The sequence below is a fragment of the Nocardioides palaemonis genome (assembly GCF_018275325.1).
Taxonomy (GTDB): domain Bacteria; phylum Actinomycetota; class Actinomycetes; order Propionibacteriales; family Nocardioidaceae; genus Nocardioides; species Nocardioides palaemonis.
In genome coordinates this window covers 1,248,222-1,299,939 of record NZ_JAGVQR010000004.1, presented here as the reverse complement: position 1 = coordinate 1,299,939, position 51,718 = coordinate 1,248,222, and the positions used below count along the sequence as shown (strand labels likewise).

The following is a 51,718-nucleotide window of genomic DNA, read 5'->3' as shown; positions in this document are numbered from 1 at the left end:
GCCGGTCCTCGACCAGGACGAGGCACTCGACTTCTACACCCGTCACCTCGGCTTCGAGGTCCGCGACGACATCGACCTCGGCTTCATGCGCTGGCTCACCGTCGGCGTCCCCGGGCAGGACACGTCGCTGCTCCTCGAGCTCGTCGGCGGGCCGCAGCACGACGACGCCACCGCCGCGCAGGTCCGCGAGCTCGTCACCAAGGGCGCGCTCGGCGGCATCTTCCTGACCAGCGACGACGTCCACGCGACCTTCGCCTCGCTCCGCGACGCCGGCGTCGAGGTCACCCAGGAGCCGGTCGAGCAGCCCTACGGCACCGACTTCGGCATCCGCGACCCGTTCGGCAACCACGTCCGGATCAGCCAGCCCAACGCCGCCAGCCCGGCCGAGGTGCAGGACGCCTACGACGCGGCCAGCGCCCAGTGAGCTATCCGCCGCCGATCTACCACGGCGAGTCGGGCGAGGCCTCCGCGCACGTGGTGCGCGGCGACGTCGCGCCGGCCGTGGTCTACCCCAACGGCAACCAGGTGTTCTACCTCGCCCAGGGCAGCGAGACGACCGGGACGTTCGGGCTCTACCGCTGGCGGTTCGCCGGACCGGAGAGCGGGCCGGGCCCGCACTTCCACCGCACCATCACCGAGTCGTTCTACGTGCTCGACGGCACGGTCACGATCTACGACGGCACGGAGTGGGTGAAGGTGCACGCCGGCGACTTCGCCCACGTCCCGGCCGGCGGCGTCCACGGGTTCCGCAACGAGGACGGCGCCGCCGAGATGCTGCTCCACTTCGCGCCGGGCGCCCCGCGCGAGGCGTACTTCGAGCAGCTCGCCGCGGGCATCGGGGACTTCGACCAGGACGACTACGACCGCTTCATGCGCGAGCACGACAACACCTGGGTCTGAGGCTCCCTACCGCTCCGGCTCGCCCTCACGGGCAGGCCCCGGGGTGCGGGCGGCCCGCAGGGTCGCCCGCACCGGAAGACCCGCGACCCACTCGAGCGGGCCGCGCAGCCGCAGCAGGCGCAGGCCCGCGCCGATCGCGAGGAGCACGGCGAGGTGCAGGCCGAAGCTCGACGGCTCCTCCGATGGCCACACCTGCGGCGTACGCATCACGACGTGCAGCGAGTAGAGGGTCAGGGTGGCGGCTCCGGCGCCCAGGACGACGGCGAGCACCGCGGTCACGGGCCGCGGTAGCAGGCGCTCGAGGAGCAGGCAGCCCGCGATGACGAGGACCGCGCTGCCGATCGTCTGGGCCAGGTCGAACGGGGTCGCGGAGTGGGGCGCGACGAGCAGCAGCCAGCTCCAGTCACCGCCGGTGGGCGTCGTGCCGTACATCCCGGTGGCGTTCTCCGACGCCACCGCCGGGTCGACGAACGCGTGCGAGACGCGGGTCGCGAGCACGGCCGTCCCGAGGCCGCCGAGCGCGAGGCCGCCGACCAGCGTGGTGTCCCGCAGGTCGAGGCGGCCGAGGACCAGGCCGACGAGGACGTAGGCCAGCCAGGGGAACGCGGGGTAGTAGCCGGTGAGCAGCAGCTCGCCCGCCAGCTGCCCCGGGTCGCCGAGCTGCGCGAAGGTCGGGCTGTCGAAGCCGCGCTCCGGCAGGTGCGGACGGACCACGTGCGACACCACCGGCGCCACCACGACCCACGCCACCGCGAGCGGCGCGAGGATCCGGAGGCGCAGCAGGGTGAACGGCAGCGCGAGGACGAACAGCACGCCGTAGTAGGTGAGGATCACCGCGATCCCGGTGTCGAGACCGCCGAGCGCCAGTCCGAGGAGGGCGATCAGCGCGGCCCGCGCGACGATCCCGGCGGACCGCAGGGCGAGCAGCCGCCCTCGCAGCGGCTGGTGGGTCATCAGGGCCAGGCTGATCCCGGCGAGGACCGCGAAGAGCGCCGACGCGCGTCCGCCGGCCAGCCACTGGAGGGTGGTGAGGTCGCCGTCGTCCCCGCGCGGGGCGAGCACGTGGGTGGCGACCATGCCCAGCAGGGCCAGGCACCGGGCGACGTCCAGACCGACGAGGCGGCTGCCGGACGCGCTCGTCATGACCCCATCCTGCCCGGGCGTCCCAGCGGGACTCAGGTGCCGGGACGCGGGACCTGCTCGGCGAGGCGTGCGGGCGCCTGGAGGCAGTAGGAGTCGGTGAGCAGCTCGCCCAGCTCGTCCCAGTCGATCCCGGCCTCCTCGTCGAGGACCAGCCCGATCACGTTGCCGCCCCAACCGGAGCGGAAGTAGGGGTGGCCGAGGTGCTCGAAGGCCACCACCTCGTCGGGCTCGCCGCGGAAGGTGATCCGGAACACCTGGTCCTCGCCGCCGAAGACGTGGGCGACCGTCGCGCCGCCGACGCGCCACCGGGTGCCGGTCCAGGCCTGCTCCTGGGCGCAGCGAGGCAGAGCACCGAGCACCTCGTCGATGCGCAGCACCCACTCCTCCGGGACGAGCGGTCGGTCAGCGAGGGCCACGGCCCGATCCTGCCAGCGCGGACCGACAGCCGACCCTCAGCGCAGCGGTCGGAGGACGTACCTGACCAGCGCGGTCCCGCTCCACCGCGGGGCGACGCCGACGAAGCCGAGGTCGACCTTCACGCGGAGGCCGCGGCCGGTGGCGCGGACCACGAACTCCTCGCGCACCTCGGGCTCGGTGCCTCCGGGTCCGGTCGGCACCTCGGCCATCCGGCTGCGCGAGGTCACGCCGTGGAAACCCTTCGCCCGCATCCGGCGCACCAGGTCGGCCTGCACGGGACCGAGGTCGTCGGTCTCCATCGCCAGGTCGAGGAGGTGACGGCAGTCGACCCCCAGGTAGCCGCGGACCGTGTAGTCGTCGCGGGGCAGCGGCACCGACCGCGGGAAGTCCGCCGGGTCGGTGCTGGTCGGAGGACACGCCGCCTGCCGACCCGCGGCCTGTCCCGACGGCACCGGGCCGGCGGTCGCACCGGCCGGCGAGCTGCTCCCCAGGAGGACGGGGACGACGAGGGCGGTGGCCACCACGTGGCTCACGCGCATCGGCACGGTCGGTCGCGTCATGGAGGCAGTGAAGCGCACCTCTGTCGTCGCCACCACGGAACCGGGGAACTGCCTCGCCGGCCGTCCCGGAATCTGAGGACGGCCTGCAGGCCCCGGGAGCGGCCCGAGCTGCAGGACGTCCTCAGATGACGGTCAGCGGAGCGGGAGGCGCACGACCTGTCCGCCGTCGGGGCAGACGCTGCACGTGCTGACGTACGCGCTGTGGCCGGCGAAGGCCAGGCCGTAGGGCGCGACCAGGTCGTCGGCGACGACCTCGTGGGCACCGCCGGGGTCGACCCGCAGCAGCGAGCCCGACGGCGGCTGACCCTCCGGGACCGCCAGCAGGCCGTCGTCGGCGAGCTGGACGGCGTAGAGCCGGCCACCGCGCCAGCCCAGGTCGGTCACGTTGGTGAGGCCGGTGGCGTAGACGGTCGGGGCCTCGCCGCGGACCAGGCGCCAGATGGTCGAGCCGCCCGCGGGGAACGGGAAACCGGTCAGCTGGCTGACGTAGAGCGCACCGTCGGGGCCGCGGACCGCGGACGTCGGGACTGCGTCCATCGGGATGTCGCCCGGCGGGAGGAACGGCGGCGGCGGCACCAGCCGGGTCGGGAAGACCCCGAGCGTGGCGATCCGGCCGCTGTCGTTGACCCGCACGACGTCGTTGCCACCGGCGTCCGCGACGATCCAGCCGCCGCGGGCGCGGACCAGCCCGACCGGGTTGGAGTCGACCTGCGCGCCGTCGGGGTTGGCCGCGGCCTCGTGCGCGGAGACGTCGGCGATCACGCGCGGACCCGCGTCGTGCCGCGCGTGGCCGCCGTGCCTGCCGCTGTGGTCGTCGAGCCGGCCACCGAGCAGGGTGCCGAGCATCGGTGCGTACGCCGGGGCGCCGGGTGCGCTGCGGGCCGACGGGTCGGCGCCGAGGCCGACCAGGACGGCGTACCAGCCGCCGTGGACCGACACGTCGCTCGGGCCGATCGCGGCGCTGCCGTCGGGGGCGGCGATCGACGGCAGGCCCTCGAGGACCCGCTCCTGGCCCCCACGACCGATCCGCGTCACCGCGCCGGTCTGGCCGAAGCAGACGTCGCCGCCCTCCGGGCCGGGTTGGCACGCCTCCGTGCCGCCGGTGCCGGCCTCGGCGACGTAGAGGACGCCGTCGTCGAACGAGAGCTGGCGCGGGTTGTCGAGCCCGGTCGCGACGACCATCGGCCCGTCCGGCGGCGACGGGTGGTGCCCGTGGTGGCCGTGGCCGTCGGCCGAGGCCGCGCCGGGTGCGAGGGTGAGGGCGCCCGTCAGGGCGAGGGTGAGCAGTGATCCGCCGGCGGCGTGGCGTCGTCCGCGGACCCGGGTGGTGGAGAGTTCCATGGCGAGTCCGAGTGGTCGGGAATGGGTCCCGACCACCCTTCGCCGCGACCGCGGGCGGGTCCACCCCCCAATATGGGGGGTCAGTAGGACTTGGGCAGCCCCAGGCTGTGCATCGCCACGAAGTTGAGGATCATCTCCCGGCTCACCGGCGCGATCCGGCCGGCCCGTGCGGCGACCAGCAGCCCGGCCATGCCGTACTCCTGGGTGATGCCGTTGCCGCCGTGGGTCTGCACCGCGGCGTCGACGGCGTGGACGGCGGCCTCGGCGGCGGCGTACTTGGCCATGTTGGCGGCCTCCCCCGCCGCGAGGTCGTCGCCGGCGTCGACCAGCGCGGACGCCTTCTGGGTCATCAGCCGGGCCAGCTCGGTCTCGATGTGGGCCGTCGCGAGCGGGTGGGCGACCGCCTGGTGGGCGCCGATCGGCGCCTGGAAGACGGTGCGCTCCTTCGCGTAGGCCGCCGCCTTGCCGAGCGCGTGACGCGCGAGCCCGGTCGAGAACGACGCGGCCATGATCCGCTCGGGGTTGAGCCCGGCGAAGAGCTGCACCAGCCCGCCGTCCTCGTCGCCGACCAGCGCGTCGGCCGGCAGCCGGACGTCGTCGATGAACACCTGGAACTGCTTCTCCGGGCTGACGATCTCCATCGCGATCGCGGTGAACTCGAAGCCGGGCGCGTCGGTGGGGACCACGAAGAGGCAGGGCTTGAGCTTGCCGGTGCGGGCGTCCTCGGCGCGGGCGACGACGAGCACGTTCGCTGCCTCGTCGACGCCGGAGATGTAGACCTTGCGGCCGTTGAGCACCCACGAGTCGCCGTCGCGACGGGCCGTGGTGGTGATGTTGTGCGAGTTGGTGCCGGCGTCGGGCTCGGTGATCGCGAACGCCATCGTCGCGGTGCCGTCGCAGATGCCGGGGAGCCAGCGCTGCTTCTGGTCCTCCGTGCCGTAGCGCGCGATCACGGTCCCGCAGATCGCCGGGCTGACGACCATCATCAGCAGCGGGCAGCCCTGGGCGGCGAGCTCCTCGCAGACGGCGGCCACGTCGCCGATGCCGCCGCCACCGCCGCCGTACTCCTCGGGGACGTTGATGCCGAGGTAGCCGGCCTTGGCGATCTCCATCCACAGCTCGGTGGTCTTCTCGCCGGAGCGGGCGCGCTCGACGAACCAGTCGCGGCCGTAGCCGGAGGCCAGCCGGGCGACCTGGCGCCGGAGCTCCTGGCGCTCCTCGGACTCGGTGAAGTTCGACATCCTTGCTCCTCGATAGGGGTTTCGAGACGGTCGCTGCGCGACCTCCTCAACCAGCGGTGGGCGCTTCCTCGACGACGGCGAGGACCTCCCCGGACGCGACCTGCGCCCCGGGCTCGACGTCGATCCGCGAGACCACGCCGTCGTGCGGCGCGGCCACGGTGTGCTGCATCTTCATGGCCTCCAGGACCAGGACCGGGTCGCCGGCCGACACGGTGTCCCCCGCCTCGACCGCGACCTTGACCACCGTGCCCGGCATCGGCGCGAGCAGCGAGCCGCTCGCGACTGCGTCGGCGGGGTCGGTGAAGCGCGGCACCTCGCGTAGGCGCGCGGACAGAAGTGGTCCGTCGACCCACACCTCACGCGGGGCACCGGGGCGCTCGGCGCAGATGTGTCCGCGCGTCTGCGTCGTGACGCCGTCGACCTCCAGCCGCGCGTGGGTCGGCGAGACCTCCAGCACGGTGACCCCGTCGATGACGAAGCCGTCGCGGGTGCCCCACCACTCGACCGGGTCGTGGCCCTCGAAGGTGGTGCGCTGCGGCTGGCTGGTGACGTTGCGCCAGGCGGCGGGCACACCCTGCTGGACCGTACGCCGCGCCGCGTCGTCGGCGGCCAGCATCAGTGCTGCCGCGACGACGCTCGTCCGCTCCGTCGCAGGTGAGTCTCCGGGAGACTCAGCGGAAATCGGACGCGACTCCAGCCAGGTCGTCGTCATCTCCCCGGCGACGAAGACCAGGTCGGTGAGGATCTCCACCAGCTGGTCGCGGTTGGTCGTCACGCCGTGGACCCGGGCGCGGCGCAGGGCCGCGACGAGCTGGCGGACCGCCTGCTCGCGGGTCGGCGCCCACGAGACGACCTTGGCGAGCATCGCGTCGTAGAAGGTCGAGACCTCGTCACCGGAGCCGAAGCCGCTGTCGACCCGGACCCCGCGATCGCGGCCGACGAGCCCGAACGCGACGTCGTGGTCGATCTCGAAGGTCACGAGCCGCCCGCTCTGCGGGACGTACGCGGCGTCCTCGGCGTAGAGCCGGACCTCGACCGCGTGGCCGGCCCGGTCCTCGGTGGTCGAGGTGCGAGGAGCGCCAGCGACGAGCCCTGAGACCTCCCGCCCCTCGGCGACCGCGACCTGCAGCTCGACCAGGTCGAGGCCGGTCACCAGCTCGGTGACGGGGTGCTCGACCTGGAGGCGGGTGTTCATCTCGAGGAAGAAGAACCGGTCGGTGGCCGGGTCGTGGAGGAACTCGACCGTGCCGGCGCCGCGGTAGCCGATGTCGGCGGCGAGCCGCTCGGCTGCCTCGCACATCGCCCGCTCGGTCTGTGCGGGCAGTCCCGGTGCGGGCGCCTCCTCGACGACCTTCTGGTGACGTCGCTGCACGGAGCAGTCGCGGGTGCCGAGCGCGACGGCATGGTGCGCGTCGGCGAAGACCTGAACCTCGACGTGGCGCCCGGCCTCGACGTAGGGCTCGACGAAGACGGTGCCGTCGCCGAAGGCGGAGAGCGCCTCGGCGCGTGCGGCCTCGATCTCCGCGTCGAGCCGGTCGAGGGAGCGTACGACCCGCATCCCGCGGCCGCCGCCGCCGGCGCTGGCCTTGACCAGCAGCGGCAGGTCGGCCTCGGTCGGTGCCGCTGGCGCCGACAGGACCGGTACGCCGGCCTTCTCGGCGATCTCCTTGGCCCGGACCTTGTCGCCCATCGCCTCGATCGCCCCGGGCGGCGGTCCGACCCAGGTGAGGCCCGCGTCGATCACAGCGCGGGCGAAGTCGGCGTTCTCGGACAGGAAGCCGTAGCCCGGGTGGACCGCGTCGGCGCCCGCGCGTTGCGCCGCGGAGACCACCTCCGACGCCTTCAGGTAGGTGTCCGCGGGCGCGTTCCCGGGCAGCCGGATGGCGGCGTCGGCCTCGGTGACGAAGGGCAGACCCGCGTCGGCGTCGGAGTGGACCGCGACGGTCTCGATGCCGAGCCTGCGACAGGTGGCGAAGACGCGGCGGGCGATCTCGCCGCGGTTGGCGACCAGGAGCCTGGAGATCATGGACGGAACACCCCGAACCCGTCGGCGCCCTGGAACGGCGCGTTCTCGATGACGCTGAGGCAGATTGCAAGCACCGTGCGGGTGTCGCGAGGATCGATCACGCCGTCGTCGTAGAGCATCCCGGACAGCGCGTAGGGCAGGGACTGCTCCTCCACCATCGCCTCGACCATGGCGCGCATCCCGGCGTCACCCTCCTCGTCGTAGGCCTGTCCCTTCCCCTCCGCGGCGGCGCGCGCGACGATCGACAGCACCCCTGCGAGCTGGGCCGGGCCCATCACCGCGGACTTGGCGGAAGGCCACGTGAAGAGGAACCGCGGGTCGTAGGCGCGGCCGTTCATGCCGTAGTTGCCGGCGCCGTAGGACGCGCCCATGATCACGCTCAGGTGCGGGACGGTGGAGTTGGAGACCGCGTTGATCATCATCGCGCCGTGCTTGATGATGCCGCCCTGCTCGTAGTCCTTGCCGACCATGTAGCCGGTGGTGTTGTGCAGGAACAGCAGCGGGGTGTCGGACTGGTTCGCGAGCTGGATGAACTGCGTCGCCTTCTGTGCCTCCTCGCTGAACAGCACGCCCTGCGCGTTGGCGAGGATGCCGATCGGGCGGCCGTGCAGCTGCGCCCAGCCGGTGACGAGCGAGGTGCCGTAGAGCGGCTTGAACTCGTCGAACGGCCGGCCGTTGCGCTCGCTCGTCCCGTCGACGACGCGCACGATCACCTCGCGCGGGTCGAATGGCTCCTTGAGGTCGGTGGGGACGAGGTCGAGCAGGCCCTCGGGGTCCTCGTCGGGCTCCGCGAAGGGCAACTGGGACACCCTCGTCGACGCTAGGCGCACGCCATGGCGTGCGTCAGGCGGAGATGTGTCCGCTCGAGCACGCCCGTTGGCGGGCTTCCCCCGGTTCAGCCGGGCCACGATCCGCCGCCCGATCCGGATCGCGTCGTGCTCGTCCTCGGCGAGGTAGTCGGCGAGGCCGGAGACGCGCGCATGCATCTCGGCGCCGCCCAGCGACTCGTCGTCCGACTCCTCGCCGGTCGCCATCTTCACCAGCGGCGGACCGCCGAGGAACACCTTCGCGCCGCCGCGGACGAAGACCGTGTAGTCGCTCATCCCGGGGACGTACGCCCCGCCGGCGGTGCTGTTGCCGAAGACCAGCGCGATGGTGGGCTGGCGGCGCGCTGAGGCTCGGGTCAGGTCGCGGAACAGCTTGCCGCCGGGGATGAAGATCTCCTTCTGCGTCGGCAGGTCGGCGCCGCCGGACTCGACCAGGGAGATCGTCGGGAGGTGGTTCTCCTCGGCGATCTGGGAGGCGCGGAAGATCTTCTTCACCGTCCACGGGTTGCTCGCGCCGCCCTTGACGGTCGGGTCGTTGGCGCTGATCAGGCACTCCACACCCTCGACGACACCGATGCCGGTCACCACCGACGCGCCGACCGTGAAGTCCGACCCCCAGCCGGCGAGCGGCGACAGCTCGAGGAACGCCGACCCGGGGTCGACGAGCAGCTCGATCCGCTCACGCGCGGTCAGCTTGCCGCGGGCGTGGTGGCGGTCGACGTACTTCTCCCCGCCGCCGGCCACGGCGACCGCGTGCTGGGCGTCGAGGTCGGCGAGCTTCTCGAGCATCGCCGTCCTGTTCGCCGAGGGTGCGCTCACTGCTCGACCACCGCCTTCATCCGCTCCAGCGTGGTCCGCATCCCGTTGCGGTTGGTGCGCCCGCGCAGCGCACCGAGCAGCGTCCAGTAGACGCGGGTGAACAGCGACGGCTCCATCCGGAAGTACTCCGTCACGAGCGTCCCGCCGTCCTTCGGCTCGAGCCGGTAGCCCCAGTTGTTGACGGTGATCGCGTCGGTCCCGACGGCGAACTCGAAGACCTTCTCGACCTCGCAGGCGGTCACCCGGCACGGCGACCAGTACGTCGGGCCGACGCCGTTGCGCTTCACGTGCCCGGCGAAGTACGCCCCGACCTCCGGCCCGGTCGACCCGCGGGTCCACTTCGCCTCGAAGGTCTCGGGGCTGAACTCCCCGATCCGGGTCACGTCGCTCACCAGGTCCCAGACCTCCGCGGGCGTCGCGTCCATCCAGACCGACACCTCGTCACCCAGCGACGGCAGCTTGATCATCAGTTCTCCATATCGGTGGTTGAGGAAGGACGACGTCCTGTCACGAAACCCATCAGCAGTACCCCATCAGCCGGGCGGCCAGGTCGCGGAGCACCTCGTCCGCGCCACCGCCGATCGGCAGGAGCCGGGCGTCGCGGTAGTGCCGCTCGACCTCGGTCCCGTGCATGTATCCGGAGCCGCCGAACAGCTGGACGGCCCGGTCGCAGACGAAGGCCGCGCAGTCGACGGCAGTCTGCTTGGCCAGGCACGCCTCGGCGATGACGAGCTCTCCCGCGACGTGGCGTGCCGCGACGTGGCGGGTGTAGGTCCGGGCGACCTCGACCTGGCGGCGCATCTCGACCAGCACGTGCTGGACCGACTGGTTCGCCGCGAGCGGGCGCCCGAACGTCGTACGGTCCCGGGCGTGGGCGGCGGCCAGGTCCAGCGCGCGTGCCGCGATGCCGTAGCCGTGGACGGCCAGCGCGATCCGCTCGACGACGAACTGCTCGGCGATCTGGGCGAAGCCGCTGCCCTCGGCGCCGACCAGGTTGGCGGCCGGCACCCGCACGTCGACGTAGGCCAGCTCGGCGGTGTCGGAGCAGTGCCAGCCCATCTTGTGCAGCGACCGGGAGACGGTGAAGCCGGGCGTGCCCTTCTCCACGACGAGAAGCGAGATGCCGCCGTGCCCCGGGCCGCCGGTGCGGACCGCGGTGGTGACGAAGTCGGCGCGGACGCCTGAGGTGATGAAGGTCTTGGCGCCGTTGACGACGTAGTGGTCGCCGTCGCGCTCGGCTCGCGTGGTGATCCGTGCGACGTCGGACCCGCCGCCCGGCTCGGTGATGGCGAGCGACCCGATGGTCTCCCCCGCCAGCGTCGGGCGGACGAACCGGTCGACGAGGTCGGGGTCCCGTGTCGCGGAGAGGTGCGGCAGCGCGATGCCGGCGGTGAACAGCGCGGCCATCAGCCCGCTGGACGCGCCCGCGGCGAACATCGCCTCCTGCATCGCGACCGAGTCGAGCAGGTCGCCCCCGCTGCCGCCGACCTCCTCCGGGAAGGCCACGCCGATCAGCCCGAGCTCGCCCGCCGAGCGGTGCAGCGACCGCGGCACCTCGCCGGCGTCCTCCCACTCCTGCAGGTGCGGGACGACCTCGCGCTCGGTGAAGCGGGTCGCGGTCGCGGCGAGCGCCTCCCGCTCGGCGGATTTCGACGCGCCCGTCGCGGCCTCGTCCCTCGGCCGCGGGGCTTGCTCGATCTCCCCTCGCGACGCGTCACGCTCGTTCCTCGCGTGCCCCTGCTCGGTGATCACAGCAGGCTCTTCTCGATCGAGACCGTCCGCGAGCGCAGCCACTCGCCGAGGCCCTTGGCCTGCGGGTCGAAGCGGGTCGAGGCGGCGACGCCCTGGCCGAGCAGGCCGTGCACGACGAGGTTGACCGCGCCGAGGTGCGGCAGCAGCCAGACCTCGACGTCGAGGTCGGCCGCCTCCGGCAGCAGCGTGCCGATGCCGCGCGGCGACACCATCTTGAACAGCCACTGCACGCGGGCGTCGTAGGTCGCGCGGTCGACGCCGTCGTGGGCGACCCAGAGGCCGATGTTGGCGTCACCGCCCTTGTCGCCGGAGCGGGCGTGCACGAAGGTGCCGAGCGGCATCCGGCGGGTGAGCACGTCGGGGCGCCCCGGGTACGGCGAGGGGCGGGCGCCCGGCGCCTCGGTGGGGGGCGTGAACGCCACCGGGTCGGGGACGACCTCGCGCCGACCGTCGGCGTGGACGACCGTGTGCGTCACGTCGGCGCGGTCGACCAGCTCGGCGCGGTAGACGCCGTAGGGCGTGGCCGGTCCGGGCGGGGCGGTCATCGTGAAGCCGGGGTAGGACGCCAGCGCGAGCTCGACGACGGCGGAGGTGAAGACGCGGCCGACCGGGTCGGGCGAGGGGTCCTTGACGGTGCAGCGCAGGAGGGTCGAGGCCGCCTCCTCGGTCGCGGCGTCGGCGGGCGGGGGCGTCACCTCCGACCACACCACCTCCTCGGCGGCCAGGCGCGGGGTCAGCTGCTCGCGCACCCAGGCGGCCTTGGCCTCGACGTCGAGGCCGGTCAGCACCAGCTCGACGCCGTTGCGCCAGCCGCCGAGCTCGTTGACGCACACCTTGAGCCGCTCCGGCGGCGCCTCGCCGACGACGCCCGAGATCGCCACCCGGTCCTCGTCCTGCTGCTCGAGGCGCACCGAGTCGAGGTGGACCGTGACGTCGGGACCCAGGTAGCGCGTGGACTGGATCTCGTAGACCAGCTGGGCGGTGACGGTGTCGACGGTGACTGCCCCGCCGGTGCCGGAGTGCTTGGTGATCACGCTCGAGCCGTCGGCGGCGACCTCGGCGACCGGGAAGCCGAGCGGCAGGTCGCGCCGCGGCAGGTCGAGGAAGCCGCTGAAGTTGCCGCCGGTCGCCTGGGCGCCGCACTCGATGACGTGCCCGGCGACGACCGCGCCGGCGAGCGCGTCGTACGCCGTGGCGTCCCAGCCGTGGTGGGCGACGGCCGGCCCGACGACGAGCGAGGCGTCGGTGACCCGGCCCGTGACGACGACGTCGGCCCCGGCACGCAGGGCGGCGGCGATGCCCAACCCGCCGAGGTAGGCGTTGGCGGTGAGCGCACCGTCGAACGACAGCGCGCGGACGTCGTCGCCCTCGACGTGGGCGACCTGCGGGTCGAGCCCGAGGCCTCGGGCGACCTCGCGGACCTTGTCGGCGAGCCCGGTGGGGTTGAGGCCGCCGGCGTTGGCGACGAGCCGCACGCCCTTCTCCAGCGCCAGGCCGAGGCAGTCCTCGACCTGGCGGACGAAGGTACGGGCGTAGCCGAGGCTCGCGTCCTTCATCTGGTCGCGACCGAGGATCAGCATGGTGAGCTCGGCGAGGTAGTCGCCGGTGAGGACGTCCAGCTCGCCTCCCTCCAGCATCTCCCGCATCGCGGAGAGCCGGTCGCCGTAGAAGCCGGAGCAGTTGCCGATCCTGACCACTCCGCTCACCGGGGCGCCCGTCCTTCGCCCGGCTGGCCGGCGAACGCCTGGGCGATCCCGAGCCACCGGTCGACGTCGGCGCCGGTCGCGACCAGGTCGGTGTCGGCGCGGTGTACCCGCTGGGTCACCAGCCGGCAGAAGTCGCCGGCGCTGCCGGTGAGCGTCTGCGCGGCGTCGTCGGGGCCCCACGTCCACTGCTCCCCCGACGGCGAGACGAGGTCGATGCGGAACTCCTCGGCGGGCGCCTCGAGCCCGTGGACGGCGTACGCGAAGTCGCGGGTCCGGACACCGAGGTGGGCGACGTGCCGGATCCGGTCGGTGTCCTCCACCTCCGCGCCGAGGCCCGCGTGGACGTCGAGGCTGTGCGCCCACGTCTCCATCAGCCGGGCCGTCGCCATCGACGTCGCCGACATCGGCGGGCCGAACCACGGCATCTTCTGCCCGCTCGGGTACGTCGTGAGCGCGGCGTGCAGCGCCTGCCGGCTGCCTCGCCAGCGACCGAGGAGGTCGGCGCCGCGGGCCACGTCGAGCGCCTGCTGGTCGACGAAGCCCTCGGGATCGGCGATCGCGCCGAGGACGACGGCGTCCCACGCCTCCTTGTCGGTGGCGGCCTTCAGCGCGACCTCGTCGGTCCACGCGAGGTGGGCGACCTGGGTCGCGACGTCCCACCCGGGCGCGGGCGTCGGGGTGCGCCAGCCGGCCTCGTCGAGCCCGGAGACGAGCGCGTCGAGGCGCTCGCCCTCCGCGGCGAGGTCGGCGAGCACCTGGGTCAGCACGTCGGTCATGTCAGCTCCTTGCCAGCTCACGGTCCAGCACGTCGGCCCAGCCGTCGAGGATCCGGCGCCGGCGGGCGGTGTCGTCGGTGATCGTCTGCGCCAGCCCGAGGCCGCGGACCAGGTCGAGGGTCGCCTGCACGAGCTCGCGCACGCCCGGCTGCGACTCGTCGGCGCCGAGCGCGGCGACGGTGAGGCGGTGGGTCTCGCGGCCGACGCGCTGCTCCAGCGGCGCGACCGCGGCGAGCAGCGCCTCGTCGGTGCGGGCGGCGACCCACAGCTCGAGGGCGGCGGCGAAGACCGGCGAGGCGAAGTGGTCGCCCAGCATCCGCAGCACGGTACGGGTGTCGCGCCGCGAGAGACCCTCGACCGCGTCGGCGAGCTCGGCGCCGCGGAGCTCGGTGAGGTGCTCGACGGCGGCCACGACGAGGTCGTTCTTGGTCGGGAAGTGGTGCAGCTGCGCGCCCCGGCTGACGCCCGCGCGCTCGGAGACCAGCGTCGTCGACGTCCCGGCGAAGCCCCGCTCGACCAGCAGCTCGACCGTCGCCTCGAGCAGCCGCGCCCGCATCGCGCGGGTGCGGTCGGCCTGCGGCACGCGAGTGGAGGTCACGACGCCAGCCTGCCGTCGTACAAACAAACAGTCAAGCCTGACTTTTTGTTGAAGACTGGGTACCTGGGGACGTCCTGGTGGGCGAAACCCCCGCTTCACCCACCAGAACGTCCCCAGATACCCAGCCTCGGGGCCGGTCGGTCCTCAGTCGAGGCGCGCGACCAGCGGCAGCCGGGAGCGGGCGGTGAGGCCGACGACCGCGGCGGTCAGCAGCGGCAGCACCAGCACGATGACCCCGATCAGGAGCCAGGGGACGTCGAGGAACGGCCCCTGCTCCGGTGCGCCGCTGATGGTCACGGAGGTGAGCGGGCGCGAGATCGCGACACCCGGGATGAACCCGATCGCCGCGCCGAGGAGCGCGCCGACCGCCCCCACCACGAGGGCGTACGCCGCCGCGACCCGCCGGCGCGTGCGCGGCGCCGCGCCGACCGCGGCGAGCGTCGCGAGGTCGGGGCGGGCGTCGGAGAGCGAGGAAGGTGGCGGTCAGCGTGCCGCCGAGCATCAGGACTCCCCCGAGGACACCGAGGACGAGCAGGACCACGACCGCCTCCGCCGGACGCTGGTAGCCGCGCTCGACGTAGAGGTAGCTGCCGGCGACCGCGCCCTCGACCGTCTCCTGCAGGCGGGTCTCGGTCGCCTCGTCGAGGTCGCCGGTCAGCCGCAGCGAGGTGGTGGCGACCGGGATGCCGAGGTCGTCGGCAACCCGCGTCGGCAGCACGAGCTCGGCGGGGGCGCTGCCGTCGCGGGGCCCCCACGGGACGACCTGCGCCGACAGCCGGTCCTCGTCGCTGGCTTCGGGCTCGGAGGCGTTGCCCCGCCAGGTGTCGCGGCGCAGGGTGACGTCGGCGACGGCGGGCTCGGCGTCGGCGAAGACGACCGCGGTGCCCTGCCCGAGCGCCGTGTCCACCAGCGGCGCCGCGGCGCCGGTCACGCCGGCGTCGGCCGCGGAGTCGGCCACGGCGACCGTGGTGCAGCAGTAGGACAACCCGCTCCCCGAGTCGTCGACCCCCGTCTCGACGTAGGTCGAGGTGTAGCCCTCCTCGGAGTAGATCTCCTGCATGCCGCGCAGCGGCTGCATCTCGACGCCGGGCGCGGTGGTGCGGACGAGGTCCTCGATGCGGTCCCAGACGACGTCGGGGTCCGGCGGCTCCTCCCCCGGCAGGGCGTCCGGCGACCAGCTGAGCCGGCCGGTGCCGATCTCCGCCTGCGGCTGGTAGGTCCGCTCGTTCTCGAGGTGGTCGCTGGCGTTGGCGATGCCGAGCGCGACCACGCCGGCGACGGTCGCCGCCACTGCGGCGACGGCCGGGACCGTACGGGTGCGGTGGCGCGCCGCGTCGCGCGCGGCGTAGCGGGCCGTGAGCGGGAGGCGACCGGCCAGGCGGGCGACGGCCGCGACCACGACCGGCACGACCAGGATCATCCCGAGCACCGACACCACGGCCGCAGCAGCGATCCACACACCGCCTCGTCCGTCGTCGGACGTCGCCGCGCCGTAGGCCGACGCGGCCGTGCCGATCCCGACGAGCACCAGTCCCAGCACCGGCGTCGAGGCGCGCGGACGGCGGTCGCCCCGACGGCCGCCGAGGACCGCGACGACGTCCTGCCGGCTGGCCAGCCAGGCCGGGACCGCGGAGGCCAGCACCGCGGAGACGATGCCGAAGGCGACGATGGCCGCGAGGTAGGCCGCGGGCAGCTCGAACGGTCCGAACCACTCGCCGTTGAAGCGCTGCACGAGCGGGAGCAGGGCCCAGCCGACGACCACGCCGAGCACCAGCCCGAGCCCGGAGGCCACGAGGCCGAGCACGACCCCGCTGGCGAGGATCACCCGCCGCGCCTGCGCTGGCGTGCCGCCGGATGCGGCGATGAGCGCGAGCGTACGGGCGTGGCGGCGGGCGCCCACCGCGAAGGCCGGCCCGGCGAGGAGCACCACCTCGATCAGCGCCATCACGACGATGAGCGCGACCACGGCGTAGACCTCGTCCTGCCCGGTGTCGTAGCCCATCTGCTCGGCCATCGACGCGAGGTCGGGCGGGTCGGCCAGCACGGCGCGCGACGTCGCGAGGACGCCGACCCGGTTGAGCTCGCGCACCTGCGACCAGGTGACCGGACCGCCGTCGACCAGCCACTGGCGGACGTTGTCGCCGCCGGTGGGCAGGTCGGCGACGGCGCCGAGGACGACCGGCTGGTCGTACGAGGTCGCGTCGCGGCCCACGCCGACGACCGTCAGGTCCGTGCCGTCGAGCTCGAAGGAGTCGCCGAGGGCGAGGCCCTTGGCGAGCATCGCGGGGTTGGCCACCACCTCGCCCGGCGACCGCGGCAGGCGGCCCCGCTCGAGGTCGAAGAGCCCGGCCGCGACGGGATCGGAGAGGTCGACGCCGGTGGTCGTGAAGCCGACGACGCGCTCGCCGAGGCGGGCGCGCGTCCAGCCGGTCGAGAACGGCACCAGACGGACGTCGTCGCCGAGGACCGCGCGTACGTCGGCGGCGCCCGGCGGGTCGTCGTAGTCCATCTCGCCGAGCTGCACCCACTCGCTGCCGCCACTCGGGTCGAGGCCCTGCAGGACGGGCCCGCGACCCTCGGTGCGCAGGCGGGCGTCGGCGGCGCCCATCACCCGCTCGGTGCCCTCGGCCCCCGACACCTCGGCCGTCTTGAGCACCACCGCCGCGGCGGTGACGGCCAGCACCGGCAGGCTGATCATCACCAGCACCAGCGCGCTACGGCCGCGGTGGCGCAGCGCGTCGCGCCAGGCGATGAGGAGGGCGGGGCGCCAGCCGCTCACCTCGCGTCCTCGGCGAGCAGCGCCTCCGGCTCGTCGGCCCCGGTCTCGTCGACCACGACGCCGTCGCGCAGGAAGACCACCCGGTCGGCCCAGGCGGCGTGGCGCGCCTCGTGGGTGACCATCACGCCGGCGGCCCCCGCGTCGCAGCGGGCGCGGAGCAGCCGCAGGATCTCCTCGCCGGTGTCGGTGTCGAGGGCGCCGGTGGGCTCGTCGGCGAGGATCAGCCGGCGGTCGCCGACGATGGCGCGCGCGATCGCGACGCGCTGCTGCTGCCCGCCCGACATCTCGTCGGGGAACCGGTCGGCGAGGTCGGCGATGCCGACCTCCTCGAGCGCGGCGAGCGCCAGCCGGCGCGCGACGCGGCCCTTCTCGCCGTCGAGCTCGCGCGGCAGCGCGACGTTCTCCGCGGCGGTCAGCGCGGGGATCAGGTTGAAGTCCTGGAAGACGTAGCCCACCGACGTACGCCGCATGCGCGCACGACCGGCCTGGTCGAGCGAGGCGAGGTCGGTGCCCTCGATCCAGACCGAGCCGGACGTCGGGGCGTCGAGCCCGCCGGCGAGGGTCAGCAGCGTCGACTTCCCCGAGCCGGACGGACCCATGACGGCGACGAGCTCGCCGGGGTGGGCGCGGAAGGTGACCCCGCGCAGGGCGTGGACCTCGGTGGCGCCCTCGCCGTGGACGCGGGTGGCGGCGGCGAGGTGGAGGACGGCGTTCACCGGCGGACCTCCTCGGCGCTCGTGGCAGGCGCGGCCTGGGCCGCGCTGCGGGCGTCGAGCGCCGCGCGGCGCAGCCGGGCCTCGCAGTGGTCGAGCCAGCGCACCTCGGCCTCGGCGTCGAAGACCAGCGAGTCGAGGACCAGGCTCCAGGCCAGGTCCTCGGGAGCGGCGGGGCTCGCCGCGCGGCCGGAGCGCTTGAGCCGGGTGTAGTCCTGCAGCGCGGCCATCGTGGCCGAGCGCTGGCGCTGGATGATCGCGGCCACGTCGACCCCGGGCAGGGTCACCGCGATCGCGAGCTTGATCGCGAGCTCGTCGCGCGGGGGCTGGGAGCGAGGCACCGGGGTGGCGAACCACTGCGACACCTCGCTCCGCCCCGCGTCGGTGGCGCGGTAGCTGACCTGGCGGTCCGACCCCTCCGGGGCGGTCGGGTCGTCGGCACCCCCGTGTCCGACGACCTCGACCATCCCGTCGCGCTCGAGCCGGGTCAGGGTCGTGTAGACCTGCCCGATGTTGAGCGGCCAGGTCTCGCCCGTCCGCTGCTCGAACTCGGCCCGCAGCTGGTAGCCGTACATCGGCCCCTGCTCGAGGATCGCCAGCATCGCCTGCCGGATCGACATCCGCGCCTCCGTGCATCTCGTCCACCGCCCCCGTCGGCGGGTGGATACCGGGTATGTATACCACGTATGCAACGCCCTTCATCGATCCCCGGCTGACCGGCGATCGCTGAACTTGTCGGCCCGTGCAACGCCTGACATGTTCAGGGATCCCCGGCTGACCGGGGATCCCTGAAAGGCCCCGAACGACCGATCAGACGGCAGCGACGGTCAGCACGACCTGCGCGCGTACGTCGTCGGCGAGCCAGCGGCGGCGCGCGCGGACCAGGCGGTGGGTCGACCACGCGAGGAACGGCAGCGCGAGGGCGGGCGGCAGCCAGGCCCACGGCAGCGTGCCGGCAGCGGTGAACAGCATCGCGGTGATGGTCGTGACGAGCGACAGCCGCCCGGCGTAGCCGGCCATCGCCGCGTGCGGCGCGGGGGTCGCGCGGGGCGAGGAGAGGTCGGCGGCGTAGGGCGAGCGCACCGACCAGCTCATCGAGATCGCCAGGACCTGCACGAGCACGACCGCCCAGCAGGCGGCGACGGAGAGCCCGGTGACGAGCGGCGGTACGCCGTTGCGCAGCAGCGCGAGCAGGAGGGTCACCCCCGACACGCCCGCGAGGCACTCCGCGACCACACGGGCACGGGTGCCGAAGACCAGCGCGGCCGGGACCGGCAGCGTCTCGCGCCAGACCATCCCCTTCCCGTCGAGGCACCACGCGTTGACGCCGAAGAGCAGCGCGGCGCCGCTGGCGGTCAGCCCCGGCAGCAGCATGACCGAGCTCCACTGGAGCCCGGCGACGAGCGCCACCAGGCCGGGACCGATGCCGAGCACCAGCAGGCCGCGGCGCATGCCGACCGAGCGCCACACCGAGCCGCGGTCGAGCCGGCGCAGCAGCGCGCCCTCGGGCGTGCCCCGGCGCGGCTGCGGAGCGGGGCGCGCCTCGTGGACGCCCGACTGCACCCGCAGCTCCTCGCGCGGCGGCAGCCCCAGCGCCCAGGCGGCCGGCACCGCGCCGCCGGCCACGGCGACCGCGGCGAGGAGCAGCAGGACGACGACGGCGAGCGGCCACGCGGAGGTCTGCATCACCTCGGCCAGCCGGGTCGTCGGCAGCGCGCTGACGACCGGGAGCAGCCACCCCGCGAGCTGGAGCGCGCCGACGGCCAGGACGAGCACCAGCCCGCCGACACGGACGGTGAGCACGCCGCGCGGCGTACGACGTACGCCCTCGACCGCCCAGCCGACCGCCTGGCCCACCGCGGTCGCCGCGACGACCCACGCCAGCACGACGACCTGCGCACCGAGCAGGTGCTCCTCGGGGGTGACCAGCGCGGTGACGGCGAGCAGGCCCCACATCTGGACCAGCCACGCGAGGTTGACCGGGGCGAGCACCAGCGCGCCGAGGTGCTCGGTGGTCGGGCCGATCGGGTGGATGGCCGCCTCGCTGCGCGACAGCAGCTCGCGTCCCCCTCCGCTGCCGACGGCCGCGGTGACCGCCAGGGCCATGAAGCCGACGAAGGCCAGGCCGAGGTTGCCGGTGAGCGTCGTCAGCAGCTGGTCGAAGGCGTCGGCGAGGTCACCGTCGCCACCCCGACCCTCCGCGGCGCGGGAGGCGTCGGCGATCGAGGCGGGCACGGTCGCGAAGACGACGGTGAGGCCGAGGACGACGAACGCGCCGAGCACCGCGGCCGTCCGGCGGCGCACGGTCCGCGCGCGGAACGCGACCAGGTGTCGCGCGTCGGCCGCGGCCGCGAGCCAGCCGTCAGTCGAGGAGCGCACGGTAGGCCTCGCCGGTGAGGTCGGTGGCCTGCATCGCCGCGACCCGGTTGCCGCCGCGCAGGACGACGGCCTCGCCGCAGGCCTCGAGGGCGAGCTCGCGCAGGTGGGTGGACAGCAGCACGCAGGCGCCCCGCGCGCAGGCGTCGGCGACGACCTCGAGGGTCGCGTCGACGCCGATCGGGTCGACGCCGTCGAAGGGCTCGTCGAGCAGCAGTACGGAGGGCTCGTGCAGCGCGGCGAGCACCACGCCGAGGCGCCGGCTCATGCCGTGGCTGAAGCCGCCCACCACGCGGTGGGCCACGTCGCCGAGCTCGAAGCGCTCGAGCAGGTCGCGCCCGCGCTCCTCCCACGCGTCCATCCGGCGCAGCCGCGCCGACAGCTGGAGGTGCTCCCACGGGGTCGCACGCGGCACCAGGCCGCCCACGTCCGGGCAGTAGCCGACGACCCGCTTGACGCCGAGCGCGTCGGTGGCGGCGTCGTGGCCGCCCACCGTCACCGACCCAGCGGTCGGCGGGACCACACCCGCGAGCACCTTCATGGTCGTCGACTTGCCGGCGCCGTTGCGGCCGAGCAGCGCGGTCGCCCGCCCGGCGGCCGCGACCAGGTCGACCCCGGAGACGGCCTCGACGTCACCGAAGCGGACGTGCAGGTCGCGGACGACGACGGCAGGGCTCTGGCTCACCCGAGGATTCTCCCCGAGCCGGCGCGGATGCGCTCCGAAATCACATCGACTCGGCGCGAATGTCCCTTCCGGACCCACCGAGTCGGCGCGAATGTCATGGCGCTCGCACACATTCACGCCGACTCGGCGCACATTCCGCGCGCATTCACGCCGACTCGGCGCACATTCCGCACGCATTCACGCCGACTCGGCACACATTCCGCACACATTCACGCCGACTCGGCGCACGTCAGGCGGGGAAGGTCTCCCCGCGCTCGGCCATCTCGCGCAGGCGTGCCGTCGGGCGGAACCGCTCGCCGTAGGCGTCCGCGAGCTCGTCGGCGCGGGCCACGAACGCGGCGAGCCCGACCGGGCCGGTGCCGCGACCGTTCTCGTCCAGCGCCTGCCAGCCGGTCATGAACTGCGCCGCACCCCCGGTGAGGGCCGGGAAGCCGATGCCCATGATCGAGCCGATGTTGGCCGCGGCCGCGGAGGTGATCACGCCCTCCTCGAAGCACTTCGCGGTCTCGAGCGCCTCGATGAACAGCATCCGGTCGCGCATGTCGCGAATCGGGATCTGCTGCTCGGCCACCGGGAAGTGCTCGGCGAGGCCCGACCACAGGGTCGTACGCCGGCCGTCGGCGTAGTCGTAGAACCCGGCGCCCTTCAGCCGCGAGGGCCGGCCCAGGCCGATCATCGTCGCGATCACGTCGCCGGCCGGGTCCGGCCCGAGGTCGACACCCTCGCGCGCCGCGGCGTCGGCGGTGGCCTTGCGGATCTTGGCCATCAGCTCCATGTTGAGCTCGTCGCTGATCTGCAGCGGCCCCACCGGGAACCCGGCGGACGTCGCCGCGCGCTCGAGCGAGACCGGGTGCACGCCCTCGGCGAGCATCGCGAGGCCCTCGTTGATCTGGGTGCCGATGACGCGCGAGGTGTAGAAGCCGCGCGAGTCGTTGACCACGATCGGCGTCTTGCGGATCTGCTGGACCACGTCGTACGCCTTGGCGAGCGCCGCGTCCGAGGTCTCGGCGCCGCGGATGATCTCGACCAGCGGCATCTTGTCGACGGGCGAGAAGAAGTGCAGGCCGATGAAGTCCGCCGGCCGGTCGACCCCCGTCGCGAGCTCGGTGATCGGCAGCGTCGAGGTGTTGGAGCACAGCAGCGCGTCGGGGTCCACGTGCGGAGCGACCTCGGCGAAGACCTCCGCCTTGAGCGACGGGTCCTCGAAGACCGCCTCGATCACCAGGTCGCAGCCGGCGAGGTCGGCGGCGTCGGCGGTCGGCGTGATCCGCGCGAGCAGCTCGTCGGCCTTCTCCTGCGTGATCTTGCCGCGCTCGACGCCCCTGGCGTTGAGCTTCTCGGTGTAGGCCTTGCCCCGCTCGGCCGCTTCCAGGGAGACGTCCTTGAGCAGGACCTGCATGCCGGCCCGGGCGCACGAGTAGGCGATGCCGGCGCCCATCATCCCGGCGCCGAGCACCGCGACCTTCGTGGCCTGCCACCGCTCGATGCCCGCGGGGCGCAGCGAGCCGGAGTTGATCGCCTGGAGGTCGAAGAAGAAGGCCTGGATCATGTTCTTGGCCTGCTGGTTGACCACGAGGTCGGTGAAGTAGCGCGTCTCGATCCGCGAGGCGGTGTCGAAGTCGACCTGCGCGCCCTCGACGGCCGCGCTCATGATCGCCCGCGGGGCGGGGTAGACCGCGCCCTTGGTCTGCTTGCGCAGCAGCGCCGGGAAGGCCGGCAGGAACTGCGCGAGCGCCGGGGTCTTGGGCGTGCCTCCGGGCATCTTGTAGCCGGCGCGGTCCCACGGGTTGCGCGCCGCGTCCTCGTCGTCGCGCACGGACAGGATCCACGCCTTCGCGGCCGGCACGAGCTCCTCGCGGGTGGCGACGAGCTCGTCGACGAGGCCCTTGGCCTGCGCGCCCCGCGGGTCGAACTGGGTGCCGGGCATCAGCACGTCCATCAGCGCCGACTGCAGGCCGAGCATGCGTACGACGCGGGTGACGCCGCCACCGCCCGGCAGCAGGCCGAGCGTCGACTCGGGCAGGCCGATCTTGACCGACCGGTCGTCGACGGCGATCCGGCGGTTCGCGGCGAGCGCGATCTCGAGGCCGCCGCCGAGCGCGGCGCCGTTGATCGCGGCGACGACCGGACGGGGGTACGTCTCCAGCGCGCGCAGGCTGGCCTTGACCGCCTCGCTCATCGCGAAGATCGCGGGCGCGTCGTCGGGGGTCGCGGTGACCATCGACTTGAGGTTGCCGCCGGCGAAGAAGGTCTTCTTCGCGCTGGCCAGGACGACGCCGGTGACGTCGTCGACCTCGTCCTGCAGGCGCTGCACGGCGGCCTGCATCGAGGCCTGGTAGAGCTCGTTCATGGTGTTGGCGCTGGCGGTGGGGTCGTCCAGCGTGAGGGTGACGATGCCGTCGGCGTCGCGGTCGTAGCGGACGGCGGTGTCAGCGGTGGTGGTGCTCATTGCTCTCCTTCGCTGGTCGAGGAGGGACGAAGTCCCGTCACGAGACCAGGCTCGGCAGGTGGGAGGTGGTCTCGTGACGGTCGCTGCGCGACCTCCTTGACCAGCGGTGGGTGGGGGCGGGGAGGGACCGTCGGCTCAGACGAGCTCGACGACGGTGGCGATGCCCATGCCGCCGCCGACGCAGAGCGTGGCGAGGCCGCGCTTCTGGTCGCGGCGGGCGAGCTCGTCGACGAGGGTGCCGAGGATCATCGCGCCGGTGGCGCCGAGCGGGTGGCCCATCGCGATGGCACCGCCGTTGACGTTGGTGACGTCGTGGCTGATGCCCATGTCGCGCATGAACCGCATCGCGACGGCGGCGAACGCCTCGTTGATCTCCCACAGGTCGATGTCGTCGACCTCGAGGCCGGCGCGGGCGAGCGCCTTGCGGGCGGCGGGGGCGGGACCGGTGAGCATGATCGTCGGGTCGGCGCCGGAGACGGCGGTCGCGACGATCCGGGCGCGCGGCGTGAGGCCGAGCGCGGCGCCCACCTCCTCGGTGCCGATCGCCATCACCGCGGCACCGTCGACGATGCCCGACGAGTTGCCGGCGTGGTGGACGTGGTCGATCGCCGGGACCCAGTGGTACTTCTCCAGCGCGACGTCGTCGAAGCCCGCGTCGCGCCCGATCTGGGCGAACGACGGCTTGAGCCCGGCGAGGCCCTCGACGGAGGTGTCGGGTCGGACGGTCTCGTCGCGGTCGAGGACGGTCACGCCGTTGAGGTCGCGCACGGGGACGACCGCGTCGTCGAAGTAGCCGTTGGCCCACGCCTTCGCGGCGCGGTGGTGCGACTCGGCGGCATACGCGTCGACGTCGGCGCGGCCCCAGCCCTCGATCGTGGCGATCAGGTCGGCGCCGATGCCCTGCGGCACGAAGCCGGTCTGGAGCGCGGTGGCCGGGTCCATCGCCCAGGCGCCGCCGTCGCTGCCCATCGGCACGCGGCTCATCGACTCGACGCCGCCGGCGACGATGAGGTCCTCGAAGCCGGAGCGGACGCGCTGCGCGGCCTGGTTGACGGCCTCGAGCCCGCTGGCGCAGAAGCGGTTGAGCTGGACGCCCGCGACGGTCTCGGGGTAGCCGGCCTTGAGCGCCGCGGTCTTGGCGATGTCGCCGCCCTGGTCACCGATGGGGGTCACGACGCCGAGCACGACGTCGTCGACGCGGGCCGGGTCGAGCGTGGGGTTGCGGGTCTTGAGCTCGTCGAGGAGTCCGACGACCAGGTCGACCGGCTTCACCTCGTGCAGCGAGCCGGTGGCCTTGCCCCGGCCGCGAGGCGTGCGGATGTGGTCGTAGACGAATGCTTCTGCCATGCCAGCGATTGTGACACCATCGCTGTCACAGTCCAACAGGTGTGGCCCGCGCCACCCGCACGGGTGCGCCCGTGTGCGCCCGCGGGCACGGGGCGAGAGGATGGGCGCGTGGCGATCGAAGGTGGGCTCGACCAGCAGTCCGGCGCGGCCGGCGACCTGCTGAGCCTCGACGAGCTGACCGCGCGCACCGGCGTCAGCGCCCGCAACGTGCGGTTCTACGCCTCGCGCGGCCTCGTGCCCCCTCCCGTGCGCCGCGGCCGCTCCGGCTACTACGGGCCGGACCACGTCGCCCGCCTCGAGCTCGTCCGCGAGCTGCAGGGCCACGGCTTCACGCTGTCGGCGATCGAGAAGTACGTCGAGCAGATCCCCGCCGCGGCGACCCCGTCCGACATCGCCCGCCACCTCTCGCTGCTCACGCCGGTCACCGGCGACCGCGAGGTCGACGTCTCGGGCAACCTGTCCGGGATGGGCATCTCGCCCGAGGCGGCCGAGGCCGTGGCCGAGGTCTACGCCGAGCACGGCCGCCAGGTCGCCGAGGAGCTGTCGGAGATCGTCCGCACCAAGGTGTGGCCGCAGTTCCGCGAGGCCGGCTACACCGCCGAGCAGCTGCGCGAGTTCATCCACCGGCTCAAGCCGCTCACCATCGCGGGGCTGGTCACGGCCTACGAGCAGGCCATCGACGAGAGCCAGGCCGCGTACGACAGGCGCACCCCCACCCGATGACGACCCGCGAGGGCCCCGCGTGACCACGGGCATCGTCTACCTCCTGCTCGGCCTGGCCCTGCTGCTCGCGATCGTCCTGCCGCAGGTCACCAGCCGGGTCGCGATCTCACCGCCGATGGTGCTGGTCGCCGTCGGCATGCTGATCGGGCTGCTGCCGCTGGCCGACATGGTGAGCCTCGCGCCGCGCGACCACCCGGTCGTGGTCACGCACGTCACCGAGTTCACCGTGCTGGTGTCGTTGATGGGCGTCGGGCTGGCCATCGACCGGCACTTCCACGTCCGCTCGTGGGCGTCGTGGCGGACCTGGTCGCCCGTGTGGCGGCTGCTCGCGGTCACCATGCCGCTGACGATCGGCGCGATCGCGCTGCTCGGCTGGTGGGTCGCCGGGCTCGCGCCGGCCGTCGCGCTGCTGCTCGGCGCGGTGCTCGCGCCGACCGACCCGGTGCTCGCCTCCGACGTCCAGGTCGGCGAGCCGCTCACCGACGACCTCGAGCCCAGCGACGACGGCGGACCCGAGGAGGACGACGACATCCGGTTCTCCCTCACCGCCGAGGCCGGGATGAACGACGGGCTCGCGTTCCCCTTCGTCCACCTCGCCCTGCTGCTGCTCGCCGGCGGCTTCACGCTCGCGGACGCCGGCGCGTGGGTCGGCTGGTACGTCGTCGGCAAGATCGCGCTCGGCGTGCTGGTCGGCGCCGGGGTCGGCTGGCTGCTGGGTCGCCAGGCGTTCCGCGCGCGGCGCGAGGTGCTGCGCCTCGCCGACCGCGGCGAGCCGCTGCTCGCGCTCGCCGCGCTGATGGCGGCCTACGGCGGTGCCGAGCTCGTCGGCGGCTACGGCTTCCTCGCGGTCTTCGTCTGCGCCACCACCCTGCGTGCCTCCGAGCGCGGCCACTCCTACCAGCGGGCGATGCACGCGGTCGTCGACCGGCTCGAGCGGCTGATGACGCTGCTGGTCCTGCTCGTGCTGGGCATGGCGATGACCCACGGGCTGCTCGAGCACCTCGACTGGCGCGGCGTGGTGCTGACCCTCGCGCTGGTCCTGGTCGTACGCCCCGTCGTCGGGTGGCTCTCGCTGAGCGTCGCGGCCCGCGACGAGCACCTCGACGGCGGCCTCGACCGCGGCGAGCGGCTCGCCGTCGCGTTCTTCGGGGTGCGGGGCGTGGGCTCGCTGTTCTACCTCGCCTACGCCACCTCCCACGAGGACGTGCCCGGCGAGGACTGGCTGTGGTCGACCGTCGCGTTCGCCGTGGTCGTCTCCGTGCTGCTGCACGGCGTCACCGCGACGCCCGCCATGGCCCGCCTGGACGCGCGCCGCGGACTCGGTCCTTCCCCGTCAGGAGGATGAGGCGGGCCCGACCGCCCGACTGGGAGAGTGGAGCCATGACCCGCACCCCACGACGTTCTTCTCCGCCGCTCCGCTCCCCCGAACAACGTCGCGGGGGCCCCGCGTGAGCACCGTCCTCGTCACCGGCGCCACCGGCTTCATCGGCCGCCGCCTCGTCCCCGCCCTGCTCGACGCCGGCCACGAGGTGCGCGCGATGACGCGCCACCCGGAGTCCTACGACGGCCCCGGCAAGGCCGTGGGTGCCGACGTGATGGACCCGGACTCCCTCGGCCCGGCGCTCGAGGGCGTCGACGTGGCGATCTACCTCGTCCACTCCCTCGACGACCCCGACTTCGAGCGCAAGGACGCCCAGGCCGCGCGCCACTTCAGCCGGGCGGCCGCCGCCGCGGGGCTGCAGCAGATCGTCTACATGGGCGGGCTCGGCGACGAGGACCAGGACCTGTCGGCCCACCTGCGCTCGCGGCGCGAGGTCGAGGGGCTGCTCGGCTCCGACGGCGTCCCGGTGACCGTGCTGCGCGCGGCGATCGTCGTCGGGCACGGCGGCATCTCCTGGGAGCTGACCCGCCAGCTGGTGAAGAACCTCCCGGCGATGGTCGTCCCCAAGTGGGTCGGCACCCGCACCCAGCCGATCGCGATCGACGACGTCGTGCGCTACCTCGCCGGCGTCGTCGGCCAGGAGCAGGCGCTGGGACGGGTCTTCGAGATCGGTGGTCCCGAGACGCTCACCTACCGCGAGATGCTGCAGGGCGTGGCCCAGGAGATGAACGGCCGCAACGTCCCCATCGTCGTGCTGCCGCTGCTCACCCCCGGCCTGTCGTCGCGCTGGCTGGCCCTCGTCACCGACGTCGACGTCACCACCGGGCGCAACCTCATCGACTCGATGAGCAACGAGGTCGTCGTCCGCGACACCTCGATCCGTGACGTGGTGCCGGGCGAGCCGCTGACCTACCGCGAGTCCGTACGCCGGGCGCTGGCCGAGCGGGCCGCGTCAGAACAGCAGGGGTAGCAGGAACAGCATCGACAGCGACCACGTCACGTGGGTCAGGATCGGGGCGAGGATGCCGCCGCTGGCCCGCCGCTCGAGGCCGCAGACCGCACCGAGCAGGATGGCCGCGAAGCCCAGCATCACGTTGCCGGTCGCGAGCGTCGCGACGACGTAGGCCAGCGTGGTCCAGAGCACCGGGTGCCGCGGGATCGCGGCATACATCGCGCCGCGGAAGAACAGCTCCTCGGCGATGCCGTTGACGAAGGTGATGACCGCCAGCACGGTGAGCGATCCCTCGTCGGCGTAGGCCAGGACCGAGCTGACGTAGCGCGCGAGCGGGTCGATCTCGCGCACCACGAGGGCGCCGAGCACGAAGATGCCGACCATCAGCAGGCCGAGCAGCACCGGCGCGAGGATCGGCCGCACGAACGCCTCGCCCTCCGCGATCCGGCCCAGGTGGAGCCGACCGGAGAGGAACGCTCCCGCGGCCCAGACCCCGGCCAGCACGACGGCGGCGACGTAGAACGTCGTGCCGCCCGGCTCGAGCCGCAGCGACCAGCCGAGCACGGCAGCCCCGACCAGCACCACGACCGCCGCGACCATCTGCCGGCGACGGAACGCCGCGTCGGAGTCGCGCTGGTCGCGCGGGACCACGTCCCACAGGGACCGGCGGATCCAGGTGCGCATGAGCACCACCCTAGGCAGCGTCGGCGGGCGGCCGTTCACGCGTCCGCCGTCTCACGGCTCAGGCGCACGACGGCGCGCGCCAGGGCCGCGTCCTCGCCGTCGGCCTCGTCGAGCAGCGCGCGCTGGCGGCGGGCACCGGTGCCGTCGGCGAGCAGACGGTCGAGTCCGTCGGCGACGAGGTCGTGGTCGCCGCTGTCGCGCAGCACGTCGCCGACGTGGTCGAGCAGGCTCGCCACGACCTCCGCGGCGGGCCGGCTGGTGCCGGTGGGCGGGTGCACGAGCTCGCCGGTCAGGCCGTGCCGACCCGCCTTCCACCCGGCGAGCCGGACGATCTCCGACGCCACGTCGTGGGCGGGCACGCCGTCGGCCCACTCCCGCGCGGCCGTCTCGACCAGGCCGCGGGCCAGGGCCGCGACCACGACGGTGTCGCGGACGTCGAGGCACACGTCGGCGGTGCGGATCTCCACGGTCGGGTGGAGCGCGGAGAGCCGCGCGTCGGCGTAGACCATCGCCTCGTCGAGCGGCACGCCGGTCGCGAGCATCGCCTCGACGTGGCGGCGGTAGGCGTCCGGCGAGCCGAGCACCGGCAGCGGACCGGCGCTCGGCCAGCGCATCTGCATCTGCCAGCGATAGCTCTCGTAGGCCGTGTCGAGCGACTGCGACCACGGCGAGTTCGCGCTGACCGCCAGCAGCAGCGGCACCCACGTGCGGATCCGGTCGAGCACCCCGACGCCCTCGTCGGGGCCGGACACCTCGACGTGGACGTGGCACCCGCACACCAGCTGCTCGGCCATCATCAGGCCGTAGCGGTGGGCCATCGCGTCGTAGCGCTCGCTGCGCTCGACCCGGCTGTCACCGTCGAGCGGCGAGGTGCCGGAGGCCAGCACCCGGGCGCCGACCTCGAGAGCGGCGGCGCGGGCCCGCTCGCGCCAGGCACGCAGCGCGTCCTCGAGGTCGGACAGGCGCTCCAGCGGCGGGGTGTCGGTCTCGACCTGGGTGCGGTGCAGCTCGTGGCCGAGGGAGCCGCCGTGCTCGTCGCTCGGGGCGGGGTCCTGCGCGTCGCGCGCGGCCGCCGCCCGGATCACCTCCCGCGCGACGTTGCGCGGACGGCCGGTCCGCGCGTCGACGAGGAGCAGCTCCTCCTCCACCCCGATGCTCCGCATGCCCCGATCCAAGCAGCACGGGCCCGACCCGCACCCCATCCCTGGGGGCACGGACCGGGCCCGATGCCTGGTCGTACGTGTGGTCGTACGGGTGGTCGTACGGGAGGGGTCAGCGACCCCGGCTGAACGACGAGGCGCTGTGGCCGCCGCTGCGACCGGACTGGCCACCCTGGCCACCCTGGCCGCCGCCGCTGCGGCGCCGGCGCTGGCCGCCGCCCTGCGAGGCCTTCGCCGCGGACTGGCCGCCCTGGCCCTGGCCCGGTCGGCCGCCCTGGCCGCCCTGGCCGCCCTGGCCGCCGGAGCGAGCTCCCTGGCGCGAGGCCTGACCCGTGGACTGGCCGCCGCCCTTGCCGCGTCGGCGCGAGCGGTTGCGGCCGCCGCCGCCGGCGCGCGCGCCCTGGGCACCGGCACCGGTGGGCGTCTCGACGACCAGGCCGCCGGGGACGAGGGTCCGCTCACCGGGGGCGAGCTGGACCAGCACGGGGTGCTTGGGTCCGTCGACCTTGGTGGTGACCGGCTTGATGCCGGCCTGGCGGGTCAGGTCGCGCACGTCGCGGACCTGCTCGTCGGTCATCAGGGTGATGACGGTGCCTTCGTTGCCGGCGCGCGCGGTGCGGCCGGAGCGGTGCAGGTAGGCCTTGTGCTCGACCGGCGGGTCGGCGTGCACGACCAGCGACACGTCGTCGACGTGGATGCCGCGGGCGGCGATGTCGGTCGCCACCAGCGTGGTCGCGGTCCCGGAGTGGAACGCCTCCATGTTGCGGGTGCGGGCGTTCTGCGACAGGTTGCCGTGCAGCTCGACGCTCGGCACGCCCGACTTGTTGAGCTGGCGGGCGAGCGCCTTGGCGCCGTACTTGGTGCGGGTGAAGACCACGGTGCGACCGGGCGCGCTGGTCAGGTCGACCAGCACCGGCACGCGCTGCTCGCGCGAGAGGTGGAGCACGTGGTGGTGCATCGTCGCGACCGGCGACTGCGCCGAGTCGGCCTCGTGGGTGACCGGGTTGCTCAGGAACCGCTTGACCAGGACGTCGATCGCCTTGTCGAGCGTCGCCGAGAACAGCAGGCGCTGGCCGGACTGCGGGGTCTTGTCCATGATCCGGCGCACGCCGGGCAGGAAGCCGAGGTCGGCCATGTGGTCGGCCTCGTCGAGGACCGTGATCTCGACGGCGGACAGGTCGGCGAAGCCCTGCTGCATGAGGTCCTCGAGCCGGCCCGGGCAGGCGATGACGATGTCGACGCCCTTCTTGAGCGCGGTGACCTGGGGGTTCTGGCCGACGCCGCCGAAGACGGTGCGGGTGGAGAGGCCGGTGGCCTGCGCCAGCGGCGCGAGGGAGGCCTCGATCTGGCCGACCAGCTCGCGGGTCGGGGCCAGGATGAGCGCGCGCGGCTTGCGCGGCATGGCCGGCAGCTTCGCGGCGTCGAGGCGCGCGACCAGCGGCAGCAGGAACCCGTAGGTCTTGCCGGAGCCGGTGCGGCCGCGGCCGAGGACGTCGCGGCCGGCGAGGCTGTCGGGCAGCGTCGCGGCCTGGATCGGGGTGGGGGTGGTGATGCCCTGCTGCTCCAGGACGGAGACGAGCGAGGAGGGAACGCCGAGGTCGGCGAAGGTCATGTGACTGCTTTCGGTTGGCGTCTCGCCACCGTGAGCCGCCGTCCTGATCGGACCGAGCGGCGTACGTGCCCCAGTGCTGGGGGAGGTCCGCGTCGGCGGACCTGCGCCCGGGGCAAGACCGGCCGGGCGTCTGTGGCTCCCACGCTATCGGTCCGACCGGCCTTCTGGTGAATCGCGCCGGGTGTGATCCGCGTCGGCTCAGGCGCAGCACCCCGCGGCGCGCGCGGCGTCGTCGGGCGCGTCCCCGTCGGCGTTGGTGGCGGGCGCGTCGTCGGTGATCGTGTAGACCTCCCACCGCTCGCCGTTCGGCGCGCCGTCGACCCAGAACTTGTCCTGCTTGGCGTAGCAGCAGGTCGTGTCGCGCTCCTCGGTCGTCGCGAGGCCGGCGGCGGCCAGCCGGGTGAGCTCGGCGTCGACCACGTCCACGTCGCCGACCTCGACCCCGAGGTGGTTGACGCTGCCACCCTGGCCCGGGCTCTCGATGAGGACCAGCTTGAGGGGCGGCTCGGCGACCGCGAAGTTGGCGTAGCCCGGGCGCACCTTGTGCGGCGCCGTGTCGAAGAGCGTGGAGTAGAAGGCGATCGACGTCTCGAGGTCGTCGACGTTGAGGGCCAGCTGGAGGCGGGACATGGTGGTGCTCCGTTCACATAGATGGATGTCGATGTGTTGAGGTTGCACCATGGATCGATACCTGTCAATATTGATCTGTGTCGAAGTCTGTTGGACGTCCGCCGCTGACCCTCACCCCCGTCGAGACCGCCGCCTGCTGCTCGCCCCTCCTGCGCGAGCCGCTCTCCGCGGAGCGGGCGGAGGGCGTCGCCCCGCTGCTCAAGGCGCTCGCCGACCCCGTACGCCTGCGGCTGGTGTCGATCGTCGCCGCGAGCGAGGGCGGTGAGGCGTGCGTGTGCGACCTCAACGACGCCTTCGACCTCTCCCAGCCGACGATCAGCCACCACCTCAAGGTGCTGCACGACGCGGGCCTGCTCGACCGCGCCAAGCGCGGCGTGTGGGTCTACTACGCCGTGCGCCGCGAGGTCCTCGCCGACCTCGCCTCCCTGATCGGCGGCGAGGGATGAGCGCGCCCGACGGCCAGGTGGCGGCCCGCCTCTCCACCCTCGACCGGCTTCTCCCGCTCTGGATCGGCCTGGCGATGGTCGGCGGGCTGCTGCTCGGTCGCCTCGTCCCCGGCCTCGGCGACGCCCTCTCGGCGGTCGAGGTCGACGGCGTCTCGCTGCCGATCGCGCTCGGCCTGCTGGTGATGATGTACCCGGTCCTCGCCAAGGTCCGCTACGACCGCCTCGACTCCGTCACCTCCGACCGGAGGATGCTGCTGGCGTCGCTGGTGCTCAACTGGGTGGTCGGACCGGCCCTCATGTTCGCCCTCGCCTGGCTGCTGCTGCCGGACCTCCCGGACTACCGGACCGGCCTGATCATCGTGGGGCTCGCCCGCTGCATCGCGATGGTGATCATCTGGAACGACCTCGCCTGCGGCGACCGCGAGGCGGCGGCCGTGCTGGTCGCACTCAACTCCGTCTTCCAGGTCGTCGCCTTCGCGGGCCTGGGCTGGTTCTACCTCGAGGTGCTGCCCGGCTGGCTCGGCCTCGACACCGCCGACCTCGACGTCTCGGCATGGCAGATCGCGAAGTCCGTGCTCGTCTTCCTCGGCGTCCCGCTGCTGCTCGGCTGGCTCTCCCGCACCGGGGGCGAGCGGCTGCGCGGGCGCGAGTGGTACGAGTCGGCGTTCCTGCCCAAGGTCGGGCCGTGGGCACTGATCGGCCTGCTGTTCACGATCGTGGTGCTGTTCGCGCTCCAGGGCGACCAGGTGACCAGCCGGCCCCTCGACGTCGCCCGCATCGCGCTCCCGCTGCTGGCCTACTTCGCGCTGATGTGGGGCGGCGGCTACGCCCTCGGCCGCGGGCTCGGCATGACCTACGAGCGCACCACGACCCTGGCCTTCACCGCCGCCGGCAACAACTTCGAGCTCGCCATCGCGGTCGCCATCGCGACCTTCGGCGTCACCTCCGGCCAGGCGCTGGCCGGGGTCGTCGGCCCGCTGATCGAGGTCCCGGTGCTCGTCGCGCTGGTCTACGTCAGCCTCGCCCTGCGCGACCGCTTCCCGCACCCCGCTCCCACCGCCACCGACCACGCCTCCGAGGAGATCTCCCGATGAGCCGCCCCACCGTCCTGTTCGTGTGCGTCCACAACGCCGGCCGCTCCCAGATGGCCGCCGGCTGGCTGCAGCACCTCGCCGGTGACCGCGTCGAGGTGCTCTCGGCAGGGTCCGCCCCGGCCGAGACGATCAACCCGGTCGCGGTCGAGGCGATGGCCGAGGTGGGCGTCGACATCACCGCCGCGACGCCGAAGGTGCTCACCGATGCAGCGGTGCAGGAGTCCGACGTGGTGGTCACGATGGGCTGCGGCGACGCCTGCCCCTTCTACCCGGGCAAGCGCTACGAGGACTGGAAGCTCGACGACCCCGCCGGGCAGGGCATCGACGCCGTCCGCCCGATCCGCGACGAGATCAAGCGCCGGGTCGAGGAGCTCATCGCCTCGCTGGCCTGAGCCTCACGCGCTGGCGCGGCGTACGAGGGTCGGCGCGACGACCTCCCGCACCGGGTCGCCGCCGCCCGCGTCGACCCGCTCGAGCAGCAGCCGGGTGGCGCGCTCGGCCATCTCCTCCACCGGCTGGCGGACCGTGGTGAGCGGCGGCGCGGTGCGCTCGGCGACGCCGAGGTCGTCGAACCCCACCACGGCGACGTCGTCGGGCACGCGCCGACCGAGCTCGGCCAGGACCCGCAGGGCACCGGCGGCCATCAGGTCGGAGGCCACGACGAGCCCGTCGAGGTCGGGGTGCCGCTCCATCAGGGCGCGGCAGGCGGCCTCGCCGCTCGCCTCGGTGAAGTCGCCGCGCTCGACCGCGTCGGGCGCCAGCCCGGCGGCCGTCATGGCCTGCGTCCACCCCCCGAGCCGGTCGACCGCCGCGGTCATGTCGGCCGGCCCGGCGATCGTGCCGATGCGCGTGCAGCCCCGGGCGAGCAGCGCCTCGGTGGCCAGCCGTTCACCCGCCGTGTTGTCGACGTCGACCCACGAGACGCGCTCGCCACCGGTCCAGGGCCGGCCCCCGAAGACGCACGGCAGCCCGATGTCCGCGAGGTGCTCGGCGAGCCGGTCGTCGCGGTGGTGGGAGGTCACGATGGCGCCGTCGACGTGGCGGCGGGTGAGGTAGCGCAGCGTGCGCGCGGTGTCGGCGCCGGGCCGCGCGAGCAGCAGCACCATCTGGATGTCGCGCTCGCTCAGCACCCGGTTGACGCCGCGCAGCGTCCCGGCGAAGAACGGGTCGGAGAACACGCGGTCGTCGGGCTCGGGGACCAGCACGGCGACCGAGTCCGTGCGGCGGGTGACCAGGCTGCGGGCGGCCGGGTGGGGGACGTAGCCCAGCTCGCGGACCGCGTCCTCGACGGCCGCCTGCGCGGCCGCACTCACCCGCTGCCCGCCGTTGATCGCCCGCGAGGCAGTGGCGCGGGAGACACCGGCCACCCGGGCGACCTCGTCGAGCGTGGGGGTCGCCGAGGGAGGTGCGGGCCGGCGCGTCGTCACCCGGTCAACGCTAGTCGGCCGCACCCCCCGGCGCGGGCAGGACGCCGGTGCGCGCCACCTCGGCGTACCACCGGGCGCTCGACTTGGGCGTCCGCTCCAGGGTGTCGTAGTCGACGTGGACCAGGCCGAAGCGCTTGGCGTAGCCGAAGGCCCACTCGAAGTTGTCCATCAGCGACCACTGGAAGAAGCCCCGGACGTCTGCTCCGGCCTCGAGCGCGTCGTGCACCGCCCGGAGGTAGGAGTCGAGGAACGCGATCCGGTCCGGGTCGTGCACCGCGCCGTCGGCGTCAGGCCGGTCGGCGAAGGCCGCTCCGGTCTCGGTGAGGTGGACCGGGACACCGGGGTGGTCCTCGTGCAGGCGCAGCAGCAGCCGGCGCAGGCCGTCGGGCTGGATCTCCCAGCCCATGTCGGTGATCGGCAGCCCACGGCTGGGGAAGGTGACGTGCTCGGCGCCCGGGAAGGGCGACAGCTCCTCGCGGTCCGGGTGGTCGGCGCCGATGCCGACGACGTCGGTGCGCGGGTGCCCGGAGACCTCGTTGCCGTGGTAGTAGTTCACGCCCAGCACGTCGATCGGCGCCGAGATGGTGGCGAGGTCGCCGTCGCGGATCGCGTCGGTCCACGGCCGGCCGTCGAAGGTCAGCGCACCGGTGTCGTCGAGGACGTCGGCGGGGTACGCCCCGCGCAGCACCGGGTCGAGGAAGAGCCGGTTGTGCAGGCCGTCGATGCGGCGCGCGGCGTCGATGTCGACCGGGTCGGACGGGTCGCTCGGGTCGGCGACGGTGAGGTTGAGGCTCAGCCCCAGCCGGTCGGCGCCGCGGCTGCGCAGCTCGGTGACGGCCAGCCCGTGGGCGAGCATCAGGTGGTGGGCCGCGACGAGACCGGCGGCGCCCTCCTGCCGCCCGGGCGCGTGGTGCCCGGCGGTGTAGCCGAGGAACGCCGAGCACCACGGCTCGTTGAGCGTGGTCCACGTCGGCACCCGGTCGCCGAGCACGTCGTGCACCGCGGTGGCGTGCTCGACGAACCGGAAGGCGGTGTCGCGGTTGGTCCAGCCGCCGGCGTCCTCGAGGACCTGCGGCAGGTCCCAGTGGTAGAGCGTCAGCCACGGCGCGATGCCGCGCGCGAGCAGCGCGTCGACGAGCCGGTCGTAGAACGCGAGGCCGGCCGGGTTGACCGGCCCCGCGTCGGGGCGTACCCGCGGCCAGGCCACCGAGAAGCGGTACGACGTGGCGCCGAGGTCGGCGAGGAGGTCCACGTCGGCCGGCATCCGGTGGTAGTGGTCGCAGGCCACCTCGCCGGTGTCGCCGCCCATCACGGCACCGGGGATCGCGGAGAAGGTGTCCCAGATCGACGGGGTGCGTCCGTCCTCGGCGACGGCGCCCTCGATCTGGTAGGACGCGGTCGCCATCCCCCACACGAAGTCGGGCGGGAACCGGACCTCGCGGGCGGTGGTCGTCGTCCGGTCGACACCGGTCTGCACGCTCATCGGGATGCTCCTCCTGCCGGGTGTGGAAGCGCTTCCACTCCCATCGGCCACCATCGTCGCGGGCGCACCCCGATCGCGTCAACCGTCCCGTGGGAGCAGGTCGGTCAGTCCTCCGCCAGCAGGCGGCGCACGCGCGGCACGACCTCCTCGCCGTAGAGCCGCACCGACTCCAGGCGCTGCTCGTGCGGCAGCGCGCCGACGGAGTACTTCAGCTGGAAGCGGGAGAGCCCGAGGGTGCGCACGGCCCACGCCACCTTGGCCGCGACCGTGTCCGGCGAGCCGACGAAGAGGGCGCCCTGAGGCGAGGCCGCCTGCTCGAACTGGATCTGCGAGTACGGCGGCCAGCCGCGCTCGCGGCCCAGGCGCGTGTACATCTCGGCCTGGTGCGGGTAGAGCTGCTCGCGCGCCTCGGCGTCGGTGGCGGCGACGTGGCCCGGCGAGTGCATCCCGATGGGCAGCTCGGGGTGGCCCATCTCGGCCAGCGCGCGGCGGTGCAGGTCGGCGAGCTGCACGAACGCCGCGGGCGACCCGCCGATCACCGCGAGCACCAGCGGCATGGCGTACCTCGCCGCGCGCACCACCGACTCGGGCGTGCCGCCCACGGCGATCCAGGCGGGCAGCCGGCCGGCTGCGGTGGTCGGGTAGACCTGCTTGGCCTCGACCGGCGGACGGATCGTGCCCTGCCACGACACCGGCTGCTCGGACTGGAGCGCGGCGAAGAGGTCGAGCTTCTCGGCGAAGAGCCGGTCGTAGTCGCCGAGGTCGAGACCGAACAGCGAGAACGACTCGATGAACGAGCCGCGCCCCAGCTGCACCTCGGCGCGGCCGCCGGACACGGCGTCGAGCGTCGCGAACCGCTCGTAGACGCGGATCGGGTCGTCGCTGGAGAGGACGGTGACGCCCGTGCCGAGCCGGATCCGCTCGGTCTGCCCGGCGATCGCCGCGAGCACCACGTCGGGCGCGGAGACGGCGTAGTCGGCGCGGTGGTGCTCACCCAGGCCGATGTAGTCGACGCCGACCCGGTCGGCCAGCACGGCCTCGGCCACCACCTCGCGCAGCACCTCCGCGTGGTTGGCGGGCGCGCCGTCGAGCGGCGCGTCGCCGAAGGTGTCGAGGCCGAGCGTGGGGTGCTCGCGGGTGCCGAGGGCGTCGTAGGACTCGTCGCGGGACATGCGGTGATCCTCCCACCCCACCGTTGGTCGAGGAGGTCGCGCCGCACTGGTCGAGGAGGTCGCGCGCCCCGCAGGTCGAGGAGGTCGCGCGCCCCCGCTGGTCGAGGAGGTCGCGCGCCCCGCTGGTCGAGGAGGTCGCGCGCCCCGCTGGTCGAGGAGGTCACGCGCCCCCGCTGGTCGAGGAGGTCGAGCAGCGACCGTCACGAGACCCGGGTCTCGTGACAGGACTTCGTCCTTCCTCGACCAGCGGCTGCTCCTTCCTCGACCAGCGGCGGCGGCCGTGTCAGCGGAAGGTGAGCACGCCGTCGTCGAGGCGCGAGCGGCGCAGCTGCACCGCGTCGTAGGGGTAGTTCTGCTTGAGCCGCCACGGCGCCTCGGTGCCCTGGCGGGGCAGGAGGTGGGCGGCGCGACGGACGTACCCGGCGTCGAAGTCCATCAGCGGCGCACGACCGACCGAGTCGTCCGGCGTGGGGACCACGGTGCGCCGGCCCTCGGCGCGCATCCGCCGCAGCACCCGGACGACGTACTCCGCCACCAGGTCGGCCTTCAGCGTCCAGGACGCGTTGGTGTAGCCGATCGTGAACGCGAAGTTCGGCACCCCCGAGAGCATCATCGCGCGGTAGGCCATCGTGTCGGACGGGTCGACGACCTCGCCGTCGACGCTCAGCTCGGCGCCGCCGAAGAGGAGCAGCTCGAGCCCGGTGGCGGTGACCACGACGTCGGCGTCGAGGTGCTCGCCGGAGGACAGCTCGATGCCGGTCTCGGTGAAGGTGCGGATGGTGTCGGTGACGACGGACGCGGAGCCGTCGGAGATCGCGCGGAACAGGTCGCCGTCCGGCACCAGGCACAGCCGCTGGTCCCACGGGTCGTAGGTCGGGCGGAAGTGGGTGTCGACGTCGTAGCCCGGCGGCAGCAGCGCGACGTTGGCCTTGCGGACCAGGCGGCGCACGACGTCGGGGCGGCGTCGGCTGAGCTGGTAGAGCGCGGTGGAGGCGGCGACGTTCTTGGCCCGCACGAGCGGGTAGGCGCGCCGCTCGCCGAGCACCCTGCGGGCAGCGCGAGCGAAGCCGTCGCGCGCCGCGAGCGGGAGGACGTACGTCGGGGAGCGCTGCAGCATGGTCACGTGCGCGGCGCCGGCCGCCGCGAGCGCCGGCACCAGCGTCACCGCGGTCGCGCCGGAGCCGATCACCACGACCCGCTTCCCGGTCGTGTCGAGGTCCTCGGGCCAGTGCTGGGGGTGGACCAGCGTGCCGCCGAAGCGCTCCTCGCCCTCGAGGTGCGGGCGGTGGCCGCGGTCGTAGTCGTAGTAGCCGCTGCACGACCACAGGAAGTCCGCGGTGATCCTCCGCGGCTCGCCGTCGACCTCGGCCGTGACCGTCCACCGGGCGGTCGTGCCGTCCCAGGCGGCGCCGGTCACGTGGTGGCCGTAGCGGATGTGCTGGTCCACGCCGTACTCGGCGGCGGTGTCGCGGACGTACTGCAGGATCGAGGCGCCGTCGGCGAGCGCCTGCTCCCCGCGCCAGGGCCGGAAGCGGTAGCCGAGGGTGAACATGTCGGAGTCCGAGCGGACGCCGGGATAGCGGAACAGGTCCCACGTCCCGCCGCTCGCCGCCCGCCGCTCGAGCACGGCGTACGACGCGTCGGGGAGGTCCTTGGCGAGGTGGGCCGCGGCGCCGATGCCGGACAGCCCGGCCCCGACGATCAGCACGTCGACGTGGTCGGTCACCGCTCCAGCCTAGGCCGCCGGCCCTCGTGTTGTAACCATGAGTTACACCACGCCGGCCAGCCTGCTCAGTCCGGGATCATGTGCCGCCACGGCCGGGCGAGCGCGAAGCGGCGTCCGCTGATCTCGGAGACGTCGATCTCGACCACGTTGTACTTCAGGGTCGGCACCCACGGGCGCAGCGGCAGGTTGTCGGCCCGGTGCTCCTCGTGCTCGTCGAGCAGCCGCGCCCGACCGCGCACGATCACGCTGGTCGCCTCCTCGTCCACGAGCTCGTCGGCCTCGAAGGCGACGTCGTTGTTCATCACCACCCCGAGCAGCTTGGAGCCCTCCGCGGTCCGGAAGAGGATCGAGCGGCGGTCGGTCACGGGGTCGTGGTCCATGGCGTAGTTCACCGGGACGAGGTGCACCTCGTCGAGCAGGTGGTAGGCCATCCGGCCGAGCTCCTGGCGGCGCAGGAAGTCCCAGCACTCCTCGGTGTCCATGCGGGTCGTCGGGTCGTCCATGTCCTGACGCTAGGCCGCGGCGTGAGGGCCGCGGCAGGGCCGAACGTCCCGATCCGCCGCTGGTCGAGGAGGTCGGGCAGCGACCCTCACGAGACCCGGGCGTGCAGCTCGACGAAGCGCGCCAGCAGCCGCACCGGCTCGGTCACGACCGCCTCGCGGGCCGCCGCCTTCAGCTGCTCCTGCTCGTGCGGGAGGTAGTAGCCGTGGGCGCTGTAGGCGTCGATCCGGTCGCAGATCGCGACGGCGTCGAGCTCGGGGTGGAACTGCGTGGCGTAGACGTTGCGCCCGATGCGGAACGCGTGGACCGGGCAGGTCCGGGTCGACGCGAGGAGCACCGCACCATCGGGGAGCCGGGAGACCGCCTCCTTGTGGCCGAGGTAGGCGTCGAAGACCGGCGGCAGCGCGCCGAACAGCGGGTCCGCGACCCCCTCGGGCGTCAGCCGCACCGGGAGGGCCCCGATCGGCTCGCCCCAGGTCCGGTCGACCACGCCGCCGGCCAGGCCGCCGAGGACGCCGATGCCGTAGCAGGCGCCGAGGAACGGGAAGTCGGCCGCGACGACGCGCTCCGCGAGGCCGCGCAGCTCGGCCTCCGCGCGCCGCTGGGCGGGCGACTTGGTGTCCTCCGGGTCGGAGGCGTTGAACGGCCCGCCGCCGAGCACGATGCCCGACCAGTCGTCGAGGTCGACGTCGCCGAGCGGCCCCGCCTCGAGCCGGACGCGGACCAGCTCGTCGGGATGCAGGCCGGTGCCGGCGAGGACCGCGTCGTACTCCTGCTGCGCGACGTCGTCCTCGGCCCGGGTGCCGAGGAAGAGGAAGGGTCTCACGCCTGGACCGCCGCGCCGCTCGCCAGCAGCGCGTCGACGTCGGCGATCCCCCACGCCGCGAGCGCCTCGCGGGTGTGCTCGCCGGGGAGCGGCGGCGGCGTCGAGAGCGAGGGCGGCGTGCGGGAGAAGCGCGGCGCGGGCGCCGGCTGCGTCACGCCGTCGCGCTCGACGAAGGTGCCACGGGCGGCGAGGTGGGGGTGGCGCGGCGCGTCGGCGAGGCGTACGACGGGGGCGACGCACGCGTCGGTGCCGTCGAAGACCTCGGCCCACTCGGCCTGCGTGCGCTCCTTGAACCGGCGGGTCAGGGCCTCCCGGATCGCCGGGTGGTGGGCCGGGTCGTCGCGGTCGGGCAGGTCGACGCCGATCCGCGCGACGAGCTCGGCCCAGAACTGCGGCTCCAGGGCGCCGACGCTGACGTGCTCGCCGTCGGCCGTCTCGTAGAGGTCGTACCAGGGTGTGCCGCCGTCCAGCAGGCCCGAGCGCCGGCGGCCGGTGTCGACGCCCATCGCGGCGAACGCGGAGGCCATCGCGTTGAGGTGGGCGCTGCCGTCGACGATGGCCGCGTCGACGACCTGCCCCTGCCCGCTGCCGCGGGCCTCGAGCAGCGCGGCGAGGACCCCGATCACCAGGTAGGTCGAGCCGCCGCCGAAGTCGCCGAGCAGGTTGCTCGGGAAGTGCGGTCGCGCGGGGTCCTGGCCCAGTCCGTGGAGGACGCCGCTGGTGGCGACGTAGTTCATGTCGTGCCCGGCCGTGCGGCTCCACGGGCCGTCCTGGCCCCAGCCGGTCATGCGCGCGTAGACCAGCCGCGGGTTGCGGGCGAGGCAGTCGTCGGGACCGAGGCCGAGCCGCTCGGTCGCCCCGGGGCGCAAGCCCTCGACCAGCACGTCGGCGTCCGCGACCAGGTCGAGCACCGCGGCCACCGCGGCCGGCTGCTTGAGGTCGAGCGCCACGCTCGGGCGTCCGCGGTTGAGCAGGTCGGCGCGGCCGATGGCGAACATCCCGCCGCCGGGGCGGTCGACGCGGATCACGTCGGCGCCGAGGTCGGCGAGCAGCATGCAGGCGTGCGGTCCGGGACCGATGCCTGCGAGCTCGACCACGCGTACGCCCCGCAGCGGACCGGTCCCCTGCCCCAGCTCGTAGGTCATGCGCCGATCATGACACCGGCGCTGTCACGGTCGCGAGGCCGCGTCCAGCGCGCGGGCGAGGTCGGCGCAGAGGTCCTCGGGGTCCTCGAGCCCGATGGAGAGCCGGAGCACGTCGGCGTCGGGCTTCGCGTCCGCGGCGACGGGACGGTGGGTCAGCGCGGCGGGGTGCTGGACCAGGGAGTCGACACCGCCGAGGGAGACGGCGTGGGTGAAGAGCGAGACCGCCTCGGTGACGCGGGACGCCGCGGCGAAGTCGCCCTCGACGCGGAAGGCGAGCATCGCGCCGGGTCCGCGCATCTGGCGACCGACGAGGCCGAGCGGGTCGCACTCGGCGAGGCCGGGCCAGCGCACCTCGCGGACCGCCGGGTGGGAGGCCAGCCAGGCGGCGACCTTGCCGGCTCCGGCCTGCTGTGCGCGCACCCGCAGCGGGAGCGTGGCCAGTCCGCGGTGCAGGAGGTAGGCGCCCATCGGGTGGAGCAGGGCTCCCGTGACCGCGCGGACCCGGCGCAGGGCGCCGGCCCACTCCTCGGAGCAGGCGACGACCCCACCCATCGCGTCGCCGTGCCCGCCGAGGTACTTCGTCGCGCTGTGCAGGACGAGCGCGGCGCCGTGGTCGGCCGGGTTCTGCAGGACCGGCGTGGCGAAGGTGTTGTCGACGAGGACCGGGACCCGGCCGGCGGCGGCCACGACCGCGTCGAGGTCGACCAGGTCGAGCGTCGGGTTGGCCGGCGTCTCGAGGACGACCAGGCAGGTGTCGGGGCGGACCGTCGTCGCGACCTCCGCGGGCGTGCAGTACGTCGTCTCGACCCCGAGCATCCCGGAGGCGAGCAGGTGGTCGGTGCCGCCGTAGAGGGGGCGGACTGCGACGACGTGGCGGCCCCTGCCCTCCGCGACGGCGGCCAGGACGGCGCCGGTGACGGCGGCCATGCCGGTCGAGAAGGCCACCGCCGCCTCGGTGTGCTCGAGCCCGGCCAGCGCCTCCTCGAAGCGGGCGACGGTGGGGTTCCAGAGCCGCTGGTAGACCAGCCCGCCCTCGGTCGGGTGGCCGCCCGTCGCCATCGACTCGTACGACGCACCGCCGGCGTCGATGGTCGGCAACGGGTTGGTGGTCGACAGGTCGAGCGGGAGCGCGTGCACGCCCAGCGCGGACAGGTCGGCGCGGCCGGCGTGGACGGCGAGGGTGTCGAGGCTGGTCATGGCGCCACCGTCGTGGAATCCTCGCCAGCGGGCAACCGTCTCCGAATCAATGCTCCCCACGTGCCGTTTGCGCCGAAGATCCCGAGGACCACCTCATGACTCCTGCACCCCCATCGGCGGATCCTGCACCCCCCGATGCCCTCGACCGTCGCCTGCTGACCGAGCTCGCCGCCGACGGGCGGGTCACCAACGCGTCGCTCGCCAAGCGGCTCGGCATCGCCGAGTCGACCTGCCTGCAGCGGGTGCGGTCGCTGCGCGAACGCGGCGTCGTGCGCGGCGTGCACGCCGACATCGACCTCGCCGCCCTCGGGTACCCGATCCAGGCCGTCATCAAGGTCCGCCTCGGCAGCCACAACCGGGACCACGTGGCGAGCTTCCACCAGGTCCTCGCCCGCGTGCCGGGCGTGCTGCGGATCCTGCACGTCGGCGGCGAGGACGACTACCTGCTCCACGTCGCGGTCGCCTCCACCGCCCAGCTCCGCGACCTGGTCCTCGAGCACCTCAACGTCCACCCCGTCGTCCGGCACACCGAGACCCAGCTGGTCTTCGAGGAGATCCCCGGCGTCGGCGTGCTGTGACGCCCGCCAGCGGGCGGGAGGCGGCGTACCGGCTTTCAGCGATCCCCGGTCAGCCGGGGATCGCTGAACTTGTCGGCCCGTGCAACGCCTGACAAGTTCAGCGAAAGCCGGTCAGCCGGGGATCCTCGTGACGTGGCGCACCCCCTCTTGCAACGAGTTGCATAGGTCGGGCACGATGCCGGCATGGCCCTCGAGCACGCCCTCCTCGTCGCGCTCAGCGAGCGCCCGGCGAGCGGGCTCGAGCTGACCCGGCGCTTCGAGCGGTCGCTCGGCTTCTTCTGGCACGCCACCCACCAGCAGATCTACCGCGTGCTCGCCCGGATGGAGGCCGATGGCTGGGTCACCGTCGAGGTCGTCACCCAGGAGGGCCGCCCCGACAAGCGGGTGCACACCCCGTCGGAGACCGGGCGCCGCGTGCTCGCCGACTGGCTGGCCGAGCCGATGCCGGTCGAGGCGTTTCGCAGCGACCTGGCGGTCCGCCTGCGCGGGGCGTCGTACGGCGACCGCGCGCGCCTGCTCGACCACCTGGCCGACACCCGGGCCGACCACGCGCTCCGGCTCGCGGCCTACGAGCAGATGGAGCGCACGCAGTTCCCCGACCCGGGGTCGCTCGACGACGCCGGGCGTGACCAGTGGCTGGTGCTGCGCGGCGGCATCCGGCTGGAGCGCTTCTGGATCGACTGGATCACCGAGTACCTGCAGGCACACGCGAAGGACTGAGAGATGACGCACCCGCTCTACCCCCACCTCCTCGAGCCGCTGACGCTCGGCAGCGGCCCCGACGCGCTCACCCTGCGCAACCGCGTGGTGATGGGCTCGATGCACACCGGGCTCGAGGACCACCCCTGGGACCTCGACAAGCTCGCGGCCTTCTTCGCCGAGCGCGCCCGCGGCGGCACCGGCCTGATCATCACCGGCGGCTTCGCGCCCACCAAGCGCGGCTGGCTCAAGCCGTTCGCCTCGGAGATGACCAACCGGCTCCACGCGATCCGTCACCAGCGGGTCACCGGCGAGGTGCACGAGGCCGGCGGCGCGATCGCCCTGCAGGTGCTGCACGCCGGGCGCTACGGCTACCACCCGCTGTCGCAGAGCGCCTCGGACAAGAAGTCGCCGATCACGCCCTTCAAGCCGCACGCGATGTCGGCGAAGGAGGTCGACCACACCGCGACCGCCTTCGCCAAGAGCGTCGCCCTGGCCCGCAAGGCCGGCTACGACGCGGTCGAGATCATGGGCTCCGAGGGCTACCTCATCAACCAGTTCCTCGCCGCGCGCACCAACGACCGCGACGACGAGTGGGGCGGCTCGGCCGCGCGCCGGATGCACTTCCCGGTCGAGGTCGTACGCCGCTCGCGCGAGCTGGTCGGCGACGACTTCCCGATCGTCTACCGGATCTCGCTGCTCGACCTGGTCGAGGGCGGCCAGACCTGGGAGGAGACCGCCGAGCTCGCCCTGCACCTGCAGGCCGCCGGCGTCACCGTCTTCAACACCGGCATCGGCTGGCACGAGGCGCGGGTGCCGACGATCATCACGCAGGTCCCGCGCGCCGCGTGGCGGTCCTACACCGCGCGGCTCAAGCAGGTCGTCGACGTCCCGGTGTGCGCGTCCAACCGGATCAACACCCCCGAGCTCGCCGAGGACATCCTCGCCAGCGGCGACGCGGACCTGGTGTCGATGGCCCGCCCGCTGCTGGCCGACCCGGCGTTCGTCGCGAAGGCGATGGACGAGCGCGCCGACGAGATCAACACCTGCATCGCCTGCAACCAGGCCTGCCTCGACCACGTGTTCTCCAACGAGCGGGCGTCCTGCCTGGTCAACCCGCGTGCCTGCCACGAGACCGAGCTGGTGCTGATGCCGACGCTGCGCAAGCAGACCGTGGCCGTCGTCGGCGCTGGCCCGGCGGGGCTCGCCGCCGCGACCAGCGCGGCCGAGCGCGGCTTCGCCGTCACCCTCTTCGAGAAGTCGCCCGAGCTCGGCGGCCAGTTCCGCCTCGCGATGGCGGTCCCCGGCAAGGAGGACTTCGCCGACACCCTGCGCTACTTCACGCGCCGGCTCGAGGTCCTCGGCGTCGACGTACGCCTCTCGACCGAGGCCACCCCCGACGACCTCGCCGGTTTCGACGAGGTCGTCGTCGCCACCGGCGTGCAGCCGCGGATCCCGGACATCGCGGGCATCGACCACCCGTCCGTCGCGTCGTACGCCGACGTGCTGAGCGGCGCGGTCGTGCCCGGCAGGCGGGTCGCGGTGATCGGCGCCGGCGGCATCGGCGTCGACGTGAGCGTCTTCCTCACCCACGAGCCCGAGGACCTCGAGGACTGGATGGCCCACTGGGGCGTCGGCGACCCCTCGCTCACCGCGGGCGGGCTCACCGAGGCCAAGCCGCGCACCCCCGCCCGCGAGGTCACCCTGGTGCAGCGCAAGACCACCCCGATCGGCATCGGCCTGGGCAAGACGTCGGGCTGGGCGCACCGCGCGGTGCTCAAGCAGTCGAAGGTGACCCAGGTCAGCGGCGCGACCTACGACCGGATCGACGACGCCGGCCTGCACGTCACCGTCGACGGCCAGCCGCGCGTCATCGAGGTCGACACCGTCGTCGTCTGCGCCGGCCAGGACTCGGCCCGCAGCCTCTACGACGGCCTCGACCGTGACGCGCACCTGATCGGCGGCGCCGACGTCGCCGCCGAGCTCGACGCCAAGCGCGCGATCAAGCAGGGCACCGAGGTCGTGGCCGCGCTGTGAGGGGCGCGCTGCTCGCCGCGACCGGCCTGCGCACGCGGGCCGTGGCACGGGACGTGGACGGCCTCCCGGCCCCGGTCGGCCCGCCCAGCGGTCGGCTGCAGGTCGGTGAGCTGACCTCGCCGCTGGCCGCGACCCGACTCGCGGCCGCCACTCCGCGGCTGCTGGCCGTCCCGCGCGGCGACGGCCACCTGGTCATCGACATCCCGGGCTGGCGTGCGCCCGAGCTGACCGGCGCCCCGCTGCGGGCGTACCTCCGGCGGCTCGGCCACGACGCCCGCGGCTGGGGCTTCGGCACCAACCTGGGCGACACCGGCGCCGACATCGACCGGTTGTCGGCGCGGCTCCTCGAGCTCGTGGAGCAGACCGGCGGCCCCGCCTCGCTGGTGGGCTGGAGCCTCGGCGGCGTGATCGCCCGGGAGGTCGCGCGGCGCCACCCGGACGCCGTGCGCCGGGTCGTCACCTACGGCACGCCGGTCGTCGGCGGGCCGACCTTCACCTCCGCGGCGCGCTCCTTCGAGGCCGCGCCCGACCGCGAGGGCTGGAAGCTGGCCGAGCGGCTCGACGCCGAGTCCCCGATCAGCGTGCCCCTGACCGCGATGTACTCCCGCCGCGACGGCGTCGTGGCGTGGCAGGCCTGCCTCGACCGCAGGACGCGCGGGGCTGAGCACGTGGAGGTGCGCTCGACCCACGTCGGCATGGGCGTCGACCCCGACGTCTGGCAGGTCGTCGCCGACCGTCTCGCCCGGAGCGCCGCGCGGGCGTGACGCCGGCACGGGCTGGGAGGATCGGCTGCGTGAACCGCCGCGCCCTCGTCCGCCGTCCCGGCCCCCGCCTCGCCGACGGCCTGCTCACCCACATCGACCGGGTGCCGGTCGACCTCGACCTGGCCGGGCGCCAGTGGGAGGCCTACGTCGCCGCCCTGCAGGCCGAGGGCTGGGAGACCATCGAGGTCCCGCCCGAGCCCGACTGCCCGGACGCGGTCTTCGTCGAGGACACCGTCGTGATGTACGCCGACCTCGCCGTCATCACCCGCCCTGGCGCCGACGAGCGCAAGCCCGAGACCGCCGGCACCGATCAGGTCCTGCGCGACCTCGGCTTCCGGATCGCCCACATCGAGGCGCCCGGCACCCTCGACGGTGGCGACGTGCTCAAGCACGACGGCACCGTGTGGGTCGGCCTCGGCGGGCGCACCAACCAGTCCGGCATCGACCAGCTCGCCGCCCACCTCGCGCCGCTGGGCGCCGAGGTCGTCGCGGTCCCGCTGACCAAGGCGCTGCACCTCAAGTCGGCGGTCACCGCGCTGCCCGACGGCACCGTCGTCGGCTGGGACCCGGTCGTCGACGACCCGGGCACGTGGACGTCGTACCTCGGGGTCCCGGAGGAGCCGGGCGCGCACGTCGTGCTGCTCGACGACTCGACGGTCCTGATGTCGTCGGCGGCGCCCCGCACCCGCGCGCTCTACGAGGAGCGCGGGCTGAGGGTCGTCGCGGTCGACGTCAGCGAGTACGAGAAGCTCGAGGGCTGCGTGACCTGCCTGTCGGTGCGCCTCCGCTGAGCCGGCCGCGAGCGGATTCGCAACAGTGGAGTGGTGCGCCCGACCTACGGGACGCCGGCTCCACTGTCGGCGAGCGGCGCGCCAGGTCGGCGGGCTGACGATGTCGAGTACCCGCCCGCGGCTCCGACCCCGGTGCACAGAGACAGGGAGGATCCACCCATGGGACACATCAAGCGCTTCGACCACGTGGGCGTCACCGTCCGCGACCTCGACCGGGCGACCGAGTTCTTCGTCGCCCTTGGCATGACCGTCCAGGGACGCGCCTTCGTCGAGGGCGACTTCATCGACGACGTCTGCGCGATCCCCGGGTCGCGCACGGAGATCGTGATGCTCGGCTGCCCGGGCGGCGGCAGCTCGGTCGAGCTCTCCAGCTTCGTGCGCCCCGCGATGGTCGAGGGCTCGCCCGACGCGATGGCCAACGAGCTCGGGCTGCGCAGCCTCGGCTTCGAGGTCGACGACATCGAGGCGGCCGTCGCCGCGGCGGCGGCGATGGGCTACGGGCTGGTCGGGAAGGTCGGCGAGTACGAGGAGACCTGGCGCCAGGCCTACGTCCGCGGGCCCGAGGGGATCATCGCCTCGGTGGCGCAGCGGGTCGGGTGACCACGGCGACGGTGGAGCGTGGGGCCGCTAGGTCGGGCCCGGCGCTCCACCGTCGGAGCGTTCAGCCCAGCGGCGGCAGCGTGACGACCTGCCCGGCGTAGGACAGGCCGGCGCCGAAGGCGATCAGCAGCGCGGTGTCACCGACCGCGGCCTCCTCCTTGCGCAGCATCGCCTCGATCGCCAGCGGGACCGAGGCGGCGGAGGTGTTGCCGGAGTCGACGACGTCGGTGCCGATCGCGACCGACTCGGGCAGCCCGATGTTCTTGGCCAGCGTCTGGGTGATGCGCAGGTTGGCCTGGTGGGGCACGAACGCGTCGAGGTCGTCGAGGCCGACGCCGGCGAGCTCGAGGGCCTGGTGGGCGACCTTGGCCATCGCGAACGGCGCCCACCGGAAGACCGCGGTGCCCTCCATCTGCACGACCGGGTGGTCGGCGTCGGTGTGCGCGCGGGTGCCCATGCAGCTCGGGGTCTGGGTGATCACGTGCGCCTGGGAGCCGTCGGAGCCCCACGCGGTGGGGCCGATGCCCGGGGCGTCGGACGGTCCGACGACGACCGCGCCGGCGCCGTCGGCGAAGATGAAGGCGGTGCCGCGGTCGGTGGGGTCCATGAAGCGGCTGAGCTGCTCGACCCCGATGACCAGCACGTGGGTCTCGGCGCCCGAGCGCACCATGGACGCGGCGAGGTTGAGCGCGTGGCAGAAGCCCGCGCAGCCGGCCGAGATGTCTAACGCGGCGGCGGTCGACCCCAGCGCGGTGGCGACCTGGGGCGCCGACGCCGGGGTGTGCTCCGGGTGGGTCGAGGTGGCGACGATGACGCAGCCGAGCTGGTCGGCGTCCACCCCGGCGGCGTCCAGCGCCTTGCGGGCCGCCGACACCGACATGCCGATCAGCGTCTCGTCCTCACCGGCGAAGCGCCGCGTGCGGATCCCCGAGCGGGTCTGGATCCACTCGTCGGAGGAGTCGAGGACCTCGCAGATCTCCTCGTTGGTCACGACCCGCTCGGGCCGGTGGACACCGAGCCCCAGCATCGCGGCGTGGGTCATCTCGACGGGCTGCTCGATCCTCATGGGGCGAGCATAGGCATCGGGCTACGACGCTCCCAGACCGCCGGCCGGCTCGGTCTCCGGCATCGGCGGCTCCGGGGTCTTCCCGGGCTCGACCGGGTTGACGTCCGGGTCGCCGGACGGGACGACGTCGGGCTCGGGCAGCGGCTCCTGCGGTGTGGTGACCATGACCCATGGCTACGCCCCCGGACCGACCGGTCACAAGAGCGCGCACACCCGCAGCGGTGGGGTCCGCGCCGCTAGGTTGGCGGCGTGCCCACCACCCCCTCCCGCGCCGCACGCCTCGGCGCGCTCGCCTTCCTGCTGCGACCGACGTACGTCCTCACCGAGGTGGTGACCGCGGCCGCGACGCGCGGCGGCTACAGCTTCGTCTCCGACTCCGTCAGCAAGCTCGGCGAGGTCGGCTGCACGGCCGACTACTGCTCGCCGCGGCACGCGGTGATGAACGGCTCGTTCGTCGGCTACGGCGTGCTGCTCGCGGGCGGAGCGGCGCTGCTCGCCCGGCCGCTGGGTCCGTGGGTGACCGGGCTGCTGGTCGTCTCGGGCGTGAGCTCGGTCGCGACGGGGATGGCACCGCTCGACCAGGACGCCACGCTTCACGCGCTCGCCGCGACGCCGCTCTTCGTCGGCCAGCCGCTCGCCCTGCTCGCGCTCGGCCACCGGCTGCGCCACGAGCGCCCGGCGCTCGCGAAGGGCCTGCTGGCGACCGGGATCGTGACCGGCGCGGCCGCAGTCGGCTTCATCCTGTCCGGCGACGAGCAGGCCGCCGGCGCGCTCGAGCGGCTGGCGCTGTGGCCGGTGCTCGGCGGCCTCGCGGCGTTCGCCTGGCCGTACGCCCGCGCGCGCTGAGGGTCAGCGGGGCCGGCGCCGCTCCTGCACCTTCTGCACCGCGGCGCGGATCTTCGCCTGGTTGTGCGGCTTGCGGGCCTCGTCGTAGACCTTCTTCGCGATGCCCAGCGCTGCGACCTTCTTGCCCATGCCCATGCCACCACCCTGCCAGCGCGGGACAACACGGGTGGGACCCATCCGCGACGCAGGGTCACCCCGAAGACCAGGCAGTCGACGTCGCGCGGGGACAGCGCCACCCGTCCAAGCCCCGCGCGGCGTCGCACGGCGTGTGCCCACCTCGTCCACAGGTCCGGTTCGCCCTTGTTTGCGGGTCGGGCGTGGGGGAACGCTTCTCCTGACCAGGGAGGTGCGACGCCATGATCGTGGTGATGAGACCGGACGCCGTGCGGGCCGGGTGGGCCCACGCCGACAACGCCGCCGCCGAGCTCCGCTCGGCGCAGGGACAGGTGCCCGACGCGGCCGGCCACGACCTGGCCGACCTCGCGGCCACGCTGGCCGACGCCGCCGCCGACCTCGACGGCGTGCTGCGCGTGGCGCTCGGGGTGCTCGAGGAGCACCACGGGGGCGTCGAGGACTGCATCCGCGACTTCCTCACCACCGACGGCACCTCGGCAGGAGAGTTCCATGGGCTTGCTCGATGACACGGTCGCCCGGCTGAGGGACGTCCTGGCCACCGTCGAGGACATCGACCTCTGGCCTCCCTGGGACGCCGCCCAGACCATCGTCGACGCCGTCGGCCGGGCGGTCGCGATCCTCACCGAGCCGCCCGCGCCCGAGCCCGGCGACCTGACCGACGCCGCCGCTGCCTGGCGTCGGGCGGCGACCTCGGTCGAGGCCGGCTGCGACGACCTCACCACGACCCGCGACGCCGTCGACACCACCGTCTGGGACGGCACGTCCGGCGATGCGTTCCGCTCCTCGGTCGGCCGGCTCCGCACCCGGACCGCGACGGTGCCGCCCGCGGCCCGGGAGGTCGCGGCCGTCCTCGACCGGCTGGCCGCGGACATGACCGCGGCCCGCACCCGCCACCGCGAGGCCGACGACCTGCTCCGCGACAACCTCCAGCTGTCCTGGGGCGACCTGTGGCCGTGGGAGCTCGTCGACTTCCTCCGCGGCGTCGTCGCGGGCGTCGTCCACGCCCTCACCGAGGCGATCGGCGCCTACCAGGACGCCGTCGACGCGGTGGCCGTCGCGAAGGCCGCCGTCGTCGCGGCGATGGACGAGGTCGACCTCCCCGACCACCTCCCGGCCGGGGTCAGCCCGGTGTCGGTCGTCAACGGCTGGGAGGACGAGGACGGTCCGCTGTCGGGCCGCCAGCTCGCCGACTACGACGCCGCCTTCGCCGACCTGTCGCCCGCCGAGCAGCAGGCGGTGCGCGACGCCCTCGCCGGCGCCCGCAGCGACGCCGAGCGGGCGTGGATCATCGCCGGGGTCGCGTCCGGGCTCTCCGGGATGGCGCTCGCCAACTACGTCGCGCGGCTGCGCACGCTCAGCCCGGCCCAGCTCGACGACCTCGACCCGCCCACCGACGGAAGCTACTCCCAGCCCGACCAGACCACGTGCGGGTCCTCCAGCCTGGTGATGTCGCGGATGCTCAACGACCCGGCGTACGCCCTGTGGATGGAGACCGGCTACGACGCCGCGACCGGGACGACCGACCCGCGCACGCCCGAGCAGCGCTTCGCCGACGAGTCGCTCGCCATGCACGACCGCACCAACGCGC

Annotated in this window: 50 protein-coding genes and 1 pseudogene (1 of these 51 running past the window's edge); 17 read left to right on the top strand and 34 right to left on the bottom strand. The window is 73.9% G+C overall.

Features of this window, described 5'->3' with window-relative positions; genetic code table 11:
- Both KDN32_RS22025 and KDN32_RS23470 read left to right on the top strand, forming a co-directional pair.
- The coding region (locus tag KDN32_RS22025) for a VOC family protein (protein ID WP_211734895.1) at positions 1 to 424 on the top strand (424 nt) is incomplete at its 5' end.
- Positions 421 to 900, top strand: coding sequence for a cupin domain-containing protein (locus KDN32_RS23470; RefSeq protein ID WP_211734893.1), 480 nt, complete (start codon positions 421 to 423; stop codon positions 898 to 900). The genes KDN32_RS22025 and KDN32_RS23470, both read left to right, overlap by 4 nt.
- Positions 901 to 1,458: 558 nt before the next feature.
- Here the strand turns inward: KDN32_RS23470 and KDN32_RS23585 are convergent.
- The 19 genes and pseudogenes from KDN32_RS23585 to KDN32_RS21925 form a co-directional block, all read right to left on the bottom strand.
- A pseudogene (locus tag KDN32_RS23585) lies at positions 1,459 to 2,043 on the bottom strand (heparan-alpha-glucosaminide N-acetyltransferase domain-containing protein); the annotation flags it as partial.
- Between the two features lie 32 nt (positions 2,044 to 2,075).
- Entirely contained in the window at positions 2,076 to 2,459 is a 384-nt protein-coding gene (locus KDN32_RS22010) for an MmcQ/YjbR family DNA-binding protein (RefSeq protein ID WP_211734889.1), read from the bottom strand.
- 36 nt (positions 2,460 to 2,495) lie between these two features.
- Positions 2,496 to 3,020 carry a hypothetical protein gene (locus KDN32_RS22005; protein WP_211734887.1) on the bottom strand — a complete coding sequence of 175 codons (525 nt, stop codon included), beginning with the start codon at positions 3,018 to 3,020 and terminating at the stop codon, positions 2,496 to 2,498.
- 132 nt (positions 3,021 to 3,152) lie between these two features.
- Complete coding sequence (locus KDN32_RS22000) at positions 3,153 to 4,361, bottom strand: ScyD/ScyE family protein (protein WP_211734885.1); 1,209 nt, start codon at positions 4,359 to 4,361, stop codon at positions 3,153 to 3,155.
- Between the two features lie 80 nt (positions 4,362 to 4,441).
- The gene (locus KDN32_RS21995; protein ID WP_211734884.1) at positions 4,442 to 5,602 is read right to left on the bottom strand and encodes an acyl-CoA dehydrogenase family protein; all 1,161 of its coding nucleotides are present in this window, start codon (positions 5,600 to 5,602) and stop codon (positions 4,442 to 4,444) included.
- Between the two features lie 46 nt (positions 5,603 to 5,648).
- Positions 5,649 to 7,628: an ATP-binding protein gene (locus tag KDN32_RS21990; protein ID WP_211734882.1), complete on the bottom strand. Its 1,980-nt coding sequence runs from the start codon at positions 7,626 to 7,628 to the stop codon at positions 5,649 to 5,651.
- A complete protein-coding gene (locus tag KDN32_RS21985) occupies positions 7,625 to 9,244 on the bottom strand; it encodes an acyl-CoA carboxylase subunit beta (protein WP_211734880.1) in 1,620 nt (539 codons plus the stop codon). Before KDN32_RS21985 ends, KDN32_RS21990 begins: the two co-directional genes overlap by 4 nt.
- 26 nt (positions 9,245 to 9,270) lie before the next feature.
- Complete coding sequence (locus KDN32_RS21980) at positions 9,271 to 9,741, bottom strand: SRPBCC family protein (protein ID WP_211734878.1); 471 nt, start codon at positions 9,739 to 9,741, stop codon at positions 9,271 to 9,273.
- Between the two features lie 52 nt (positions 9,742 to 9,793).
- Entirely contained in the window at positions 9,794 to 11,026 is a 1,233-nt protein-coding gene (locus KDN32_RS21975) for an acyl-CoA dehydrogenase family protein (RefSeq protein WP_307854290.1), read from the bottom strand.
- Positions 11,023 to 12,732, bottom strand: coding sequence for an acyclic terpene utilization AtuA family protein (locus KDN32_RS21970; protein ID WP_211734876.1), 1,710 nt, complete (start codon positions 12,730 to 12,732; stop codon positions 11,023 to 11,025). The genes KDN32_RS21975 and KDN32_RS21970 overlap by 4 nt, the downstream gene beginning before the upstream one ends.
- Positions 12,729 to 13,508 carry a TIGR03084 family metal-binding protein gene (locus KDN32_RS21965; protein ID WP_211734874.1) on the bottom strand — a complete coding sequence of 260 codons (780 nt, stop codon included), beginning with the start codon at positions 13,506 to 13,508 and terminating at the stop codon, positions 12,729 to 12,731. Before KDN32_RS21965 ends, KDN32_RS21970 begins: the two co-directional genes overlap by 4 nt.
- Position 13,509: 1 nt before the next feature.
- Entirely contained in the window at positions 13,510 to 14,106 is a 597-nt protein-coding gene (locus KDN32_RS21960; RefSeq protein ID WP_307854288.1) for a TetR/AcrR family transcriptional regulator, read from the bottom strand.
- 31 nt (positions 14,107 to 14,137) lie between these two features.
- A complete protein-coding gene (locus KDN32_RS23610) occupies positions 14,138 to 16,885 on the bottom strand; it encodes an ABC transporter permease (protein WP_211734872.1) in 2,748 nt (915 codons plus the stop codon).
- Positions 16,882 to 17,601, bottom strand: a complete 720-nt coding sequence (locus KDN32_RS21950) for an ABC transporter ATP-binding protein (RefSeq protein WP_211734870.1) — start codon at positions 17,599 to 17,601, stop codon at positions 16,882 to 16,884. The genes KDN32_RS23610 and KDN32_RS21950 overlap by 4 nt, the downstream gene beginning before the upstream one ends.
- Positions 17,598 to 18,218, bottom strand: a complete 621-nt coding sequence (locus tag KDN32_RS21945) for a PadR family transcriptional regulator (RefSeq protein WP_211734868.1) — start codon at positions 18,216 to 18,218, stop codon at positions 17,598 to 17,600. The genes KDN32_RS21950 and KDN32_RS21945 overlap by 4 nt, the downstream gene beginning before the upstream one ends.
- A 190-nt stretch (positions 18,219 to 18,408) precedes the next feature.
- Positions 18,409 to 19,977 carry a hypothetical protein gene (locus KDN32_RS21940; protein ID WP_211734867.1) on the bottom strand — a complete coding sequence of 523 codons (1,569 nt, stop codon included), beginning with the start codon at positions 19,975 to 19,977 and terminating at the stop codon, positions 18,409 to 18,411.
- Complete coding sequence (locus KDN32_RS21935) at positions 19,961 to 20,659, bottom strand: ABC transporter ATP-binding protein (protein WP_307854286.1); 699 nt, start codon at positions 20,657 to 20,659, stop codon at positions 19,961 to 19,963. The genes KDN32_RS21940 and KDN32_RS21935 overlap by 17 nt, the downstream gene beginning before the upstream one ends.
- Positions 20,660 to 20,888: 229 nt before the next feature.
- Positions 20,889 to 23,108 (bottom strand): 3-hydroxyacyl-CoA dehydrogenase NAD-binding domain-containing protein, encoded by a 2,220-nt coding sequence (locus KDN32_RS21930; protein WP_211734863.1) that lies wholly within the window; start codon positions 23,106 to 23,108, stop codon positions 20,889 to 20,891.
- Between the two features lie 135 nt (positions 23,109 to 23,243).
- Positions 23,244 to 24,455 (bottom strand): acetyl-CoA C-acetyltransferase, encoded by a 1,212-nt coding sequence (locus KDN32_RS21925; RefSeq protein WP_211734861.1) that lies wholly within the window; start codon positions 24,453 to 24,455, stop codon positions 23,244 to 23,246.
- A 108-nt stretch (positions 24,456 to 24,563) separates the two neighbouring features.
- On the opposite strand from KDN32_RS21925, the gene KDN32_RS21920 reads away from it, so the two are divergent.
- The 3 genes from KDN32_RS21920 to KDN32_RS21910 all read left to right on the top strand — a co-directional run bounded on the left by KDN32_RS21920 (position 24,564) and on the right by KDN32_RS21910 (position 27,529).
- Positions 24,564 to 25,178, top strand: coding sequence for a helix-turn-helix domain-containing protein (locus KDN32_RS21920; RefSeq protein ID WP_211734859.1), 615 nt, complete (start codon positions 24,564 to 24,566; stop codon positions 25,176 to 25,178).
- Between the two features lie 19 nt (positions 25,179 to 25,197).
- The gene (locus tag KDN32_RS21915; protein WP_211734852.1) at positions 25,198 to 26,523 is read left to right on the top strand and encodes a cation:proton antiporter; all 1,326 of its coding nucleotides are present in this window, start codon (positions 25,198 to 25,200) and stop codon (positions 26,521 to 26,523) included.
- Positions 26,524 to 26,626: 103 nt separating this feature from the next.
- Positions 26,627 to 27,529 carry an NAD(P)H-binding protein gene (locus tag KDN32_RS21910; RefSeq protein ID WP_211734851.1) on the top strand — a complete coding sequence of 301 codons (903 nt, stop codon included), beginning with the start codon at positions 26,627 to 26,629 and terminating at the stop codon, positions 27,527 to 27,529.
- Here the strand turns inward: KDN32_RS21910 and KDN32_RS21905 are convergent.
- The 4 genes from KDN32_RS21905 to KDN32_RS21890 all read right to left on the bottom strand — a co-directional run bounded on the left by KDN32_RS21905 (position 27,512) and on the right by KDN32_RS21890 (position 31,597).
- Positions 27,512 to 28,195, bottom strand: coding sequence for a CPBP family intramembrane glutamic endopeptidase (locus KDN32_RS21905; protein WP_211734849.1), 684 nt, complete (start codon positions 28,193 to 28,195; stop codon positions 27,512 to 27,514). The two genes, KDN32_RS21910 and KDN32_RS21905, sit on opposite strands and share 18 nt — an antisense overlap.
- A 35-nt stretch (positions 28,196 to 28,230) precedes the next feature.
- Complete coding sequence (locus KDN32_RS21900; RefSeq protein ID WP_211734847.1) at positions 28,231 to 29,358, bottom strand: carboxylate-amine ligase; 1,128 nt, start codon at positions 29,356 to 29,358, stop codon at positions 28,231 to 28,233.
- 109 nt (positions 29,359 to 29,467) lie between these two features.
- On the bottom strand, positions 29,468 to 30,967 hold the full coding sequence (locus tag KDN32_RS21895) for a DEAD/DEAH box helicase (RefSeq protein WP_211734845.1): 1,500 nt from the start codon (positions 30,965 to 30,967) through the stop codon (positions 29,468 to 29,470).
- Positions 30,968 to 31,165: 198 nt separating this feature from the next.
- The gene (locus tag KDN32_RS21890) at positions 31,166 to 31,597 is read right to left on the bottom strand and encodes an ArsI/CadI family heavy metal resistance metalloenzyme (protein ID WP_211734843.1); all 432 of its coding nucleotides are present in this window, start codon (positions 31,595 to 31,597) and stop codon (positions 31,166 to 31,168) included.
- 77 nt (positions 31,598 to 31,674) lie between these two features.
- On the opposite strand from KDN32_RS21890, the gene KDN32_RS21885 reads away from it, so the two are divergent.
- From KDN32_RS21885 to KDN32_RS21875, 3 genes are read left to right on the top strand one after another with little or no spacing between them, the layout of a single operon-like run.
- Positions 31,675 to 32,043, top strand: a complete 369-nt coding sequence (locus KDN32_RS21885) for a metalloregulator ArsR/SmtB family transcription factor (protein ID WP_307854285.1) — start codon at positions 31,675 to 31,677, stop codon at positions 32,041 to 32,043.
- On the top strand, positions 32,040 to 33,137 hold the full coding sequence (gene arsB / locus KDN32_RS21880; protein ID WP_211734842.1) for an ACR3 family arsenite efflux transporter: 1,098 nt from the start codon (positions 32,040 to 32,042) through the stop codon (positions 33,135 to 33,137). Before KDN32_RS21885 ends, arsB begins: the two co-directional genes overlap by 4 nt.
- Positions 33,134 to 33,529, top strand: a complete 396-nt coding sequence (locus KDN32_RS21875; protein ID WP_211734840.1) for an arsenate reductase ArsC — start codon at positions 33,134 to 33,136, stop codon at positions 33,527 to 33,529. The genes arsB and KDN32_RS21875 overlap by 4 nt, the downstream gene beginning before the upstream one ends.
- A gap of 3 nt (positions 33,530 to 33,532) precedes the next feature.
- On the opposite strand, the gene KDN32_RS21870 is transcribed toward KDN32_RS21875, so the two are convergent.
- The 8 genes from KDN32_RS21870 to KDN32_RS21835 form a co-directional block, all read right to left on the bottom strand.
- A complete protein-coding gene (locus tag KDN32_RS21870; RefSeq protein WP_211734838.1) occupies positions 33,533 to 34,564 on the bottom strand; it encodes a LacI family DNA-binding transcriptional regulator in 1,032 nt (343 codons plus the stop codon).
- A 10-nt stretch (positions 34,565 to 34,574) separates the two neighbouring features.
- Positions 34,575 to 36,047 (bottom strand): GH1 family beta-glucosidase, encoded by a 1,473-nt coding sequence (locus tag KDN32_RS21865; RefSeq protein WP_211734836.1) that lies wholly within the window; start codon positions 36,045 to 36,047, stop codon positions 34,575 to 34,577.
- Positions 36,048 to 36,151: 104 nt separating this feature from the next.
- Entirely contained in the window at positions 36,152 to 37,219 is a 1,068-nt protein-coding gene (locus KDN32_RS21860) for an LLM class flavin-dependent oxidoreductase (RefSeq protein WP_211734833.1), read from the bottom strand.
- A gap of 283 nt (positions 37,220 to 37,502) precedes the next feature.
- Positions 37,503 to 38,945, bottom strand: coding sequence for a flavin-containing monooxygenase (locus KDN32_RS21855; protein ID WP_211734831.1), 1,443 nt, complete (start codon positions 38,943 to 38,945; stop codon positions 37,503 to 37,505).
- A 65-nt stretch (positions 38,946 to 39,010) separates the two neighbouring features.
- On the bottom strand, positions 39,011 to 39,448 hold the full coding sequence (locus KDN32_RS21850; RefSeq protein WP_211734829.1) for a pyridoxamine 5'-phosphate oxidase family protein: 438 nt from the start codon (positions 39,446 to 39,448) through the stop codon (positions 39,011 to 39,013).
- Positions 39,449 to 39,534: 86 nt separating this feature from the next.
- Complete coding sequence (locus tag KDN32_RS21845) at positions 39,535 to 40,272, bottom strand: glutamine amidotransferase (protein ID WP_211734827.1); 738 nt, start codon at positions 40,270 to 40,272, stop codon at positions 39,535 to 39,537.
- Entirely contained in the window at positions 40,269 to 41,417 is a 1,149-nt protein-coding gene (locus tag KDN32_RS21840; RefSeq protein ID WP_283093593.1) for a CaiB/BaiF CoA transferase family protein, read from the bottom strand. The genes KDN32_RS21845 and KDN32_RS21840 overlap by 4 nt, the downstream gene beginning before the upstream one ends.
- Before the next feature lie 24 nt (positions 41,418 to 41,441).
- Positions 41,442 to 42,614, bottom strand: coding sequence for a trans-sulfuration enzyme family protein (locus KDN32_RS21835; RefSeq protein WP_211734825.1), 1,173 nt, complete (start codon positions 42,612 to 42,614; stop codon positions 41,442 to 41,444).
- Between the two features lie 95 nt (positions 42,615 to 42,709).
- Here KDN32_RS21835 and KDN32_RS21830 point away from each other — a divergent pair, with 95 nt between their 5' ends.
- From KDN32_RS21830 to KDN32_RS21805, 6 genes are all read left to right on the top strand, one after another.
- Positions 42,710 to 43,192, top strand: coding sequence for an Lrp/AsnC family transcriptional regulator (locus KDN32_RS21830; protein WP_211734824.1), 483 nt, complete (start codon positions 42,710 to 42,712; stop codon positions 43,190 to 43,192).
- Positions 43,193 to 43,375: 183 nt separating this feature from the next.
- The gene (locus KDN32_RS21825) at positions 43,376 to 43,912 is read left to right on the top strand and encodes a PadR family transcriptional regulator (RefSeq protein ID WP_211734822.1); all 537 of its coding nucleotides are present in this window, start codon (positions 43,376 to 43,378) and stop codon (positions 43,910 to 43,912) included.
- Between the two features lie 3 nt (positions 43,913 to 43,915).
- Positions 43,916 to 45,928, top strand: coding sequence for an NADPH-dependent 2,4-dienoyl-CoA reductase (locus tag KDN32_RS21820; protein WP_211734820.1), 2,013 nt, complete (start codon positions 43,916 to 43,918; stop codon positions 45,926 to 45,928).
- A gap of 53 nt (positions 45,929 to 45,981) precedes the next feature.
- Positions 45,982 to 46,692: an alpha/beta fold hydrolase gene (locus KDN32_RS21815; protein WP_211734818.1), complete on the top strand. Its 711-nt coding sequence runs from the start codon at positions 45,982 to 45,984 to the stop codon at positions 46,690 to 46,692.
- A gap of 29 nt (positions 46,693 to 46,721) precedes the next feature.
- Positions 46,722 to 47,483 carry a dimethylargininase gene (ddaH, locus tag KDN32_RS21810; protein ID WP_211734816.1) on the top strand — a complete coding sequence of 254 codons (762 nt, stop codon included), beginning with the start codon at positions 46,722 to 46,724 and terminating at the stop codon, positions 47,481 to 47,483.
- Positions 47,484 to 47,642: 159 nt separating this feature from the next.
- On the top strand, positions 47,643 to 48,083 hold the full coding sequence (locus KDN32_RS21805) for a VOC family protein (protein WP_211734814.1): 441 nt from the start codon (positions 47,643 to 47,645) through the stop codon (positions 48,081 to 48,083).
- Positions 48,084 to 48,144: 61 nt separating this feature from the next.
- On the opposite strand, the gene KDN32_RS21800 is transcribed toward KDN32_RS21805, so the two are convergent.
- Together KDN32_RS21800 and KDN32_RS21795 are read right to left on the bottom strand one after the other, a co-directional pair.
- Positions 48,145 to 49,149: a beta-ketoacyl-ACP synthase III gene (locus KDN32_RS21800; RefSeq protein WP_211734812.1), complete on the bottom strand. Its 1,005-nt coding sequence runs from the start codon at positions 49,147 to 49,149 to the stop codon at positions 48,145 to 48,147.
- Positions 49,150 to 49,170: 21 nt separating this feature from the next.
- Positions 49,171 to 49,314 carry a hypothetical protein gene (locus tag KDN32_RS21795; protein ID WP_211734810.1) on the bottom strand — a complete coding sequence of 48 codons (144 nt, stop codon included), beginning with the start codon at positions 49,312 to 49,314 and terminating at the stop codon, positions 49,171 to 49,173.
- A gap of 84 nt (positions 49,315 to 49,398) precedes the next feature.
- On the opposite strand from KDN32_RS21795, the gene KDN32_RS21790 reads away from it, so the two are divergent.
- Positions 49,399 to 49,995 (top strand): DUF998 domain-containing protein, encoded by a 597-nt coding sequence (locus tag KDN32_RS21790; RefSeq protein ID WP_211734808.1) that lies wholly within the window; start codon positions 49,399 to 49,401, stop codon positions 49,993 to 49,995.
- 3 nt (positions 49,996 to 49,998) lie between these two features.
- Here the strand turns inward: KDN32_RS21790 and KDN32_RS23085 are convergent, their stop codons facing one another.
- A complete protein-coding gene (locus tag KDN32_RS23085; RefSeq protein ID WP_283093592.1) occupies positions 49,999 to 50,130 on the bottom strand; it encodes a hypothetical protein in 132 nt (43 codons plus the stop codon).
- A 233-nt stretch (positions 50,131 to 50,363) separates the two neighbouring features.
- Here KDN32_RS23085 and KDN32_RS21785 point away from each other — a divergent pair, with 233 nt between their 5' ends.
- Positions 50,364 to 50,636 carry a hypothetical protein gene (locus KDN32_RS21785; protein WP_211734806.1) on the top strand — a complete coding sequence of 91 codons (273 nt, stop codon included), beginning with the start codon at positions 50,364 to 50,366 and terminating at the stop codon, positions 50,634 to 50,636.
- On the top strand, positions 50,620 to 51,718 hold the 5' portion of the coding sequence (locus KDN32_RS21780) for a WXG100-like domain-containing protein (RefSeq protein WP_211734804.1). It continues 392 nt past the right edge of the window; the window shows 1,099 of its 1,491 coding nt (coding positions 1-1,099); it begins with the start codon at positions 50,620 to 50,622; the stop codon falls past the right edge of the window. The genes KDN32_RS21785 and KDN32_RS21780 overlap by 17 nt, the downstream gene beginning before the upstream one ends.

Bases quoted from the DNA above. Each gene is read 5' to 3' on its own strand.
- KDN32_RS22005 (WP_211734887.1), bottom strand. From the start codon at position 3,020: ATGACGCGACCGACCGTGCCGATGCGCGTGAGCCACGTGGTGGCCACC.
- KDN32_RS22000 (WP_211734885.1), bottom strand. From the start codon at position 4,361: ATGGAACTCTCCACCACCCGGGTCCGCGGACGACGCCACGCCGCCGGC.
- KDN32_RS21995 (WP_211734884.1), bottom strand. From the start codon at position 5,602: ATGTCGAACTTCACCGAGTCCGAGGAGCGCCAGGAGCTCCGGCGCCAG.
- KDN32_RS21990 (WP_211734882.1), bottom strand. From the start codon at position 7,628: ATGATCTCCAGGCTCCTGGTCGCCAACCGCGGCGAGATCGCCCGCCGC.
- KDN32_RS21985 (WP_211734880.1), bottom strand. From the start codon at position 9,244: ATGCTCGAGAAGCTCGCCGACCTCGACGCCCAGCACGCGGTCGCCGTG.
- KDN32_RS21980 (WP_211734878.1), bottom strand. From the start codon at position 9,741: ATGATCAAGCTGCCGTCGCTGGGTGACGAGGTGTCGGTCTGGATGGAC.
- KDN32_RS21965 (WP_211734874.1), bottom strand. From the start codon at position 13,508: ATGACCGACGTGCTGACCCAGGTGCTCGCCGACCTCGCCGCGGAGGGC.
- KDN32_RS21945 (WP_211734868.1), bottom strand. From the start codon at position 18,218: ATGTCGATCCGGCAGGCGATGCTGGCGATCCTCGAGCAGGGGCCGATG.
- KDN32_RS21930 (WP_211734863.1), bottom strand. From the start codon at position 23,108: ATGAGCACCACCACCGCTGACACCGCCGTCCGCTACGACCGCGACGCC.
- KDN32_RS21925 (WP_211734861.1), bottom strand. From the start codon at position 24,455: ATGGCAGAAGCATTCGTCTACGACCACATCCGCACGCCTCGCGGCCGG.
- KDN32_RS21905 (WP_211734849.1), bottom strand. From the start codon at position 28,195: ATGCGCACCTGGATCCGCCGGTCCCTGTGGGACGTGGTCCCGCGCGAC.
- KDN32_RS21900 (WP_211734847.1), bottom strand. From the start codon at position 29,358: ATGCGGAGCATCGGGGTGGAGGAGGAGCTGCTCCTCGTCGACGCGCGG.
- KDN32_RS21895 (WP_211734845.1), bottom strand. From the start codon at position 30,967: ATGACCTTCGCCGACCTCGGCGTTCCCTCCTCGCTCGTCTCCGTCCTG.
- KDN32_RS21890 (WP_211734843.1), bottom strand. From the start codon at position 31,597: ATGTCCCGCCTCCAGCTGGCCCTCAACGTCGACGACCTCGAGACGTCG.
- arsB (WP_211734842.1), top strand. From the start codon at position 32,040: ATGAGCGCGCCCGACGGCCAGGTGGCGGCCCGCCTCTCCACCCTCGAC.
- KDN32_RS21875 (WP_211734840.1), top strand. From the start codon at position 33,134: ATGAGCCGCCCCACCGTCCTGTTCGTGTGCGTCCACAACGCCGGCCGC.
- KDN32_RS21865 (WP_211734836.1), bottom strand. From the start codon at position 36,047: ATGAGCGTGCAGACCGGTGTCGACCGGACGACGACCACCGCCCGCGAG.
- KDN32_RS21860 (WP_211734833.1), bottom strand. From the start codon at position 37,219: ATGTCCCGCGACGAGTCCTACGACGCCCTCGGCACCCGCGAGCACCCC.
- KDN32_RS21850 (WP_211734829.1), bottom strand. From the start codon at position 39,448: ATGGACGACCCGACGACCCGCATGGACACCGAGGAGTGCTGGGACTTC.
- KDN32_RS21840 (WP_283093593.1), bottom strand. From the start codon at position 41,417: ATGACCTACGAGCTGGGGCAGGGGACCGGTCCGCTGCGGGGCGTACGC.
- KDN32_RS21835 (WP_211734825.1), bottom strand. From the start codon at position 42,614: ATGACCAGCCTCGACACCCTCGCCGTCCACGCCGGCCGCGCCGACCTG.
- KDN32_RS21830 (WP_211734824.1), top strand. From the start codon at position 42,710: ATGACTCCTGCACCCCCATCGGCGGATCCTGCACCCCCCGATGCCCTC.
- KDN32_RS21825 (WP_211734822.1), top strand. From the start codon at position 43,376: ATGGCCCTCGAGCACGCCCTCCTCGTCGCGCTCAGCGAGCGCCCGGCG.
- KDN32_RS21820 (WP_211734820.1), top strand. From the start codon at position 43,916: ATGACGCACCCGCTCTACCCCCACCTCCTCGAGCCGCTGACGCTCGGC.
- KDN32_RS21805 (WP_211734814.1), top strand. From the start codon at position 47,643: ATGGGACACATCAAGCGCTTCGACCACGTGGGCGTCACCGTCCGCGAC.
- KDN32_RS21800 (WP_211734812.1), bottom strand. From the start codon at position 49,149: ATGAGGATCGAGCAGCCCGTCGAGATGACCCACGCCGCGATGCTGGGG.
- KDN32_RS21795 (WP_211734810.1), bottom strand. From the start codon at position 49,314: ATGGTCACCACACCGCAGGAGCCGCTGCCCGAGCCCGACGTCGTCCCG.
- KDN32_RS23085 (WP_283093592.1), bottom strand. From the start codon at position 50,130: ATGGGCATGGGCAAGAAGGTCGCAGCGCTGGGCATCGCGAAGAAGGTC.
- KDN32_RS21785 (WP_211734806.1), top strand. From the start codon at position 50,364: ATGAGACCGGACGCCGTGCGGGCCGGGTGGGCCCACGCCGACAACGCC.